51 protein-coding genes, 2 tRNA genes and 1 pseudogene (1 of these 54 only partly in view) are annotated in these 57,671 nt (G+C 66.3%); 29 read left to right on the forward strand and 25 right to left on the reverse strand.

The annotated features are described in order from the left end of the window. Positions 1–995, forward strand: a 995-nt coding sequence (locus PSV00_RS12700) for a copper resistance protein B (RefSeq protein ID WP_300447819.1), incomplete at its 5' end; no start/stop codon positions are given. Positions 996–1,029: 34 nt separating this feature from the next. Here the strand turns inward: PSV00_RS12700 and PSV00_RS12705 are convergent. Beyond that, a complete protein-coding gene (locus tag PSV00_RS12705; protein WP_300447820.1) occupies positions 1,030–1,725 on the reverse strand; it encodes a hypothetical protein in 696 nt (231 codons plus the stop codon). A gap of 79 nt (positions 1,726–1,804) precedes the next feature. Here PSV00_RS12705 and PSV00_RS12710 point away from each other — a divergent pair, with 79 nt between their 5' ends. After that, positions 1,805–2,140: a rhodanese-like domain-containing protein gene (locus PSV00_RS12710; protein WP_300447822.1), complete on the forward strand. Its 336-nt coding sequence runs from the start codon at positions 1,805–1,807 to the stop codon at positions 2,138–2,140. A 98-nt stretch (positions 2,141–2,238) separates the two neighbouring features. On the opposite strand, the gene PSV00_RS12715 is transcribed toward PSV00_RS12710, so the two are convergent. The 4 genes from PSV00_RS12715 to PSV00_RS12730 all read right to left on the reverse strand — a co-directional run bounded on the left by PSV00_RS12715 (position 2,239) and on the right by PSV00_RS12730 (position 9,375). Beyond that, complete coding sequence (locus PSV00_RS12715) at positions 2,239–3,429, reverse strand: DUF819 family protein (RefSeq protein ID WP_300447824.1); 1,191 nt, start codon at positions 3,427–3,429, stop codon at positions 2,239–2,241. Positions 3,430–3,660: 231 nt separating this feature from the next. Next, complete coding sequence (locus PSV00_RS12720) at positions 3,661–6,837, reverse strand: CusA/CzcA family heavy metal efflux RND transporter (protein ID WP_300447827.1); 3,177 nt, start codon at positions 6,835–6,837, stop codon at positions 3,661–3,663. A gap of 13 nt (positions 6,838–6,850) precedes the next feature. Continuing rightward, positions 6,851–8,107: an HlyD family efflux transporter periplasmic adaptor subunit gene (locus PSV00_RS12725; protein ID WP_300447830.1), complete on the reverse strand. Its 1,257-nt coding sequence runs from the start codon at positions 8,105–8,107 to the stop codon at positions 6,851–6,853. Beyond that, positions 8,104–9,375, reverse strand: a complete 1,272-nt coding sequence (locus PSV00_RS12730; protein ID WP_300447831.1) for a TolC family protein — start codon at positions 9,373–9,375, stop codon at positions 8,104–8,106. Before PSV00_RS12730 ends, PSV00_RS12725 begins: the two co-directional genes overlap by 4 nt. 209 nt (positions 9,376–9,584) lie before the next feature. Here PSV00_RS12730 and PSV00_RS12735 point away from each other — a divergent pair, with 209 nt between their 5' ends. Together PSV00_RS12735 and PSV00_RS12740 are read left to right on the forward strand one after the other, a co-directional pair. After that, positions 9,585–9,797, forward strand: a complete 213-nt coding sequence (locus PSV00_RS12735; RefSeq protein WP_300447833.1) for a hypothetical protein — start codon at positions 9,585–9,587, stop codon at positions 9,795–9,797. Positions 9,798–10,177: 380 nt separating this feature from the next. Further along, positions 10,178–11,656, forward strand: coding sequence for an AMP-binding protein (locus PSV00_RS12740; RefSeq protein WP_300447835.1), 1,479 nt, complete (start codon positions 10,178–10,180; stop codon positions 11,654–11,656). A gap of 12 nt (positions 11,657–11,668) precedes the next feature. Here PSV00_RS12740 and PSV00_RS12745 read toward each other — a convergent pair whose 3' ends face one another. Then, positions 11,669–12,463 carry a TetR/AcrR family transcriptional regulator gene (locus PSV00_RS12745; protein WP_366944667.1) on the reverse strand — a complete coding sequence of 265 codons (795 nt, stop codon included), beginning with the start codon at positions 12,461–12,463 and terminating at the stop codon, positions 11,669–11,671. Positions 12,464–12,700: 237 nt separating this feature from the next. Here PSV00_RS12745 and PSV00_RS12750 point away from each other — a divergent pair, with 237 nt between their 5' ends. The 6 genes from PSV00_RS12750 to PSV00_RS12775 are packed head-to-tail and all read left to right on the forward strand — an operon-like array spanning position 12,701 to position 21,477. Further along, a complete protein-coding gene (locus tag PSV00_RS12750) occupies positions 12,701–15,289 on the forward strand; it encodes a TonB-dependent receptor (RefSeq protein WP_300447837.1) in 2,589 nt (862 codons plus the stop codon). A gap of 31 nt (positions 15,290–15,320) precedes the next feature. Continuing rightward, on the forward strand, positions 15,321–16,607 hold the full coding sequence (locus PSV00_RS12755; protein ID WP_300447838.1) for a serine hydrolase domain-containing protein: 1,287 nt from the start codon (positions 15,321–15,323) through the stop codon (positions 16,605–16,607). Beyond that, positions 16,604–17,410: an alpha/beta hydrolase family protein gene (locus PSV00_RS12760; protein WP_300447841.1), complete on the forward strand. Its 807-nt coding sequence runs from the start codon at positions 16,604–16,606 to the stop codon at positions 17,408–17,410. The genes PSV00_RS12755 and PSV00_RS12760 overlap by 4 nt, the downstream gene beginning before the upstream one ends. 3 nt (positions 17,411–17,413) lie before the next feature. Next, entirely contained in the window at positions 17,414–18,901 is a 1,488-nt protein-coding gene (locus PSV00_RS12765) for an MFS transporter (protein ID WP_300447843.1), read from the forward strand. 51 nt (positions 18,902–18,952) lie between these two features. Beyond that, complete coding sequence (locus tag PSV00_RS12770; protein ID WP_300447959.1) at positions 18,953–19,834, forward strand: SDR family NAD(P)-dependent oxidoreductase; 882 nt, start codon at positions 18,953–18,955, stop codon at positions 19,832–19,834. Further along, complete coding sequence (locus PSV00_RS12775) at positions 19,831–21,477, forward strand: carboxylesterase family protein (protein ID WP_300447845.1); 1,647 nt, start codon at positions 19,831–19,833, stop codon at positions 21,475–21,477. Before PSV00_RS12770 ends, PSV00_RS12775 begins: the two co-directional genes overlap by 4 nt. A 161-nt stretch (positions 21,478–21,638) precedes the next feature. On the opposite strand, the pseudogene PSV00_RS12780 reads toward PSV00_RS12775, so the two are convergent. After that, positions 21,639–21,938 (reverse strand): annotated as a pseudogene (locus PSV00_RS12780) (integrase core domain-containing protein); the annotation flags it as partial. Between the two features lie 371 nt (positions 21,939–22,309). On the opposite strand from PSV00_RS12780, the gene PSV00_RS12785 reads away from it, so the two are divergent. The 12 genes from PSV00_RS12785 (at position 22,310) to PSV00_RS12840 (ending at position 35,752) form a co-directional block, all read left to right on the forward strand. Next, positions 22,310–23,542, forward strand: coding sequence for a site-specific integrase (locus PSV00_RS12785; RefSeq protein ID WP_300447847.1), 1,233 nt, complete (start codon positions 22,310–22,312; stop codon positions 23,540–23,542). Then, positions 23,539–24,174 carry a hypothetical protein gene (locus PSV00_RS12790; protein WP_300447850.1) on the forward strand — a complete coding sequence of 212 codons (636 nt, stop codon included), beginning with the start codon at positions 23,539–23,541 and terminating at the stop codon, positions 24,172–24,174. Before PSV00_RS12785 ends, PSV00_RS12790 begins: the two co-directional genes overlap by 4 nt. Continuing rightward, positions 24,122–24,358, forward strand: a complete 237-nt coding sequence (locus tag PSV00_RS12795; protein WP_300447852.1) for an AlpA family transcriptional regulator — start codon at positions 24,122–24,124, stop codon at positions 24,356–24,358. The genes PSV00_RS12790 and PSV00_RS12795 overlap by 53 nt, the downstream gene beginning before the upstream one ends. Before the next feature lie 56 nt (positions 24,359–24,414). Beyond that, positions 24,415–24,942 (forward strand): hypothetical protein, encoded by a 528-nt coding sequence (locus PSV00_RS12800; RefSeq protein ID WP_300447854.1) that lies wholly within the window; start codon positions 24,415–24,417, stop codon positions 24,940–24,942. A gap of 576 nt (positions 24,943–25,518) precedes the next feature. Continuing rightward, positions 25,519–28,143 carry a Z1 domain-containing protein gene (locus tag PSV00_RS12805; RefSeq protein WP_300447856.1) on the forward strand — a complete coding sequence of 875 codons (2,625 nt, stop codon included), beginning with the start codon at positions 25,519–25,521 and terminating at the stop codon, positions 28,141–28,143. Beyond that, on the forward strand, positions 28,140–29,156 hold the full coding sequence (locus tag PSV00_RS12810) for a PD-(D/E)XK motif protein (protein WP_300447858.1): 1,017 nt from the start codon (positions 28,140–28,142) through the stop codon (positions 29,154–29,156). Before PSV00_RS12805 ends, PSV00_RS12810 begins: the two co-directional genes overlap by 4 nt. Then, positions 29,134–30,927 carry a hypothetical protein gene (locus tag PSV00_RS12815; RefSeq protein WP_300447860.1) on the forward strand — a complete coding sequence of 598 codons (1,794 nt, stop codon included), beginning with the start codon at positions 29,134–29,136 and terminating at the stop codon, positions 30,925–30,927. The genes PSV00_RS12810 and PSV00_RS12815 overlap by 23 nt, the downstream gene beginning before the upstream one ends. Before the next feature lie 2 nt (positions 30,928–30,929). Next, the gene (locus tag PSV00_RS12820; protein WP_300447862.1) at positions 30,930–31,823 is read left to right on the forward strand and encodes a hypothetical protein; all 894 of its coding nucleotides are present in this window, start codon (positions 30,930–30,932) and stop codon (positions 31,821–31,823) included. Next, a complete protein-coding gene (locus tag PSV00_RS12825) occupies positions 31,816–32,571 on the forward strand; it encodes a hypothetical protein (protein WP_300447864.1) in 756 nt (251 codons plus the stop codon). The genes PSV00_RS12820 and PSV00_RS12825 overlap by 8 nt, the downstream gene beginning before the upstream one ends. Continuing rightward, entirely contained in the window at positions 32,568–34,073 is a 1,506-nt protein-coding gene (locus tag PSV00_RS12830) for an AAA family ATPase (RefSeq protein ID WP_300447865.1), read from the forward strand. The genes PSV00_RS12825 and PSV00_RS12830 overlap by 4 nt, the downstream gene beginning before the upstream one ends. After that, positions 34,070–34,930, forward strand: a complete 861-nt coding sequence (locus PSV00_RS12835; protein WP_300447867.1) for a hypothetical protein — start codon at positions 34,070–34,072, stop codon at positions 34,928–34,930. Before PSV00_RS12830 ends, PSV00_RS12835 begins: the two co-directional genes overlap by 4 nt. A 126-nt stretch (positions 34,931–35,056) precedes the next feature. Further along, positions 35,057–35,752, forward strand: a complete 696-nt coding sequence (locus PSV00_RS12840) for a hypothetical protein (RefSeq protein ID WP_300447869.1) — start codon at positions 35,057–35,059, stop codon at positions 35,750–35,752. Positions 35,753–36,070: 318 nt separating this feature from the next. Here PSV00_RS12840 and PSV00_RS12845 read toward each other — a convergent pair. From PSV00_RS12845 to PSV00_RS12875, 7 genes are all read right to left on the reverse strand, one after another. Beyond that, positions 36,071–36,160: transfer RNA gene (locus tag PSV00_RS12845), tRNA-Ser, on the reverse strand. Between the two features lie 91 nt (positions 36,161–36,251). Next, positions 36,252–37,190, reverse strand: coding sequence for an NAD regulator (locus tag PSV00_RS12850; RefSeq protein ID WP_300447871.1), 939 nt, complete (start codon positions 37,188–37,190; stop codon positions 36,252–36,254). 4 nt (positions 37,191–37,194) lie between these two features. Further along, a complete protein-coding gene (locus PSV00_RS12855) occupies positions 37,195–37,788 on the reverse strand; it encodes an HD family hydrolase (RefSeq protein WP_300447961.1) in 594 nt (197 codons plus the stop codon). Between the two features lie 138 nt (positions 37,789–37,926). Then, positions 37,927–38,796, reverse strand: a complete 870-nt coding sequence (locus PSV00_RS12860; RefSeq protein ID WP_300447873.1) for a methyltransferase type 11 — start codon at positions 38,794–38,796, stop codon at positions 37,927–37,929. A gap of 93 nt (positions 38,797–38,889) precedes the next feature. Beyond that, positions 38,890–39,762: a MoxR family ATPase gene (locus PSV00_RS12865; RefSeq protein ID WP_300447874.1), complete on the reverse strand. Its 873-nt coding sequence runs from the start codon at positions 39,760–39,762 to the stop codon at positions 38,890–38,892. A gap of 77 nt (positions 39,763–39,839) precedes the next feature. Then, positions 39,840–40,037 (reverse strand): hypothetical protein, encoded by a 198-nt coding sequence (locus PSV00_RS12870; protein WP_300447877.1) that lies wholly within the window; start codon positions 40,035–40,037, stop codon positions 39,840–39,842. Next, positions 40,034–40,480 carry a hypothetical protein gene (locus PSV00_RS12875; protein WP_300447879.1) on the reverse strand — a complete coding sequence of 149 codons (447 nt, stop codon included), beginning with the start codon at positions 40,478–40,480 and terminating at the stop codon, positions 40,034–40,036. The genes PSV00_RS12870 and PSV00_RS12875 overlap by 4 nt, the downstream gene beginning before the upstream one ends. A gap of 169 nt (positions 40,481–40,649) precedes the next feature. Between PSV00_RS12875 and flbT the strand changes: the two genes are divergently transcribed. The 3 genes from flbT to PSV00_RS12890 all read left to right on the forward strand — a co-directional run bounded on the left by flbT (position 40,650) and on the right by PSV00_RS12890 (position 42,429). Beyond that, positions 40,650–41,075, forward strand: coding sequence for a flagellar biosynthesis repressor FlbT (gene flbT, locus PSV00_RS12880; protein WP_300447881.1), 426 nt, complete (start codon positions 40,650–40,652; stop codon positions 41,073–41,075). After that, positions 41,035–41,400, forward strand: coding sequence for a flagellar biosynthesis regulator FlaF (gene flaF, locus PSV00_RS12885; RefSeq protein ID WP_300447883.1), 366 nt, complete (start codon positions 41,035–41,037; stop codon positions 41,398–41,400). Before flbT ends, flaF begins: the two co-directional genes overlap by 41 nt. Positions 41,401–41,604: 204 nt before the next feature. Beyond that, positions 41,605–42,429 carry a flagellin gene (locus PSV00_RS12890; RefSeq protein ID WP_300447884.1) on the forward strand — a complete coding sequence of 275 codons (825 nt, stop codon included), beginning with the start codon at positions 41,605–41,607 and terminating at the stop codon, positions 42,427–42,429. A 60-nt stretch (positions 42,430–42,489) separates the two neighbouring features. Here PSV00_RS12890 and PSV00_RS12895 read toward each other — a convergent pair whose 3' ends face one another. From PSV00_RS12895 to PSV00_RS12925, 7 genes are all read right to left on the reverse strand, one after another. Continuing rightward, positions 42,490–43,131: an exopolysaccharide biosynthesis protein gene (locus PSV00_RS12895; protein ID WP_300447963.1), complete on the reverse strand. Its 642-nt coding sequence runs from the start codon at positions 43,129–43,131 to the stop codon at positions 42,490–42,492. Between the two features lie 102 nt (positions 43,132–43,233). Beyond that, positions 43,234–43,422, reverse strand: a complete 189-nt coding sequence (locus tag PSV00_RS12900; RefSeq protein ID WP_300447886.1) for a DUF3008 family protein — start codon at positions 43,420–43,422, stop codon at positions 43,234–43,236. Positions 43,423–43,471: 49 nt separating this feature from the next. Further along, the gene (locus PSV00_RS12905) at positions 43,472–44,641 is read right to left on the reverse strand and encodes an isovaleryl-CoA dehydrogenase (RefSeq protein ID WP_300447889.1); all 1,170 of its coding nucleotides are present in this window, start codon (positions 44,639–44,641) and stop codon (positions 43,472–43,474) included. 54 nt (positions 44,642–44,695) lie between these two features. Then, entirely contained in the window at positions 44,696–46,204 is a 1,509-nt protein-coding gene (locus PSV00_RS12910) for a lysozyme (RefSeq protein ID WP_300447891.1), read from the reverse strand. A gap of 100 nt (positions 46,205–46,304) precedes the next feature. Further along, positions 46,305–47,726, reverse strand: coding sequence for a magnesium transporter (gene mgtE, locus PSV00_RS12915; protein WP_300447893.1), 1,422 nt, complete (start codon positions 47,724–47,726; stop codon positions 46,305–46,307). Between the two features lie 61 nt (positions 47,727–47,787). After that, positions 47,788–47,872, reverse strand: a tRNA-Leu gene (locus tag PSV00_RS12920). Between the two features lie 139 nt (positions 47,873–48,011). Continuing rightward, positions 48,012–48,263 carry a FliM/FliN family flagellar motor switch protein gene (locus tag PSV00_RS12925; protein ID WP_300447895.1) on the reverse strand — a complete coding sequence of 84 codons (252 nt, stop codon included), beginning with the start codon at positions 48,261–48,263 and terminating at the stop codon, positions 48,012–48,014. Between the two features lie 74 nt (positions 48,264–48,337). Here PSV00_RS12925 and lipB point away from each other — a divergent pair, with 74 nt between their 5' ends. Together lipB and PSV00_RS12935 are read left to right on the forward strand one after the other, a co-directional pair. After that, complete coding sequence (gene lipB / locus PSV00_RS12930) at positions 48,338–49,054, forward strand: lipoyl(octanoyl) transferase LipB (RefSeq protein WP_300447897.1); 717 nt, start codon at positions 48,338–48,340, stop codon at positions 49,052–49,054. Between the two features lie 106 nt (positions 49,055–49,160). Continuing rightward, complete coding sequence (locus PSV00_RS12935) at positions 49,161–50,831, forward strand: ATP-binding protein (protein WP_300447899.1); 1,671 nt, start codon at positions 49,161–49,163, stop codon at positions 50,829–50,831. Between the two features lie 28 nt (positions 50,832–50,859). On the opposite strand, the gene PSV00_RS12940 is transcribed toward PSV00_RS12935, so the two are convergent. The 4 genes from PSV00_RS12940 to PSV00_RS12955 form a co-directional block, all read right to left on the reverse strand. Continuing rightward, positions 50,860–52,056, reverse strand: coding sequence for a patatin-like phospholipase family protein (locus PSV00_RS12940; protein WP_300447901.1), 1,197 nt, complete (start codon positions 52,054–52,056; stop codon positions 50,860–50,862). 114 nt (positions 52,057–52,170) lie between these two features. Beyond that, positions 52,171–52,728, reverse strand: a complete 558-nt coding sequence (locus tag PSV00_RS12945; RefSeq protein ID WP_300447903.1) for a fasciclin domain-containing protein — start codon at positions 52,726–52,728, stop codon at positions 52,171–52,173. A 23-nt stretch (positions 52,729–52,751) separates the two neighbouring features. Further along, entirely contained in the window at positions 52,752–53,678 is a 927-nt protein-coding gene (locus PSV00_RS12950; RefSeq protein ID WP_300447905.1) for a hypothetical protein, read from the reverse strand. A gap of 92 nt (positions 53,679–53,770) precedes the next feature. Next, positions 53,771–55,765, reverse strand: a complete 1,995-nt coding sequence (locus PSV00_RS12955; RefSeq protein WP_300447907.1) for an acetyl/propionyl/methylcrotonyl-CoA carboxylase subunit alpha — start codon at positions 55,763–55,765, stop codon at positions 53,771–53,773. A gap of 190 nt (positions 55,766–55,955) precedes the next feature. Here PSV00_RS12955 and PSV00_RS12960 point away from each other — a divergent pair, with 190 nt between their 5' ends. Further along, the gene (locus PSV00_RS12960; RefSeq protein ID WP_300447909.1) at positions 55,956–57,437 is read left to right on the forward strand and encodes a hypothetical protein; all 1,482 of its coding nucleotides are present in this window, start codon (positions 55,956–55,958) and stop codon (positions 57,435–57,437) included. A gap of 137 nt (positions 57,438–57,574) precedes the next feature. After that, on the forward strand, positions 57,575–57,671 hold the start of the coding sequence (gene msrB, locus PSV00_RS12965) for a peptide-methionine (R)-S-oxide reductase MsrB (RefSeq protein WP_300447911.1). 398 nt of this gene lie beyond the right edge of the window; 97 of the gene's 495 nt are visible here — the first part of the coding sequence; it begins with the start codon at positions 57,575–57,577; its stop codon lies off the right edge, out of view.

Genomic DNA, 57,671 nt, shown 5'->3' on the forward strand with positions numbered 1-57,671 from the left:
GCCACGATATGTCGGGCATGGGCACGGCTCCGGCCGCGCCTTCGACCGATCCGCACGCGGGCCACGATATGTCGGGCATGGGCACGGCTCCGGCCGCGCCTTCGACCGATCCGCACGCGGGCCACGATATGTCGGGCATGGGCACGGCTCCGGCCGCGCCTTCGACCGATCCGCATGCGGGCCACGCCATGCCGGGCATGGCGATGCCGCCCCGGGTGTCGACAAGTGCCGACAATCCCGGCCGCCCGCCGGAGGATCCGGTTCCGGCGGCGGCCTCAGGCGGCCCCGCCCATGCCGCGGACCTGCTGTTCGATCCGGCGGAAATGGCTGTGGCCCGTCAGCAGTTGCTGGTGGAAAATGGCGACGTCCGGACCACGGCCGTCATCATCGACCAGCTGGAGGCGACGGTCGCCGATGGTGACGCGGCCTATGACTGGAATGCCCAGGGCTGGTCCGGCGGCGATATCAACCGCTTCTGGTGGAAGTCTGAAGGCGGAGGGAGTTTCGCGGACGGGATCGAGGATGCGGAACTCCAGGCCCTGTACAGCCGGGCCGTCCGGCCGTTCTGGGATATCCAGACCGGTCTGCGCCAGACCTACCGGCCGGAGGGTGACCGGACGGACCTGGTGGTCGGGGTCCAGGGGCTGGCTCCCCACTGGTTCGAGGTCGGTGCGGCCGCCTTCCTGTCCAACAAGGGCGAACTCAGCGCACGTGTGGAGGCTGAATACGATCAGCGGATCACCAATCGCTGGATCGTGCAGCCGCGCGCCGAGGTCAATCTTTCGGCCACGGACATTCCGGACCTGGAGATCGGGTCCGGGGTGACGTCGCTGCAGGTCGGCGCGCGCCTGCGCTATGAGATTCGCAAGGAACTCGCGCCCTATGTCGGCGTCGAATGGACCCGGCATTTCGGCGGGACCGCCGACTATCTGGCGGCATCCGGCCAGGGGGCCGAGGAGACGCGTATCGTCATTGGTTTGAGGGCCTGGTTCTAGGACGGGAACAATCCGTCCCGGGATTCGCGGCTGCTCAGCCCCTGGGTCGCGGCAGGGCAAACCTCAGCATCAGCCGGAGCAGGCGGTTGAGGGCCAGCCAGCCGCCGATCACCAGGCCGGTGCCGATCGGGACGATCCACCAGCCCAGGACCTCGCGCGAGTGGGGCATGGCCGCGAAGGATAGTGACCAGGCCCCGGTGTCGTGCAGCCAGAGTCCGGACGCCGGGACGAACAGCTTGCCCACCGTGGCGATGGCGACGATCGTGAGGGCCAGATAGCCGAAGGCAAACACCAGTCCGAGCGCGGTCATGCCCAGCCCTCCGCCGAGGGCGGTGGCCAGCCCCATGAGGGTCAGGCCCGGCCGCAGGCCGTGGCTGGCGCGTTCCAGCAGCGATTCGCTGAGGTAGGCCTGTCCCACGACCCTGGCGGAGCCCAGCTTGCGGATGGCGCTGGCCGCGCGTTGCGCATCATCGCCCGCCTCGGCCGCGGCGCTGTCGGTCAGATGGGCGCGGATTTCCTGGAGGATCTCCTGGCGTTCGCTCTCGCCCAGCGGGGCCAGGACCCGATCCAGCTGCCCGAGATAGGCGTCCAGGGCGGGCAGGGGGGGCAGGGTGACGGTCGGGATTGGCTGGCCTCTCTGGCGGGCCCCGTCTCTGGCGAGGCCCGGTTCCGCAAGCCGGTACCCGCTCGGTCCCGCCCGTTCCCGGGCCCAGGCCTTGACCATTTGCATGGGAATATACAATCTGAATATACGAAACTAACAGGGGCCCGACGGTTGTCGCCGGGCCTGAATCCCGGGGCCGACAGCCATGTTCAACTTCTTCCGAAACGCGGACAACCGGTCGGCGACCATCGTCAAATCGGGGCTTGCCGACGGATCGCTGATCCTCGTCGATGTCCGTGAGGTCGCGGAGTTCAGGGGCGAACGGATCGGCGAGGCCATCAACATGCCCCTGTCCCGCTTTGACCCGCGGGCCCTGTCCAGGGCCGGGGAACCCTCGAAAATCGTCCTTCAGTGTCAGTCGGGCATGCGCTCGATGAAGGCGCTGAAGGCGTGCCGGGCCGCCGGCGTTGAGGTGAACGGCAACCTGGCCGGCGGCATCGGGGCCTGGAAGGCTGCCGGCTTTGTCACGGTGCGCGGCTAACCCCGGCGGCCCCCGAGGCAGGCGCGCTGTCACTCCAGATCGTGCGCCATTTCTGAGGCGGGACCCTGCGGCCGGCCGGGGCGGACGGTCGTGCGGTCTCAGCCGGTGGCGGCAAGCAGGGCCACCATGGCAAACCCCGCATAGGTGCCGACGGCGTTGCCGATGGAGCCGATGAGGATGGCGGGCAGGACGAGGTCCTGTCGACCCTCTGCCTCGGCCAGGACGAAGGCGGTGGCGGAGCCGCCGATATTGGCGCTGGAGGCCACGGCCAGGACGACGGGTTCCAGCTTCAGCAGCCCACCGATGCCGAACAGAACTGTGGCGTGGACGGCGAAGACGATGCCGACATAGGCGAACAGGACGGGGGTCAGGCTACCGGCCGCGACCAGGGCGGCGAGATCGGCATTGGCCCCGACGACGGCGAGAAACAGATAGATGCCCCACAGGCCCAGGGTATTGGCCTGGGCCAGACGCGCCACCGCCGGGACCTGGGCGACGATCAGGGCCAGGGTCGTGACGATCAGAATGGACGGGACGGTGATTCCGCGCGCGCCCAGCCAGGCGGACAACAGGCCCGAGAGCCAGACGGCCAGTGCGGTCAGGGCGAGGGGCACGGCGATGGCCAGCGTGCCGGTCAACGGCGGCCGGGTGTAATCATCGCGGGGGTGTTGATCTGCGACCTGCGCGGCCGGGCGGCCCGGTCTGCCGAACCAGCCGGACTTCAGAAGCAGGGCGGGCAGGGCCAGGGTGACGATGATCCAGACGTCGGTCATGACATTGTCGACCACGGTCGCGGCCGTATACAGGCCGCCGTCGCGGGTGATGTCATAGGCGAGGGCGACCGCGTTGAAATTGGCTCCGCCGCCGGTGTAGGTGCCGGTAAACATACCGGCGAGTGGGGCATGGGCTGCCCCGATCATGCCGGCGATCGGGGTGACGGCGTTGGCGATCCACACACCCAGGAAGGTCCCGAGGGCCCCCAGAAAAAAGGCCCCGATCATGGGGGCTCCGGCCCGCTTCAACGCCCCCAGGTTGACGTCGAGCAGGACCAGAAAGATCGCCGCCGGGATCACATAGGTAAAGACCGGATCATAGACGGGCCCGCCCGAGGCGGCCGGCGGGATGACGCGAAGATTGGCCAGGAGCGCGCCCAGCACGATCACGATCATGGCCGCGCCGAGTTTCCGGAACAGTCCGGTGCGGCCGAGTGCATCGGCCAGGGCGACGATGACAACCAGGACCGTGAGAACGCCCAGCGGGGTTGAGATCAGGGCGGTCGCTGGGATCATCGAACGAGACTAGCCGGATCGAGCCCGGTGGCAATCCTGCTCCTGACGGTCGGCCTCCCGGTGAAGGCCGCCGTCAAATGACCTTCCACCCGGCTGTCCGGGTCCTTGCCGTCGCCGTGGCGGGAAATCCCCGGCCCATCGCTGTGGGTATCGAGGTTTCCCCGCTCGTCATCCGTGAACCAGACGAAGCTGCTGTGGCTCAGACCCGCATGGTCAGTCTGATCGCGGCGGTCATGCATTACTCCGGATGAAGGGAAGACGGGAAAGCCAGCCGGGGCGCCGGCCTGCGGGCCGGGGTGGACGGCCATGCACCAGGCTGTAGAGGGCGGGCAGGACCAGCAGGGTCAGGATCGTCGAGGAGATGATCCCGCCAATCACGACCGTGGCCAGTGGACGCTGGACCTCGGCCCCGGCCCCCACATTCAGCGCCATCGGCACGAAGCCGAGGCTGGCGACCAGGGCAGTCATCAGCACCGGACGCAGCCGTGTGAGCGCGCCCTCGCGGATCGCCTCGCCGAGCGGTTTGCCCTCGGCGATCAGGGTGCGGATGAAGCTGACCATGACCACGCCGTTCAACACCGCAACGCCGGACAGGGCGATGAAGCCGACCGCCGCCGAGATGGACAGCGGTAGACCGCGCATGGCCAGGGCCGCGACGCCGCCGGTCAGGGCGAGAGGCACCCCGGAGAAGACGATGGCCGAGTCCTTGACCGACCGGAACAGGGCGAACAGCAGGCCGAAGATCAGCAGCAAAACCACCGGCACGACCAGTTGCAGTCGTTTCGCCGCCGAGATCAGTTGCTCGAACGTGCCGCCGTAGCTGATCCAGTATCCGGCGGGGACGACAACCTCGGCTCCGACCTTGTCTTGCACTTCGGCGACGAACGAGCCCAGGTCGCGGCCTCGCACATTGGCCGTGACCACGACGCGGCGCTTGCCGTCCTCGCGGCTGATCTGGTTCGGGCCTTTCTCGACGACGATGGTCGCGATCTCCTCGAGCGGCACGAAAGCCGTGCCTCCGGCACCCGGCACGGGAATGCGCAGCCGGCCCATGGCTTCGGTGTCCTGCCGCAGCGTCTCGGGCAGGCGAACCACCACATCGAAGCGCCGGTCGCCCTCGAACACCTGTCCGGCGACGACGCCGCCGATCGAGGTCGAGACGACTTGCTGGACGTCGTCCATGCTGATGCCGAGTCTTGAGAGGGCGGCGCGATCCGGTCTGATCTGGAGCACCGGCAGGCCGGTGACCTGTTCGACCGAGACGTCCTGGGCCCCCTCGATGTCACCGATCACACCTTCGACGGCATTCCCGACTTCCAGGAGCTGATCCAGATCGTCACCGAACACCTTGATGGCCACGTCCGCACGAACGCCGGAGAGGAGTTCGTTGAACCGCATCTGGATCGGCTGGGTAAACTCGTAGTTATTGCCCGGGATCAGGGCGACAGCAGCCCGCATCTCCTCCAGCAGTTCCGCCCTGGGTTTTCTGGGATTGGGCCAGTCGGAGCGGTCCTTCAGCATGATGAAGGTATCGGCGACCGAAGGCGGCATCGGGTCGGTCGCCACCTCGGCGGTGCCGATCTTGGCCACGACCCGTTCGACCTCGGGGAACCGGGCGATCCGGCGTTCCAGCGCCGTCTGCATCTGCACGGCCTGGCTGAGCGAGGTGCCCGGAATGCGGAGGGCATGCATCGCGATGTCGCCCTCGTCGAGGTTCGGGATGAACTCCGACCCCATCCGGCTGGCCCCCAATGCCGCAATGGCGACCAGGGCGACCGCCACGGCGACGAAGGCCACGCGAAGGCGCAGGGCCGCGTCCAGAGCCGGCTGATAGAAGCGCCGGGCACCGCGCATCACGAAACTGTCCTTTTCCTCGACCTTGCCGGTGACGAACATCGCCACGGCAGCGGGGACGAAGGCCAGGGACAGAACCAGGGCGAAGGTCAGGGCCATGACGACGGTGATGGCCATCGGGTGGAACATCTTCCCCTCGACCCCGGTCAGGGCGAAGATCGGCACATAGACCAGGGTGATGATCAGCACGCCAAACAGGGACGGGCGGATCACTTCGCCGGAGGCCGAGGCCGCGAGGGCGAACCGCTCATCGCGATTGAGCAGTCGCCCGACCCGATGCTGCGCCTCGCCGAAGCGGCGCAGGCAGTTCTCGACGATGATGACGGCCCCATCGACGATCAGGCCGAAGTCGAGCGCGCCGAGACTCATCAGGTTTCCCGACACTCCGGTCCGCACCATGCCGGTGATGGTCATCAGCATGGTGATCGGGATGACAGCGGCGGTGATCAGGGCCGCGCGGATATTCCCCAGCAGCAGGAACAGCACGACGATCACCAGCAGCGCGCCCTCAACGAGGTTCTTCTCCACGGTGTGGATCGCCCGATCGACCAGATCGGTGCGGTCATAGACGGGGACGGCGCGCACCCCCGCCGGCAGGGCCTTGGCGGCCTCATCCAGTCGGGCGGCAACGGCTTGAGCCACGGCGCGGCTGTTCTCGCCCACCAGCATGAAGACGGTGCCCAGCACGACCTCCCGGCCGTCCTCGGTCGCGGCTCCCGTGCGCAGTTCCTCGCCCATCAGCAGGTCAGCCACGTCGGCGACCCGGACGGGGACACCATTGCGGTTGGCGACGATCACGGCCCCGAGGTCTTCCAGGCTTTCGGCCTGACCGGGCACCCGGACGAGATACTGTTCGCCGTAGCGTTCGACATATCCCGCGCCGACATTGGCGTTGTTGCGGTTCAACGCCTCCACGACCTCGGCCATGGTCACGCCATAGGCGACCAGCCGGTCCGGCCAGGGCGTGACGTGATACTGCCGCTCGAAGCCGCCGATGGTGTTGACCTCGGTGACGCCGGGCGTGCTGCGCAGTTGCGGCCGGATCACCCAGTCCTGAAGCGTGCGCAGGTCCTCGGGTGTGTAGAGTTCCCCGTCGGGCCGGCGCGCACCGCGTTCCGCCTCGATCGTATACATGAAGATTTCGCCGAGCCCGGTGGCGATGGGACCGAGTTCGGGGGTCAGTCCTTCTGGCAGTTGACCGCGGGCAGCCTGAAGCCGCTCGTTGACCAACTGGCGTGCGAAATAGATGTCGGTACCGTCGTTGAAGACGACCGTTACCTGGCTCAGCCCGTAGCGTGAGACCGACCGGGTGTATTGCAGACCGGGGATGCCGGCGATGGCGGTCTCCACCGGGAAGGTGATCCGCTGTTCGGACTCCAGCGGCGAGAAGCCGGGGGCCTCGGTGTTGATCTGGACCTGCACATTGGTGATGTCCGGCGTGGCGTCGATGGGCAGGCGCTGGAAACTCCAGGCCCCTACGGCACAGGCCAGGACGACGAGGGCCATAACGACCCAGCGGAAGCGGATCGACAGCGCGATGATACGTTCAAGCATGATGATCCCGCCCCTAGTGATCGTGGCTCGCGCCGGACTTCTCGACGTCCGCGCGGATCAGGAAGGCACCGTCCACCACATAGTCGGTGCCCGGATCGATACCGCCGAGGACCTCGGTCCACTCCGGCGTGCGGCGGCCCAGTTCCAGCATCCGTACCTCATAGGTCGTGCCGAAGCGGGCATAGACCACGGTGAAGTCGCGGAACGGCTGGAGCGCCTTGGTGCGCACCGCCAGGGGAACCTGCCCGCTGCCGACCTGGACCTCTCCTGACACGCCAAGGCCCGGCCGCCAGATGCCGCCCTGGTAAGGCAGGTCGACGTGGGCGATCAGAACCTGGCTCGTCAGGCTGGACGAGGGCAACACCGCCTCGATCCTGCCGTTAAAGGTGTAGTCCCCGGCCAGACTTTTGACGGTGACCGGCTGACCTGCCCGCACACGCTCGGCATCGCGCGGATAGAGCAGGAACTCGGCGTGCAGCCGGGTGGGATCGCCGATCATCAGCATGGGTTCGCCGCCGCCGGTGATCGAACCGACGTTGACGTTCTTGGCCACGATCATGCCGGAGATCGGGGCGGTAATCGCATAGGTCTGCAGGCTCTCGCTGGACTCGACCCGGGCAATGACCTGCCCGCGTGAGACCCGCGTTCCGAGGCCGACACTCAACGCCATGACCCGGCCGGGATAGCGGGCGTGAACCTCGGCCTGGCCTTCGGGTGTGATCTCGACCCGCCCCGTCAGGGGCAGGGTCTCGCCGAGGGTCGCAGGTCCGGCACGCTCGACCGTCACGCCCCCGGCGCGCGCCGCGTCGGCCGTGATGGTCGTGCGCCCTTCATAGGACTCGTAGCTCCAGCGGTGCTGGCGTCCGGCATGGGTGGCGGCGACCGTCACGTCAAAGGAGTGGGGTTCGAACACTACGCCCGGCGCCGCGAGGTAGTCGTTCTCGGCGGCGAAGACGAACCGGTTGGTTATAGGCCCCAGTCGCCCGAGCGTGATGGCGGCCTGAACCTGACCGGGGTCGACCGGTTTGTCCTTGAGGTAGGGGTAGAGTCGGAACAGCGGCTCCGGCCCATCCTCATAGATGGTGACCTCCAGCGCGAAATCACCGTCGCGAAGCAACCGGCCGCGATGGGGGCCACGCTCATAGTCACCGGCCGCCACCTCGCCTTCGGCCTTCTCCGTCGAACCGCCCGAGCCGCAGGCTGAGACGAAGACGGCAACGGCAAACAGACTGACGGCGATGATGCGCCGTGATGGGGTGTGACGGGTCATGAACGGATCTCCAGGCCCAGCAGGGGGGCATGCGCGCCGGTCAGCCGATCAAGGCGGGCGCGATCAATGTGGAACTGTTTGAGAACGGCGACGCGCCGGGCCCGGGTCGCGAGCAGCGCGGTCTGGGCGGAGATCACATCATTGTAGGTGAAGCCGCCGCGCGCGAAGCCCTGACGAACGAGTGTGACCGCCCGTTCGGCCTGGGGCAGGGTTTCCTCGGCGATGCGGCGCGCCTCGAGCGCCCGTGATGCGAGGAGCACCTGAAGCCGGGCGATCTCGCGTTCCCGGTCCTGCCGGAGCGCCGTCATATCCGCCTCGGCGGCGATGCCTTCGAACCTGGCGCGCGCGATGGCCCCCTCGTTGCGATCAAAACGGCCGAGGGGAATGGACCCACCGACCACCAGGCCGAGGTCCTGTCCCTCCCAGAAATGCCGGACGCCGACGCTGACGGTGGCGTCCGGCATGGCACGCGCCTGCTCGACACGAACCCGGGCCCGGGAAACATCGCGCTGCGCGGACAGAACCGCGAGATCGATTTCAGAGACCGGACCGGCGACTTCACGCGCGGCGCGGGTGTCCTCGAAATCGGCAGGATCGAGCGAGAAGTCGGGGGCTCCGATCCAGAACCGGCCCAGTGTCGCGCGAGCGAGTCGCGCCTGGATCCCGGCCTGGTCGAAATCGATCTGGGCCTGCGCCAGTTCGGCCTCGGCGCGGGCCCCCGCGAACAGGGGGTCGCGAGCCATGTTCACACGCCGCTGCACCTCGGTGTGGAAGCGTTCGGCCAGATCCAGACGTTCGCGGGCGATTTCGAGTTCGGCCTGGGCGGCAAGGGCGTCGGCCCATGCGCGCTGCACCTGCTCAAGCCGGTCCAGTCTCCGAATGGCGTCTTCGGCCCGAACCATGGCCGCTTCACCCCGGACAAGGTTGACGCGCGCCGGTCGGTCGCCGCCCCGTTCGAACCGCTGCTCGTAGGACAGGGTCGTCTCGGTCCGGTCGATGATGTTGCCCCCGCCCAGCGTTGGCAGGTTTTCGACCATCAGCCCCAGTGTGGGATTGGGGCGGACATCGGCCTGACGCACAGCGGCGTCGCCGGCGCGGGCGCGGGCTTCGCCGCCGGGCAGGGCGGGATCCACCTCGGCAGCACGGGCCAACGCCCGTTCCAGGGACAGGGAAGGCATGTCCGGTGCGACGCTTGCGGACTGCTGCGCCATGGCCGGATAAGACGGCAGAGCCGCCAGTGAGAGCGCCAGCGCCGAAACGGTCGCCATACGCGCCCACGATCCGGCAGAGCCGGCATTCGGGGTTTTCAAGGGTGTCTCCGGGAAACAGATTGCGCGCGCAGCCTTTCGGCTGCGCAGGTTCAGACGACCGTGCGCATCCGTTTCGGAGGGTATTCGGGCCCGTCGCGACCGAGGCCCGCCAGGGCCGGATCGGACCCGGGAGACCGCAGGGCCGATGTCGACGACGGTTCCGTCACATGTCGACCGAGCGCCGGCAGCGCGACATGGACGTCGCCGCCAGCGTGATGATGATGATGGCCGACCGGAGGCGCACCGTCCGCATCCGGATTGATGCCCGTGTCGGGCATTTCGTCCGGAGCCACATGAACGTGAACCGTGTGATGGTCGTCATCCACCTCGCCCAGGGCGACGGAGGGCCAATCAGCGGCGTGGCCGAGAGCATGCTGTGACTGCGACAAGCCATGCATGTTCATGGCCGCCAACAAGGCGACGCACAGACCGATGCAGAAATGGCGAAAAGCGTGCGGCAAGATCGAGGCTCCCGTCGCCCGTTTAGCTTTCAACCTGGCGGCACACAAGGCTGCCGCAGGTCCCGTCGACTGGTTGCGAGAGTGTCTCCTCCCGGTGATCACGCGAGGAGAGAAATGCTGGCGGAGCGACGATTTCCGGGCCTTTCGGCTTCGTGCGGACCGCGTCACAGCAACATCACCACACCTGCGGCCTCTTTTCATTCATTTATCACTAAGTTAATGAAGGGGTTTGTTTGGCAGTGTGTGCCCGCTCCGGAAGTGGAGCGCCGCCATGCTGGCAGGGAGGCTTCGCCGTTATCATGTCGACATATCCGGTCCCGCTCAGCGCCATTCTGGCCCATCATGCGCGCCAGGCTCCCTCCCGGTCAGCGCTGGTGCAGGATGGGGTCGCCGTCAGCTATGGCGAACTCGACGTCCGGTCGAACCGTCGGGCACGGCTCCTGGCCGCGCACGGAGTCGGCCAGGGGGATTTCGTCACCGTCGCCCTGCCCAACGGGCTGGAGTTCTACGAGACGATCTTCTCCCTCTGGAAGCTCGGTGCAATTCCCAACATCGTCGCCGCCAGGCTGGCCCGGCCGGAAATGGAGGCGATCGTTGATCTGGTTCGTCCCAAGCTGTTCATCGGTACGCCGCCGTCCACTGAGGTGGCGGCGCTGCCGGCAGGTTCAGTGCCCACGGACGCCCATTCGGCGGACGTCCTGCCCCTGGTGATTTCGCCCCACTGGAAGGCCATGACCAGCGGCGGCTCCACTGGCCGCCCCAAGGTCATCGTTGACGCCATGCCGGCAGCCTGGGATCCGACCGAGGGCTTCCTGAACCAGCGGCCCGGCGACACCATCCTCAATCCGGGTCCGCTCTATCACAACGCCCCGTTCCACTGCATCACCATGGGGATGTTCGTCGGGGCAACGATCATCGAGATGGGTCGGTTTGATCCGCTTCGCGCGCTCGAGTTGATTGAGGCGCATCAGGTGAATTGGGTCACTATGGTGCCGACGATGATGCAACGCATCTGGCGGCTGGGCCCCGATGCCCTGTCGCGTTTCACCCTGCCAAGCCTGCGTATGGTGCTGCATATGGCGGCTCCCTGTGCCCCCTGGCTGAAGGAGGCCTGGATCGACTGGCTGGGGGCCGACCGGGTCTGGGAATACTACGGGACGACCGAGGGGACGGGGTCGACGATTATCTCCGGCACCGACTGGCTGGCCCACCGCTGCTCTGTCGGTCGCGTCCGGGACGGCTATGCAGTGAAGATTCTCGATGCGGAGGGTCAAGAGTGCCCGGTCGGCGAGGTCGGGGAGGTCTTCTTCCGCCCGCAGGGCGGTGCCGGATCAACCTATCATTATCTGGGCAGCGAGGCGCGACGCATCGGCGAGTGGGAAGCGCCAGGGGACCTGGGCAGTCTCGACGGGGACGGCTACCTGTATCTGTCCGACCGGCGCAACGACCTGATCATCTCGGGCGGGGCGAACATCTACCCCCAGGAAGTCGAGGCCGCTCTGGACGCTCATCAGGGGGTGCGGAGCAGCGCGGCGATCGGCCTGCCCGACGAGGAGTGGGGCGCGCGCGTCCATGCGATCGTTCAGCCGGTCGAGGGGGTTGCGTTGGACGAGTCGGCGCTGCTCGCCTTCCTCGCCGAGCGCCTGACGCGGTACAAGCTGCCCAAGCAGATCGAGTTCACGAATGAGCCCCTGAGGGATGAAGCCGGCAAGGTGAGACGCGCCGCCCTGCGTCAGGCACGGCTGGGCGATCCCATCGACCCTGAGGGAAAGGCGTGAACCAGTCAGTGCCTATTGGTCGGCAGGTTTCGACCGCCCGGTTTTCTTCGCCTTCGGTCGGGCGGGACTGGACGGTTTGCGGTTGTAAAGGGCGTCGAAGCCGCCAACCATAAAGGTCACGAAGCGGTCGCGAACCGCTTCGAAATCGTCAGAGGTGCACAACTGGTCGGACAGTCGGTCAATGCGTCCGGTACGGGACAGGACCAGGGTGTAGGCCCCTGAGGTGAACTGAAAGCTCCAGAAGAGGTCTTCCGGATCCGCGTCCGGCAAGGCCTTCTTGAGCAGGCCGATGAGGCGCAGGACCAGGGGGTCGAAATAGGTGTCCATCTTTTCGGCACCATAGCCGGGGGCATTGTTGACCTGGGCGAAGATGCGCCCGAAATTTCGCCAGCCAGCGTCGCCGTTGATGTAGACGTCGAATGCCCCGTCGTAATAGGCGCGCAGCACCCCGTCGATGGTGGGGTTTTCCCCCACCTCCGCCTCATAGGCGTCGAGTCCGGCAGTCCGGACTTCCACCGCATACTGGACCCGGCGTTCGAACACGGCGTCGAACAACGCCTGTTTTCCGTCGTAGTAGTAGTGGATCAGCGCCGGGTGAATTCCCATCTGATCGGCGACATCCTTGATCGTGATTCCGAAATAGCCGCGCTGAGAGAACAGGTCCTCGGCTGTATCGAGAATGAGTTTGACACTCGCGGCGCGCTGCTCGGCGCGCGTGCGGCGCCCTTTGACCTTCGGCGCTGCAGCCATCCTCTTTGGTCCTCCGAATCCTTTATTTACGGGCGGCGTTGCCAGCAAACCGAGCAATTGACGATGAGGCAGCCCCTTGCTCGGGTCAAGGACGCAGGGCGTATTGCTTTAGTCGCAAACTAATGAGCTTGACGAGGTTCATTCATTCAGTGCTAAATAAACGAACTGGAGAGATCGCCCGGTTTGAGGGCGGCGAAAGCAGAGCGGTAAAGCCGCCCGGGGGAGGACAAAATGAAAAGACATTCGAAAACCGTCAGGCAGATTGCGCTGACCGGAACGTCATTGGCGGCCGCGATGCTTTTGTCTGCGGGGTCAGTCTTTGCCCAGTCTGCACAGGACTGGCCCGAGGACGCCGATCGCGCGCCGGATGAGCCCTTGGCCGTGCTGGGCGACATCGTCATTACCGGCACGAGTATCCGGGGCGTGCCGCCGACCGGTTCGAACCTGATCACGGTATCTCGCGACGATATCAGGACCCTTGGCGCGGCCAATACGCCGGACCTGCTCGCCAGTGTTCCGCAGCTGAACAGCTTCAACACGGCCCCCTCGCCGAGCCTGGGTGGGGTCGGCTCGTTTGCCCCGGGCCTGCGAGGACTGCCGGCCAATGCGACACTTCCGCTGATGAACGGCCACCGGCTGGTCGCTGCGGCGGCGAACGAAACCAATCCTGACTTCCCGCTGATCCCGATCCTGGCGGTCGAACGCGTCGAGGTCATCGCGGACGGGGCTTCTTCGATCTATGGCTCGGACGCCGTGGCCGGGGTGGTGAACTTCATTACGCGAAGGAATGTGTCGGGGGCCGAAGTCTCGGCCAACTATGGCATGGCCGACAACTATCGCTCTGCATACGTCAGTGCCCTGCTGGGCCACAGCTGGGGCAGCGGCTCAATCCTGGCTGCCTATCAGTATACTGAAAACGACAACGTTGTGGCCGGCGACCGGGACTACCGGATGCAGGATTTCCGGCCGTTCGGCGGCATCGACACGCGGGGGGTCAGCTGCCCTTCAGCCAATGTCCTGGTCAATACGACCTTCTATTCTGTCTACTATGCGGCTCCGGCTCTGGCCTCGAACACCCGCAACTACTGCGATAATGGCGCGGTCGCGGACCTCTATCCAAAGACTCGCGTTCACAGCCTGTTCGTCTCCGGGCGGCAGGACCTGGGTGCCAATGCCGCCCTGTGGGGTGAGCTCCTGTATTCCGACCGCCGTGACGAGATCCGCGTGGCCCCGCCCGTTCAAACGGTGGTGCTGTTGGCGTCGAATCCCTTCTTCCGGGCTCCGCCAGGAACCGGAGCGACGATCGAGCTGGTGCAGTTCCGTCCCGACAATCTGATCGGGGACGACCACTTCACGAATACCGATGACCGAAAGGTGCTCAACTCCTCCGCCGGTGTCGACATGCGACTGCCGCGGGATTTCGATCTCAGCGTCTACGGCACCTTTGCCCGGGCCGAGAACGTCGCCTTCCTGCCGTCGATCAACGCAGCGGCTCTTGCGGCGGCAGCGGCCGGTACGTCATCGGCGACGGCCCTTGACCCGTTCGGCACGGGCACCGCGCCGTCTGTAGTCGCCGGGATCCTCAATTCCTCGACCTCCGTCACTATCGATCAGCGCTCCTGGCTCGGGGCCGTCCGGCTCACCGGCCCGCTGATGGAGCTGCCCGGCGGGTCGCTGAAGGTCGCTGTCGGGGCCGAATTCCGCCGTGAGACCTTCGACCAGGAAGGGTTTGTCGGTGCGACGCCGGTTCCCGAAAGCCTGACGCGCGACATCACCTCGGTCTATGGCGAACTGTTCATCCCGATCGTCGGTGCGGCGAACGCCGCTCCGTTCATCAGGAGTCTGTCCCTGTCGCTTTCGGGTCGGTATGACGACTACAGCGACTTCGGTTCGACCACCAATCCAAAGGTCGGCATCAGCTGGAAGCCGGTGGACGATGTCGCCCTGCGCGCCTCCTACGGCCAGTCGTTCCGCGCCCCGGGGATGCGCCAGGTCGGGGCCACTGTAGGGGCCTACTATCTCGACGCCGCCACGTCCGCGGTAGCTGCCAACGACCCGACCCGCGGTGCCGCCCAGGTCGCGACCATCTATCTGCTTGGCGGCAACAGTTTGCTGCAGCCGGAAGAGGCTACCACCTGGTCGTTCGGTGCTGACTGGCATCCGGCCTTCCTGCCGAATTTGCGGACCAGCCTGACCTATTACAACATCGATTATACCAATGTGATTGGAACCCCGTCGGTCGCCCTCGTCTTCACAGACCCGACCTTCAGCGCGATCGTTCATCGTAATCCGACGCCGACCGAGCTTGCCGGCCTGCTGTCCATTGCCGTGCCGGTCAATCTGCCGACACCTCTCCCGACGATCGGAAATTTTCTGGACCTGCGCCTCAACAATTTCGGCGTACGCAAGACAGACGGTCTGGATGCCGACATCAACTACACTTGGCCAACCTCGTTCGGCGCGGTCTATGCCGATCTCGCCGGCAACTACGTGCTGAATTTCGACACCCAGCTCTCTCCTGCTGCTCCGGTCTCCAACGCCCTCGATCTGGGCGTGGCCCGCGCCACGGTAAGAGGGACGCTGGGCATTGAAACCGGCTCGCTCAGCCTGGCGGGTTTCGTCAACTACCGGGACGGTGTCCGGAACAATTTCACCACGCCGACCGGGGTGAGCTCCTACAAGGCTGACGCCTATACCACGGTCGACCTTCGGGTGACGTGGAGGCTGGCGGACGCCGGGTGGTCGAAGGGCACATCACTGGCCCTGCAGGTCAACGACCTGTTCGATCAGGAGCCGCCGTTCTTCCCCGCGACGGACGGCATCGGCGGCAGCTATAATCCGATCGGTCGCTTCGTGGCGCTCAATCTGCGCAAAACCTTCTGACCGTGCCTTCTGGCTTGCGAAACCGCGCCTGATGCCCGGTCGTGATTACAGGCGCGCGTTCCGCTTCGACGCTGCGACGCTGGCCACGGTTCGACCTGCCCTCGAAGGGTTCGTTGACCGTGGCGAGCTGTCGGGGGTCGTGACCCTGACCTCCTGTGGCGGGGAGGTCGTCCAGTCCGACGCGATCGGCTGGAGCGACATTGAGAGCCGGACTCCGATGCGTAGCGACACCCTGTTCCGCATCGCCTCCATGACCAAGCCGATCACCTCGGTCGCAGCCCTCATGCTGATTGAGGAGGGCCGGATCGCCCTCGACGACCCGGTGACGCGCTGGATCCCTGAACTGGCCGGTGTCCCGGTATTGCGAAACGCGTCCGGACCGCTTCACGATACGGAACCGGCAGCGCGGGCCATAACTGTGGAGGACCTGCTGACCCACCGTTCGGGAATCGCCTACGCCCCGTTTTCGGAGGGGCCGATCAAACAGGCCTATGAGGCGGCGCTCGGGGACCCGGGCATGAATCGTCTGACGGCTGACGAATGGCTGGCTGCGCTCGGCACCCTTCCGCTTGCCCATCAGCCCGGTGCGCGCTTCCACTATGGCCATTCGTCGGATGTGATGGGTTTCCTGATCGGGCGCGTGGAAGGCCGGCCGTTCCGGGAGGTCCTGCAGGATAGTATTTTTATACCGCTGGGCATGAGGGATACCGATTTCTGGCTTCCCCAAGACAAACGCCCCAGGCTGGCAAGCCTGTATGGCTATGACGAAGCGTCGCAGACGCTGATGAAGCTCAATCCCGAAATGTACGATGAACCGCCGGGCTACACGCCGGGCGGGGGAGGGCTGATCTCATCGGCCCCTGATTATCACCGGTTCGCGCGCATGCTCCTCAATAATGGCGAACTGGAAGGGGTCCGGTTACTGCGCCCGGAAACGGTCCGGCTGATGCGGACCAACCGGCTGACGGAGGCGCAGCGGCGCGTTCCCTTTGCTGGAATGGATCTCTGGACCAAGTCCGGTTTTGGGCTGGGACTTTCGATCACCGAGGATCTGACGGACAACCCGTATTCCTGCGGGGCCCGCGGCTCGATGACATGGCCTGGTGTCTTCGGGACCTGGTGGCAGGCTGACCCCGTGCATGACCTCATCATGATTTACCTAATCCAGCATCAGGTGCCGGTGACTGCGAACTCGGGATCGACCATCGCCACAGGACGCGGCGCGGCGGGGCGCCGAGCCCTGCCGGTCTATCAGCGCGGGATCTACGACGCCCTGCGAGGCGGATCGGGTCCCGTGCGCCAGGATTCCGCAGTATGACTGGCCCGGCGCGCGGGCCGGTCGAGGGCTATGTCGATCTCGGCGATGATCACATCCACTATTTCGACGAGGGCACGGGTGCGCCAGTCCTGCTGATCCACGGTGCCTTCGGCAGTGGAGCCCGAATCCTCCAGACCGAATTTGGCAGATCACTCGTCCGGAATCGCCGTGTAATCGCGCCGGACTCGCTCGCCCACGGATGCAGCGGCGCGCCACCCGACCCCCGTCACTATGGGCCCCGCCGTCGGGCGGCTCACCTCGCGGGCGTCCTCGACTGTCTCGGGATCGCGCGTGCCCATGTGGTCGGCTATTCGATGGGCGGCTGGATGGCCTCGGCACTGGCGACGTTTTATCCTGACCGCATCGCCTCACTGGCTATTGGCGGCTGGGACGTGGTCGAAGGAATGTATACCCCGGCCGCGGTCTGGGGCCTGCCGGAAATCACCTATCCCATACTCAGCGCCATGATCCGCCGGGATCGGCCCGAACTTCTCGCCGGACTGCATCCGGACCGGGAGGCCGGGCTGGCCGCCGCGATCGACGGCATGAATGACCTGGCCGGCCTGGCGGACGGCGTTGCGGCCTGTCCGGCACCTGTCGCGCTCTGGGTCGGGCAGGAGGATCTCTACCACGAGGCAAGCCGGCGTTTTGCCGAGGCCAGGGGATTTTCCTTCATCAGCCTGCCCGGTGATCACATGGCCACGCTGGAAACCCATGGCGCTGAAGCGTCCCGACGCGTCGGTCTGTTCATCGACCAGACCGCCGTTTCACCAAACCCAACCCACCGCGCGAACAGGGGCTGAGCCTTGGCCATTCAGCAGATCAGGGCCGGAACCGAGACCTCTGCCGCGGCGGCGCGCCGTGTGCCGCTGACCGTCGGCTTCAAGGCGACCTACGGGGCCGGCGCACTGGCCGATGGCATTGTGGCCGCCGGCTTCGGATTCTTTCTGCTCTTCTACCTGACCGCCGTCTGCGGCATGTCGGGAACGATGGCGGGGATGGCCAAGCTGATCGCGCTGCTGATCGATGCCGTCGCCGACCCGGCGATCGGCCTGGCCAGTGACCGGCTGCGGTCCCGCTTCGGACGTCGGCTTCCCTTCATGGTCGGCGGGTTGTTGCCATTCGCCGGTGCCTTCGGCCTGCTGTTTTCCATGCCGGCGTCCCTGACCGGCCTCACCCAGTTCGTCTACGTCACCGCCTGCCTCGTGGTGCTGCGGGTTTCGCTGTCGTTCTTCGTTCTGCCGTTCACCGCGGCCGGCGCGGAAGTGACCGACAACTACCGGGAGCGCGCCAGTATCGTCGCCTTCCGTCTGTCGTTCCAGAATGCGGGTATCCTGATCGGGGTCGTCCTGGGTCTGGGTGTGTTTATGGCCGGGGAGAACGGTCTGCTGAACCGTGAAAACTACACGCCGTTTGGCTGGACCTGCGGGGCCGTGATGCTGGTGGCCGGGCTGATCGCGATTGATGCCGTGCGGCGCGCGGCACCGCGCCTGCACGGGCCGGAGCAGGGCCGCGGGCTTTTCCTGGCGGGATTTGCCCGGGAGATGGTCGAGCTTTCGCGCAACCGGTCTTTCCTGATCCTGTTTGGAACGGTGCTGACCTATTTCCTCGCCTATTCCGCCCACGTGTCGCTCGCGCTCCACGCCAGTCGCTATTTCTGGAAGCTCGATACGGGGGCCATCCAGCTAATCCTGCTTAGTACCACCCTGGGACCGCTGCTGGGCGCGCCGATCAGCGCCTTTGCCCTGCGCCACATCGAGAAGCGTACCCTGTCGATCATGGCCTTCCTCGCGATCGCCATCTTCCTGATCTGGCCGCCGCTGCTGCAGCTCTACGGGCCCTTTTCGCTGACGCCCGTGACTGCGACCGCGGTCCTGTTCGTCAACGGCCTTCTGGTCGGGACCTCGATCATGATCGGCGGCGTCGGCTTCCAGTCCATGCTCGCCGACACGGCCGACGAGCATGAGTGGCTGTTCGGTGTGCGGCGGGAAGGTCTGTTCTTCTCCGGCCTGACTCTGGCCTTCAAGGCGGCTTCGGGCCTTGGCGGTCTGATTGCCGGTCTGGCTTTGGACGCGATCCAGTTCCCGACCGATCTCGCCTCACGGGCTCCGGGCCTGCCCATTCCGGATGAGGTGCTCAACAGGCTGGCGCTGATTTCCGGGCCGCTTCCGGCCTTGTTCGCCATGGTCTCTCCCCTCTTCCTCATCGGCTACCACCTGACCCGGAAGCGGCATGCGCAGATCATTGCGGATCTCCAGGCGCGCAATGCCCTGAAGGCCGGGGTGGAGAGCTGAATGTCGGACGACGGGAGCGGGCCCTCTTATCGGATTGAGGACGAGGTTATGATCAGGTTGGATGGCCGCGTTGCGATCGTGACCGGTGCCGGTGGCGGGCTGGGTCGGGCTCATGCGCTGTTGCTTGCGCAGCGCGGAGCCCGTGTCGTAGTGAACGACACCGGTGCCGCCGCTGAACAGGTGGCAGAAGAGATCCGGGCCGCGGGCGGTGACGCGATCGCCGCCGTCGGCTCCGTGACCGATGAGGCGTTTGTGGTGCGGATGGTCGCGGACGCGGTCCAGCGCTGGGACCGGATCGACATCCTGGTGAACAATGCGGGCATCCTGCGCGACAAGACCTTCGCCAGGATGGCTATCGACGACTTTCGCCTGGTCGTTGAGGTGCATCTGATGGGGGCGGTGATCTGCACCAAGGCGGTCTGGGAGACGATGCGGACACAGAAATACGGTCGGATCGTGATGACCACCTCGTCGTCCGGCCTGTACGGCAATTTCGGCCAATCCAATTATGGGGCCGCCAAGATGGCCCTGGTGGGGCTGATGCAGACCCTGGCCCTGGAGGGCGAGCGGTACGGCATCAGGGTCAATTGTCTGGCCCCGACCGCAGCGACGCAGATGATGGAGGGTGTCCTTCCGAACGACATGTTGCGCCTGCTGAAGCCTGAATTCGTGAGCCCGGCCATGCTGGCCCTGGTTCGCGACGATGCCCCGACGCGCGCCATCCTGTGTGCCGGTGCCCGCGGCTTCGAAGGGGCGCAGGTTTCCCTGGCCCGGGGTATCCACATCCATGCTGACGACGGGGCACCCGAGGCCGTCGTCTCCCGCTGGGACGAAATCTTCGACTTCACAAACGCCTTCGTGCCGGACAACGCCCTGGAGCAGAGCCGGCTGGAGCTTGCCAAGGCGGGATACACACCGGACACACCGTCATGAGCACGCGGAGGTTCGCCTTGCCGATTGGGAAATTCATCGCCCTTTTGGTCGCGATCGTTGTCGCGCTCGCGGCCCCGGCGGTTGCGCAGGACGCGCCGGTCGTTGATGCACCGACCGGCCGCGTGCGCGGGGTCGCGGATGGTAAAACCCGGGTCTTTCGCGGAATCCCCTATGCGCGCGCGCCCGTCGGGGATTTGCGTTGGCGTCCCCCCGTTGTTCTGCCGCGCTGGCCCGACGTGCGCGAGGCGGCGCAGTTCGGTGCGGCCTGTATGCAGCCCGCGTCGCCCTTCGCCCAATATGCGGCGATGAGTGAGGATTGCCTCTTCCTCAACGTCACGGCCCCGGCGCAGGCGCACAAGGCCCCCGTTCTGCTCTGGATCCACGGGGGCTCGCTGGTAAACGGGGCCGGCAGCGAGGCGATCTATGACGGCGCACGGTTCGCCGGTCAGGGCATCGTCGTCGTCTCGATCAACTATCGGTTGGGGCCGCTGGGCTGGCTGGCCCACCCCGGGCTGAGCGCCGAGTCGCCGGACAACATATCCGGCAACTATGGCCTCATGGACCAGATCCAGGCCCTGCGCTGGGTCCATCGCAACATCGACGCGTTCGGCGGCGATCCCGACAATGTGACGATCGCCGGCGAGTCCGCGGGCGCGCTCAGTGTCCTGTATCTGATGGCGGCCCCGGAGGCCCGGGGGCTGTTTCACAGGGCGATCGCCCAGAGCGCCTATCTGATCACCGTGCCGGAGTTGCGCAGCGGAACCTACCGGGACTGGCCGGACGCGGAAAGCACCGGCGTGTCGCTGGCGCATGCGCTCGGGGCAAGGAATCCTGCGGCCCTGCGGGCGATGAGCGCAGAGGCCATCATCGAGGGCACCGCGCGGACAGCCTATTTTCCGCTCGGCAATATCGACGGGCACACCCTGCCGCACCAACTGATCGACGTGTTTGATCGCGGTGAGCAGGCTCCCGTGCCGATCCTGGCCGGGTTCAACGAGGGCGAGATCCGTTCGCTTCGGTTCCTGCTTCCGCCCGCACCGGCGGACGCGGAAACCTATACCCGCGAGATCCGGGCGCGTTACGGCGATCTCGCAGACGCCTTCCTGAATCGCTATCCGCCCGAGACCATGGGTGAGAGCATGCTGGAGACGACGCGCGACGCCATGTACGGCTGGACCGCAGAGCGGATGGTCGCAAGCCAGACGGCCATCGGTGAACCCTCGTTCCTGTACTATTTCGACCATGGCTATCCGGCAGCCGACGACGGCGGCTTCCGCGCTTTTCACGCCTCGGAGATTCCGTTCGTCTTTGGTACGACGGGCTCGACCCCGGCCTACTGGCCCGCCGTGCCCGACACGGCATCGGAGCGGCACCTGTCCGACGCCATGCTGAGCTACTGGGCGACGTTCGCGCACGACGGCACGCCCCACGCACGCGGGGAGGCGGTGTGGCCACCCTATGGTCCGGATCGCGCCTATATGGCGTTTGAAGAGGTGCCGCGTCTGCACAATGGCCCGCCGAACCGGTTCGCCCTTCATGAAGCGGTGGTTTGCAGGCGGCGCGGCCAGGGCGGCGTCGCATGGCATTGGAACGTCGGCCTGATATCCCCGCCGTTGCCGCGCAGGTCTGCCGGATGTGACTGATCGAGGCGGGCGAGGCCCACAGTCGAAGGATGGATGGTGTTTCGCAAGATCCCGCTTATGCGCATTTCGTGAACAATGCGGGAGCATCGAGCGGGCAGAGTGGTGGGCCGCTTCGCGCCAGACTGATCTTCCCCCCGCAAGAGTGGACGGGGTTAAGCCGCTCAGAGTTCGGCCTCGGCGGGGCTGATATAGCCCGGTGACGCGTGCAGGCGACGGGGATTGTAGAAGCCCTCGATGTATCCGCACAGGTCCCGCCGCGCCTGGTCCCGGGTGGCGTAGATGCGGTGATGGACACGTTCGGTTTTGAGGGTGGGGAAGAAGCGCTCCATGGGCGCGATGTCCCAGCAGTCGCCCTTGCGGCCCATGGACGGGGTGATGCCGCATCGGGCCAGGGCGGAGCAGTAGGCCTCGGCGGTATACTGTTTCCCGCGGTCGGAGTGGTGGATCAGGTCGGGCGCGGGCCACCAGACCCCGCATACCGGCGCGGCATATCAGCCGCTCCACGCGGGATCGACCGATCCGACGGTCATGCCGGTGCTCCAGGTTTGGACTGGCGGAACCCGCTAAACGGACATCGAGCCCGCGCTCTGTAATCGGAGTTGGGTCTGTTACCGGTACCGAAAATAACCACCCACACAAGCTACTGAATTATAACGATAATTCAGTAGCGATGGCGGAGAGGGTGTCCGCCTGCATCGAACTCTTTATCGTCGCGACTCGCGGCAAAGCGGCGACTGTCACTTGGCAATACAGGCATTTGGTGGTGCAAGGCGTTGCATCTCAGTTCCACCCGTCGCAACATCAATGATGGGTGTGGAAATGGGTGTGACCGATGGGGCGCAAGGCAACAGAACTGACGCCGCTTGCCGTAGCGCGGCTGACGGTTCCCGGCTTCTATTTCGTTGGCGGTGTCGCGGGGTTAGCCCTACAGGTTCTGCCCACGAGCGGACGGACTTGGATTCTGCGCGCGACCATCGGCGGCCGTCGACGCGACATGGGGTTGGGCGGCTATCCCGATGTCACCCTGGCTGGTGCCAGAGAAGCCGCTCGCCGGGCGCGAGAGTTGATCCGCAACGGTGAAGACCCCATCGAGCGGGCCAAGGCTGCCAGAAAGGCTCTCGCCGCTGACACGGCGAAGGCTTTCACGTTCAGCGAGGCGGCCGAGGCTTTCATTTCGGGTCAGAAGGCTGCCTGGCGCAACTCGAAGCATCGAGCCCAGTGGAGCAGCTCTCTCAACGCTTACGTCTATCCGGTCATGGGCAACCTATCGGTCGCTGACGTCGAGCTTGCGCATGTGAGCAAAGTGCTCGACCCGATCTGGACCACAAAGACGGAAACCGCCAGCCGAGTGCGCGGCCGCATGGAACAGGTGCTGGATTGGGCCACCGCTCGAGGATATCGGACCGGCCCAAATCCAGCCCGTTGGCGGGGACACCTCGACAAGCTGCTCCCAAAGCCTTCCAGGGTTTCAAAGCCTACTCACCACCGCGCGCTACCCACCAAGGAGATCGGCCAGTTCATGGAGCGCCTTCGTGGTGCAGAGGGCATCGGCGCTCGTGCCCTGACCTTCGCCATCCTCACGGCCGCGCGATCTTGTGAGGTCCGCGGCGCCACTTGGGCCGAAATCGATATGGTTGGTCGGGTTTGGATCGTGCCGGCCTCACGGATGAAGGCCGGCCGGGAGCATCGCGTGCCGCTTTCGACATTAGCGATGGAGGTGCTTGAAACCCTACCGCGCATCGCTGGCAGCGATCTGGTGTTTCAGGCGCCGCGAGGCGGCCAGCTATCGGACATGACCCTCTCAGCGGTCCTGCGACGAATGCAGGTGCCCGCCGTGCCGCACGGGTTCCGATCGACCTTCAGGGATTGGGCAGCCGAGTACACGGCATTCCCGAGCGAGGTGGCTGAAATGGCCTTGGCACACACCGTGGGCAACAAGGTGGAGGCCGCCTATCGGCGTGGTGACTTGTTCGAGAAGCGCCGTCGGCTGGCAGAGGACTGGGCCGACTTCTGCTCCCGCCCTTTTTCGAGCGGCAGAATCGTGCCGCTGAGGGGGGCTCGATGAACCTGCCTTACCACATCAGGTTCATCGTTCAGGCCAACGCGTTCAGCGCCTTTCAGAGCATGGCGGATGCGGAGGAGGGTGACTTGTCCCGGCTCGCGAAAAGAGTCGAGCGCGGTGCGGTCTTAAGCGATCAGGAACTCGCGTTTATCGCGAGGCATCTGAGAGGCGAGATCAAGAAACCCCGCCATCGTCCAGTGAAGCGCGCAACCCGGTGGTGCCAGGAGTCCATGGCGGCGATGGTCTACGTGCTCCAACATTTGCGCGGCGGTAAGCAGGACGCCGCGGTGATGGAAGCCGAAAGCCAGTTCAAGGTCGGCCGCAGCACCATCATGGAAGCATTGGCCATGAAGCGAAGGGATCCTGAGAGGGAACGTCTCTGCGACGAGATGACCAAGAAGGTGGCCGAAGCGGCCGTGACCGGCATTCCAGATTTGCCGGTGGTCGATGTGCCGCTATCCATACCGGGTGTCACGTTCGACCTCAGTCCAGTTAAGTCCGGCACTTCGTCGACCGAGTCACCCGAGACAGGCGCGTCGTTGAGCGACAAGTCTCCTGCCGTCTCAAGCAGGAGCAAAGTTGATGCGAAATCTCCCCGAAACTTCCAGCGAGTTCCGGTTCGACGACCTTCCTGACGCAGCCCATGTCCGGCTGCCGGTGGTCGCGACCCTCTATGCGACCTCCCCGTCAAACGTCTGGCGTTGGGTCAAGCAGGGTCTCATCCCTGCACCCCGAAAGCTGGGGCCACAGACCACCGTCTGGAACGTCGGCGATCTTCGGAAGGCTCTGGCCACTGGCGGCCAGAGTACTCGGCCGTGAGGCCCGTAACCATGGCGTCGATCGGGTGCTCCTCAAGCTGGACGCGGTGACCCGGCATGGTCGGCCGTCGCCACGACAAGACCGGCCGCTCGACCGGGGCGATGGCCGCGTCGCGCTTCGCCAAACAGAACAGGCCTCCGCAGGGCGAGGGGTTTGTCTGGTTTACTCGCCAGATTATGCGAAGTCCGGCGTTCCGGGCGATGTCTCTGAACGCTCGCAAACTGGTAGACCGCGTGCTGATCGAGCACATGGACCACGGCGGTGCCCAGAACGGCGAACTTATCGTCACCTACGCCGATCTGGTCGACTGGGGCATTCGCCGGAACAGCATTCCGCCGACAATCGCCGAAGTGGTCGCGCTCGACATCCTGGAGCATCGCCCAGGCCGCCCCTCCCACATCGCTGGCAAGGGCCATCCGCAAGTTTTCCGGATCTCGTGGTTGCCGACCGCGGATGAGCCACCATCAACGAAATGGTGCGCTTTCAAGACGATTGAGCAGGCGAACAAGGTCGCGAAGGCGGCGCGGGCCTGCGGGACTGACGCTCGCCACAACGCAAAGCGAGACCCCCCACCCAAGATATAGAAGGTAGTCTCGCCAACGACACGGGCTGTACGGTGTCGCGAACGACACCGACCGAGAGGTGATCAGGTCGCTAGCGACACTGCTTCGGTATCGTGAACGACACCGGGGTATTCAAATCATTGGTGACGGTGGGCGCGCGCAGGGTGCCACCCCGGGTGCCCTCTGCGGACGGGTTCGGGGACCATTGCGCGGACGCTATAGGTCTCGGTTCGAAACCCTGCTCCTCCAGCGCTGGGTGAGCGGTGGCGCGGGGGTCCTGCGATCAGCACCAACGAACAAACCGCATCCCACAGCCCCTTTGAACGACCACCGAGGGGGTTGAATTATTATCGGGCGAGCCGGGAGGGATTCCCAGCATTCGGCGTTCTGTCGCCAACTGTGTCGAGGGGTTGCGAGCGTTCGCAACAGATTGCGTGTCGTGACGAGCCGCGGCCGAGCGCGCCTCGACTTCCTGCGAGGCTGCGGACCCGCGGCGCGTCGCCTGAGCCAATTGAATGAGAGATTGACCCTCGACATGGGCTACACGTAGGCGTTGATCTCCGGAGGTCCAACGCTACTGTGGTGTTCGGAGGGGCGATGAATCAGGACAAGGGCAGTGGGGTCTCGCCTCAGGTCGAGATGTGGATCCGCCAGATCAGGAGTCAGATGGCCGCAGGGCTCCCTCTGCCGGCTGCCGCAAGCGCTGCGCGGCGAGAGCTGGAGCTGCTCCTCGGCGCGACGCTCGAAAGAGCCCAAGCGGATCAGTGGGCGGCGGCGCAGGAACACATCCGGGAAGGGCTGGAGCGCCCCATCGAATACCTGCGCCCACATTCGGTTCACAAGCCGCGTCGGCCCGAATGGTATGAGGGCAGCGCGGCCACGGACCTGCACTGGCCATCTCTGAAAGCCTTTCTCCTGCAGCGCCGCCGCTGGTCCGCGTCCACGGTGGACGGCATCGAAGACACCTCGGCCGAGGTGACCGGCATGCTCGAGGATCCCTCACTGGCCTCCTTTTCCGGCCGTGGCCTTGTCGTCGGTCATGTTCAGAGCGGCAAGACGGCGAACATGACCGCGGTCATCGCGCGTGCAGCGGACGCGGGCTATCGGTTTGTAGTCATCCTGTCGGGTCTGACGAACGCCCTGCGCCGCCAGACCCAGTCCCGCTTAGTCAGCGATCTCATAGCCCGAAATCCGGAGCTCTGGCACCTTCACACGACTGTGGAGGATGACGGCGACTTCCAGACACCCCCCAACCGCTGGTTCTCCAGCATGGATCCGATCCAAGTCGCGGTGATCAAGAAGAACGTCACCCCGCTTCGTCGACTGATCACGGCGATTGAACGGACCAGCGAGACCCTCCGGGCGAGGATGCCGGTCCTGGTCATCGATGACGAATGCGATCAGGCGAGCGTCAACTCGAGCGGCAGCGCCTTCGACAGCACCGCCATCAACGAGGCCATTCGCACTCTGATCGCCCGCCTTCCGCGGGTCCAATATGTCGGCTATACGGCGACCCCCTTCGCCAACGTTCTGATCAACCCCCATACGGCAGAGGGAGCGCTGGACGACCTCTATCCGAGGGACTTCGTCACGGCCCTGCCCGCCTCTGACGAGTATTTCGGGACCGAGGCGCTCTTCGGTCGACCGCCGAACGACGCAGACGCCGAACAGCTCGAGGAGCAGGGGCTGGATATGATCCGGGAGGTCCCGGCCGCCGACGCGGCGGCGGTGCGCCCGGCCTCGAGGGCGCGCGCCGGCTTCTCCCCGACCGTGCCGCCCTCTCTCGAAGAGGCGCTCAGGTGGTTCGTGCTCTCCTCGAGCGCCAGGCTGGCGCGTGGTCAGGAGGGCCAGCATTTCAGCATGCTGATCCACACGACCGTCTATACCGACGCCCACGAACGGATCGCAGCGCTGATCCGCGAATGGAAGGCGGGCATCGAAGCGACGCTCACCCAGATCGAACCCGAGCTGGAGGCGCTCTGGGTCAGCGAGGCGGCTCGGGTGGACGGCAGGCGGTGGGGTCTGGATCCCCTGCCTTGGTCCTCTGTCCAGCCCTTCGTCAGAAGGCTCGTCGAGGAGCTCGAGATCATCGTGGAAAATAGCATCAGCGAGAGCCGGCTCGATTTCGGCCGGGGCACGCCGTGCCGCTACATCGTGGTCGGCGGCTCCGTGCTCGCGCGCGGGCTGACGATCGAGGGGCTGTCGGTAAGCTATTTTGTCCGCAGCTCGAGCCAGTACGACACCCTGCTCCAGATGGGGCGCTGGTTCGGCTACAGGCCCGGGTACCAGGATCTGCCCCGTATCTGGATGACGGCGGATCTTGCCGGCGCGTTCCGGGATCTTGCCCAGGTGGAGGCCGAGATCCGGCAGGACATCGCAGAGTATGCGCGGCGCGACCTCACCCCAATGGACCTTGCGGTTCGCATCCGCCAGATACCGGGAATGTCGATCACCTCGGCGGCCAAGATGATCGCTTCGGAGACCTGCGATGTCAGCTTCTCGGGCGAACACCTGCAGACCATCCGCTTCGCGAGCGACGATCTTGATCAGCTGAACCGGAACTGGGCGGCGGGCGCAGGTCTGCTCGACCGGATCTCCCAGGCTCGGGACGTCGAGACCGTCGCAAGGGGACGACTTATCCGCGGGGCACCGCTCGATGCCGTCGCGGACTTCCTCGAGACCTACTCAGCCTCCAGTCGCGACGCCTTCGGAGCTCCCCTGATGGAGTGGATCGCACGCGAGGCGGAAACCGGCCCGGCGTTCCGGACGTGGAATGTGGGCCTGATCGAGCCGGCGAAGGGCAGCCCGTCCATGGGCGCGCTCGGCACCATGGGACCGGTCCGCACGGTCCGGCGCGCGCGCCTGTCGGCGCGCCGGGGCGATGGTCTGGCCGACATCAAGGCGCTCATGTCCCGCCGCGACGTCCTGTTCGACGTCGAAGGCAACACGGGTCCGGACGACTGGGCAGCCCTCAAGCGATACCGACAGAATGTCCTCGGCGACGAGATCCCCCTGCTTTTGCTCTACGCCATCGAGGCGAGATCCGAGCCGACGCCGGGAACGACCTATCGCGCCCCCCTGGACGCGGCGACCGATGTGCTTGCGATCGGACTTGTCCTGCCCGACAGGGGCCAGCGCCGCAGCTTTGTCAGGGTCACCCTAGACCGTGAGGATGCCGACGAGGGCGAGGACCTGATGGCCGATATCGGCGGACTCCAGTGACGGCCTTCTCGATGTCGGAGGACTGGGCGCGGCTGAGGCGCGCGGGCCAGGACGCCGCGAGCGGCCTGCTCGGCCTCGCGTCGATGGAACTGGAGGCGCGTGCACCGGCAGGACGGCTGCGGCTGGCTGTGGGTCCGGCGGGTGAGCTTCTCCTGCTGGCTCCGGTCTCCGCCGCGTCCCCGCCCGGGGCGCTCCCGACCGCCGACGGCCTGCAGGTCGGCGAGGTCACGCTGCGTAGCGACGGCCGCTCGCAGCGGTTCCTGCAGCTCGCCTGCAGCGAACCCTCGCTAGAGGGCGTCTTCACGGACGTGGTGACCCAAGTTACGGCCCGCGTGGCCGACGGCGCTGCCCCGCTCGAGGCTATCGAGAGCACCATGCGCGACTATCGCGCCCTTCTGCGCAGGGCACCGGACCCGTCGCTGGACGAGGGACGGCTGATCGGCCTGCTGGGAGAGCTCCGCATCCTTGTGCGTATGCTCCAGACCCGTCCTGACGCTTGGCGCGCTTGGGCCCCACTGGCGGGTCGGCATGACTTCCGGGCCGGAGATCTCGCCCTTGAGGTCAAGACCACGCTCAGGTCGCAGGGGCGACGGGTCACGATCTCGTCGCTCGAGCAGCTTCAGGCGCCGGAGGGCGGGACTCTCGGACTGAACCTGCAGGTTCTCGAACGCGACATGAACGGCACTCTCTGCCTGTCGGCGCTCGGTCACCAGGCGCTGGCCTTGGCCGGCGGCGCATCGGAGCTGGAGGTCCTGTTTGGCGAGTGCGGCTGGCGGCCGGACGCCTCGGAGACCGAACCGCGCTTTTCGCTCTATGTGGAAGAGACCTATGTGCTCGGCCCCGGCTTCCCTCAACTGACGCCGGGCTCTCTTCTAGAGGGAAGGCTACCCGCGGGCGTGTCGGGCGTCACCTATGGCCTCGACCTTTCGACGGCCTCAGCCTTCCTTGTCGCCGAGGACCGGGCGCGTGCACTCGAGGAGGATCTGGCCCGTGCCCCTGCACCTCTTCGCTGAACCGTTCCCGCCATCGGGCGCGCTGTCCGGTCGCGGCGCGCGCAAGCTGCTGGGAGCCCACTCCCTGACGCCGATCGAGGTGCTGGTCCGCGAGGCGGGCCAGAACGCCTGGGATGCGCGTCTTGAGGCCTCAGGCCAGATCCGGATGACGTTCCGTCTGCGCAGACTCCTCCCGGATCAGGCCGACATGTTGTTCGGAACAGTCCTTGGGGAACGCCCAAAGGCGGGCGGCGGTGCCGCGGGACTGGGACTGGCCGAGGCCGATCCGTCACCGCTGGTAATCGAGATCGCGGACTTCGGGACCCGAGGTCTCGGAGGGCCGACCCGTGCGGATCGTCCGGCGGCCAAAGACGAGGAGCGGAACTTCGTCAACCTCGTGCGCAATATCGGGGCCTCCGAGGACGAGGATGACCGTGGCGGAACCTACGGCTACGGCAAGATGGCCACCTTTTCGGCCAGCCGCTGCGCGACCCTAGTGATCGACTCGCTCGCGAGACAGGGAGACGGCGAGGTCAGAAGGCTGATCGGCTGTCAGGTTGCGGACCCCTATGATGCAGGCGACCTCAGGCATACGGGCCGGCACTGGTGGGGTGAGCGCGAAGACGACGGCTTCGCCGCGCCCGTCGAGGGCCCGGACGCCGAGGCGCTCGCGCGCAGCCTAGGCCTGCCGGAGCGCGCGACTGGAAGCACGGGAACGACGATTCTGATCGTCCACCCCGACGTCGATCCCGTCGAGGCCGCGAACGAAATCCGGCGCTCGCTCCTGTGGTGGTTTTGGCCCAAGATGATCGACCAAGGCGCGGGCCCGGCCATGACCTTCGATCTCGAACTCGAGGGCGAGATGCAGACCATTCCCTCGCCCGAGAGCACCGCTCCGCTCGACATTTACGTTGAGGCCTGGCGAAAGCTGAAGGCCGGTGACCCGGGCGTCATCAAGACCCGCGTGGCCAGCTATGGCAATCTCGTCACCGGCCAAGTTGCCACCGCCCGCGGCTTTCACCGGCCGAGGACCTTCCTGCAGACCGGACCGGCGAGCGAGAGATCGCACCACATCGCGCTGATGCGACCCGTGGAACTGGTGGTGACCTATCTGGAGGGCACGCCGCTCTCCGCCGAGGAGGTCGAATGGGGGGGCGTGTTCATCTGCGATGAGGCCAACGAGGTGCTGGCCGCCTTCACGGCAGCCGAGCCGCCCGCTCACGACGCCTGGTCGCCGGAGACCCTTCGCGGACGACCGTTCCGGATCGTAAACCGGAGCCTGGAACTTCTCAGGCAGGTGGCGAGGGAAACCGGCCAGCCAGTTCAGGTGATCACGGGCACGAGCGAGACCCAGCCGCCTCTCGCCATTCCCTCGCGGCTTCTCGGCCGACTACTGCCAGACGATCCGGACGCTGACGGCCCCGGTCGCAGGTCAAGGCCCATCAGGGGAGCCCGCAAGCGCTGGCAGGTCGAGGCGCCGGAATTCGTCTCGCTGGAGCAGGTCGGCGACCAAGTCCATTCGCTCTTTTCCGTGAACGCCAGAAACTCCAGCGCGCGCCCGATTGTCGTCGAGGCCCGACCCGGCCTGTTCATCGACGACCGGCTGACCACGGAGACAGATCTTGCGGACGGCAGCCACATCCGGGGGCTCGGCTGGCAGAATGCCGAAGGGGACGTCCGATCCGACGGAACCCATGTCGTGATCGAGCCTGGCGCGAACGAGACCCTGACTTTCCGGATCCTGATGTCCGGGCTGGCGGCCGTGGGCCTGACGCTCCGGGTCGAGGCCTGATCATGGCGTCCATCGCATTTCCCTATCTTCGGATCCGGCCGGACAATGTCTTGGCCGACACTTGGACAATCGAACGCGGCGAGCACGTCAGCTATCTGACCGAGAGGCTCGAGGACTGGGATCCGACCGAGGTTCTCCACCTGCGCCGCAGGATCCGGCTCAACTTCGACCAGGCGGCGCTAGCCCTGGGCGTGCCGGCCGGCAACCTCGTCATGCGCGCGAGCCTCATCTTCGGCACCGGAGGGCCACGGGGCGAGCGGCTCCGCACGATCCGCGAGTCGCATCTGCTCACCCAGGCCTCGCCCGAGGCCGAGTTCGCCTTGGTGCTGGAGGGAGACGAGGTGTCGGAGCGTCTAGCGCTGAGAACCATAATCACCCTGCACGAGACGGCTCCAGGGTCCGCCTTGTCTCCTGCCCGGCCGGGGGTGGAACTCTGGCACGACTTGACCCGCATGGGCCTAGAACCCGAGGAGCCGCGGTTCGCCATCCAGGTGGAGAGCTTCGCCTCCGTGTTCAGGGACACGCCACACGCGCTCTGGCGGCTGGACTGGACTCCGGCCGTGATCGATCGGGACATGGCCGGAAACGTAAGGCTCTACGTCAACGCCGATCGCCCCGAGTTCGTGGAACGCGTTAGCGCCGGCGACGCTTCGACGATGAACATGATGACCGCGGCCGTGATGGAACAGCTGGTCTCCTCCGTCCTCGCCCATAACGCCGCCCCTGAAGGAGACGAGGCCCCGACCTCGATTGCGGTCACGGTCGGCGGATGGATCGAGCAGGCCTTCCCCGGCCAAGACGCGCCAAGTGTCCGGGAACTCGTCAGACGGGACCCCGCCGCCTTCTCCGCCGGTCTGGCGACCCTCGCGGCCGAACTGGGACACGCAGATGACTGACGTCACGCCGCCACCTCCCCTCATGCCGCGCCTCTCTCTCCACGGCGTCCGGCGGCTGCTTGCTAGCGCCGAGCTGATGCAGGCTCCATGGAGGGAGCGCCGGGCCGCCGCTGAGCGCTGGACAACCCTGCCGCCAGTTGGCGGTGCAGTCGCCGGCGAGGCGGCTCTGGCGGCTTTGGCCGAGGATCTCTTGGCCATCGCGACCGCCAGCGGCTTTCCCGACGACGACAGGCAGGCGGCGGTCTTCGATGCCGAGGCCGCCGTCCTTCTCGGCCAGGGCGGTCACATGCGGGAAAGCGACGCCCTGCGAGACGACGTCTGGGCCTTTGTGGCCACCGTTTTGCTGCCAGAGATCGTGCGCTGGCGCTTCGGATCCCAAGAGGAGCGCTATCGCGGTGGCGTCCGCAACGTGTTCCAGCGGCTCTGGCTGCGCGCCATGGCCCTCGATCGCGGACCCCAAGCCGGAGAGGAGCGCTGGGACTTGGCTCGCGCTCTCAACGAGGACGCGATAGCGGCCATCATCGAGCGGCCCGGCTTGGCCGGCTCCCGGGCCGTGTCGCGAGCTCTCGGCGAGCGCTGGCACCAAGAACGTCTGACGGCGGGGCCGGGCGGCTTGGAGGACCGCATGCGCAGCGTGGCCCGCAACCTGCTGGTGACCAACCAGGTTATGCGTCTCGAGCTATTGGGAGCCGCCGACCTCGAGGCCGAGATCGATCGACTGTTTATCAGCGCGGCTGCAGCGCCTTGAAGCGGTTCGTCGCGCCCCGCAACGCGCGGATCAAAGCGGACGACAGCCGTTCGCTCGGGCGCTGGATGCTGCGCCGCATGCCTCTCGATGAGGAGGGCATCCGATGCGCATTCGAGCTCTCCCGTCTCGCGCCGTCGGGCGACGCGGTCATCGGCATGGTCCGGATCATGCGGAGCGGCAACCGGGCAGGGCGCACCTTCCTGCCCGAGACCTTCGACGCGCTGGGGTCGCAGTATGCCTCCCTCGGTGCAGAGCCGGGCTTCTACGACCGGATTGTCGAGGTCGCGGGAGATCACCTCGCGCGCGAGGTGCTGGTCGCATTGAGGGACATCGCCATCGACCCGGCCGCTGCGGCGATTGCGGACGCGGATAATGCGATCCGCAGTGCGCTGCTTCGCACCTCGCCGGCCATCGCGGCCCGTGAGGAGGGCGGCAGCCGGTTCGCCAACCGGATCAGTCCGAGAGACCTCTCGCCGCGCCACCTGCGCTTTCAGTCCTCATCGGGCGCGGATCTCCGTCTCGAGTTCACCTTCGATGACCTCCTGCCGGGCCGCGTCTGTGTCGTGGTGGGGCAGAACGGCTCGGGCAAGACTTGGCTTCTTGCCCGGCTTGCGCTCTGCGCTTTCGAGCCGGGCGCGTCGAAAGACAGCATCGAGGGTGACCTGTCGCTGACGCGCATCCTAGCCTTTTCGTACAGCGCATTTGACGAGTTCGACGTCCCTGGCGAGACGCTCGCGGAGCGGCAGGCCTACGTCCGCCAAGGCCCGAATGTCGGCTACGCCTATTTCGGTCTTCGAGATCTGTCGCGGAGCCGCAGGCAGGAGGACGCGCCCCTAAAGGGCTCCAGGAGCATCGCAGCCGACTTCGACGACGCCTTGTCGCTGGCAATGGATGACGACGACGGCCTGCTTCAGGAGCTCGTCACCCTGCTGTTCAAGGAGAGTTCGTTCGGCGGATTTCATGCAGCGCCCTCGGATGAGGAACTCGCCGACCTGACCCTGCTGCGCCGACGCTTCCGGCGGTCCAGTACGGGACACAAGTTCGTCCTGCTGCTCATGGTCCAGCTGGCCGCCTTTGTGCGCAAGGGGACGCTGGTCTTGATCGACGAGCCCGAGGCGCATCTGCATCCGCCGCTCCTCGTCACCTTCCTGACCCTGTTGCGGGAGGTCCTCCTCCGACGCGACGCTTGCGCGGTGGTCGCCACCCATTCGCCGCTGGTCGTCCAAGAGACACCCGCGCGGCATGTCTGCATCGTGGAGCGGGACATCGGCCTGACCGGAATCCGCTCACCCGAACTGGAGACCTTTGGCGAGGACATCGGCGAAATCTCCCGCGAGGTCTTCAGGCTCCAAGCACCGATCGGCGACTATCCGGGCGTGCTCGCGCGCTTGGCCGACTCGATGACGCTGCAGGCGATCGAGGCCCTCTTCCCGCGGGGGCTGAGCGGACAGGCCAGAGGAATGATTATGGCCCGCCAAGCCCGACGGCGGGCAGGTCGATGAGGTCCCTGCCGACCCCTGTGAGGGATGCGGAAGCTGACCTGCGCCTGTGCGCGCGCAGGGTCAGGAATGAGCGACGCCTCGTCATCCGGGTCCGGCTCGAGGACGCGCTCGCCCAGTACGACGACTATGTCGCCGGAAGGGGGCGACCGGACGCGGTCGCCGCCAGCCGGGATTGGCCCGAGAGCTCTGCGTACTTCGCTCTGTACGACTTTCTGGGCGAGCGCCGTGCGCTTGCAGGCCTGCGGCTGGAGCTGAGGGCGGCCGCGGGCGGACGCTGCCTGCTCTGCTCCAGCCGGTCCGTCGACGGCTTGGACCACCATCTGCCAAGATCAGACTATCCGGCGCTCTCGATCCTGCCGGTGAACCTCGTGCCGGCCTGCGCGCACTGCAACACCCTGAAGGGCAACAACTGCGATCCCGTGGTCGCGCGTCAGTTCGTCCACCCCTACTTCGACCGCCTCCCGCGTGACCAGCCCTGGCTGACCTGCGAGGCCTTCGACGCCGCTGGGGTCTGGTCGCCGGTGTTCAGTATCGACGATACCCATATCCTCGACCCGGAAACGCGGGCGCGCACGGCGTGGCAGTTCGACCAGCTGGAACTGGCCGATGAATATCACGAGTCCGCGGTCAAGCAGGTCGCGGGGCGTCTGCGCGAATGGAGCACTACGGTCAGGGATGGCGGGGTCCACACTCTGGCACGCCAGCTACGTCTCGAGATGATGTCTGAAGCGGACGAGTACGGAGCTAATCACTGGAAGCCCGTAGTCCTGCGCGGAATTCTCGCCGATCCCCGTTTTCACCGCGACCCCCTTCCCCTGTTCGGCAATCCCCGTCCCTTCCCCGGAGATTGGCGATGATAGGTCACGTTCATCCGGCGACTGGACCCGTCGCGCAAGGAAGGACGACGACCTTCCGGGCCGACCCGACCGGCCGCGCGGCCGTCCGGGCGGACAGAGGGATCGACAGAACAGGGAGGAGATCCCGTGGAGCGGATCGAAGACTTTAGCGACGAACGTCACAAGGCTTGGTGCATTCACTGCGGGGCGGTGCTGAACGACACCTTGACCAACCGGGATCACGCGCCGACGAAGTCGCTGCTCAATCGACCGCTCCCGCACCACGTCCCGCAGGTGCCAGTCTGCGCGTCCTGCAATAACGGCTTCTCGAAGGACGAGGCCTATCTCGTGTGCTTCTTCAGCTGTGTGCTCACCGGTTCGACAGAGCCCGAGGCGCAGGTCATTGCGGCGGCCTCGCGCCTGCTCGAGAGCAATCCCGGCCTCAGGGCGCGTCTTGACCAGGCCCGCAGCACCGACGCCGCGGGGGCTAGCGTATGGGTGCCCGAGACGGCCCGGCTCAACAGGATCATCGTGAAGAACGCAAGGGCCCACGCCTTCTTCGAGCTAGGCGAACCGCTCCGTGACGAACCAACCGACGTGGTCAGCGTGCCCCTGAACGCTATGTCTGCCGAGTTGAGGCATAATTTCGAGAGTGTGGTCTGGGAGGTCTGGCCAGAGGTCGGAAGCCGGCTGATGACCCGACTGGCAACCGGCGAGGGCCTCGTCGACGGCTGGATCGTCGTCCAGCCCGGGATCTACCGCTACGCCGTCCTGCAGGACGACGGCATCGTGGTCCGATCTGTTATTCGCGATCACATCGCCATCGAGACCCGCTGGGCCTGACGGGTGCCAAGAGCGGCGAAGGCCAAGAAGCCGCACCGTCGGCAACCGGCAGACTGCAGGCATCGGGCCATACGCGGTCGGTCCAGTCGTTCACCCACGAAAGCTAGGTAAAAATCATTGGCCGCCGCATGCATCTGCATTGCGGACGCATCCGCGAGGAGCATTGTCTCCGAAATAATTTTTCGCGGGCAGCCAACTCGGCCAGCGTGACCCCCACCCCCCCCTAAGATTCTCGAAGACAGAGACTTCGGCTTAGATGGGCGTGATGATGGGTGTTGACTCCATCCAGCCCGCATATTCAGCGGTGACCGGGGCCGGTGGCGGAGAGGGTGGGATTCGAACCCACGGTACCCTCTCGGGCACGCCGCATTTCGAGTGCGGTACATTCGACCACTCTGCCACCTCTCCGCGAGGTCGAAAGTCGCTTGGTCGAGCGAGGGGCTTCTCTAATGGCAGCGGAGCCGGGCCGCAAGCGGGCAGGGCAAGAAAAGCGCCGCGCTCAGCGCTGGGCGGGCAGCGGCAGGCCCATGGCCTCGCCGCCCTGGCCCTCGGCACCGGAAACACGGAACAATTCGGCCGGGCGGCCGCCGGTGCCGGTCGACAGTCGGCCGGTGGCCTCGACCAGGCCGGTGCGTTCGACACCGCGGCGGAAATTCTGCTTGTGCAGGGTCAGGCCGGCGACCGCCTCGGCGGCGGCCTGGAGCCCGGACAGGGTGAAGGCCGGGGGCATCAGGTCGAACAGGACCGGACGGTATTTGAGCTTGCTGCGCAGCCGGCCGAGACCGGTGGCGAGGATCCGACGGTGGTCGGAGACCATGGCCCGGCCCGGAGCCGTCGCCGGGACCGGCCGCTCCTGATCGCGAGCCGCCTCGGCCACCAGCCCGGCCTCATAGAGAAGTTCATAGCGTTCCAGCACCCGCCCCTCATTCCAGCGGTGGGCCGGGGTCAGGGCGAACAGGCTCTCACTGCGGGCGAGGCGGCGGGCGTCGTCACCGGCCCAGGCCCGCAGGCCCGCGATCAGGCTATCGCCGGCGACAGGGCCGCCCTGGCGGCGGTCCTCCCAAGGGAAGAAGTCCAGCGCCGGGGTCCAGCGCGCGTCGGCGGCGGGCGCGGCGGTCGAGTCCGCCGTCAGGGCCAGATAGCCGATCGAGATTTCGCGGCGATCGTCGGGGCCGGGGGTGGCGCGGGGGGAATCGCGACCGGCGTCACCGAAGGTATAGAGCTGTTCGACGAAGCCGAGGTGAAAGCCGGTCTGGGCCGTGACGAAGGCGCGCAGGGCCAGTTCGAAGGTGCGGTCGCGGACCGGATCGAACGGGCCGAAGGGCAGGGCGGCGGTGCCGGCCTCGCCCTCGGTGGTCAGGACGCAGGCCCGGCGGTCGCGCAAGGCGATGACGACGGCGGAAAGGCTGATTCGCACGCCCTGTTCGCCGGTCGGCATTCGCCTACTCCGTATGCCAGGCGTCGGGAGCCGGCAGGATGCCGACCGCCTCGGCCAGGACGCGGTAACGGTCGAGATAACGGGCCTGGGCCACCGAGGCGGGCAGGGGGTCGATGATCAGGTCATAACCGGCCGGCGGCGTGCCGAACAGGCGCAGGGATTCGCCCCGCTCGAACCCGGCCAGCTGGGTGGCCTCGAAGAAGGCGCAGGCGCGGTCGGCCTTCTTGATCAGGGTCTTGATGGCGACGGGGCTTTTCGGCGGCAGGCCGAAACGGACGTGGATGGCGCTCTCCAGCCGGGCCTCGAAAGCCTTGTAGTTGACGCCCAGGGCCGATTTGAACGGCGAGATCATGTCGCCGATCACATATTCCGAGGCGTCATGGAGCAGGGCGGCCAGCCGCCATTTCGGCTCCAGGCCGGGCCTGATGTGGGCGGCAATTTCCTCAACCACACAGGAGTGCTGGGCCACGGAGAAGGCGTTCTCGCCGATGGTCTGGCCGTTCCAGCGCGCTACCCGGGCCAGGCCGTGGGCGATGTCCTCGATCTCGATGTCGAAGGGCGACGGATCCAGCAGGTCGAGGCGACGTCCGGACAACATCCGTTGCCAGGCGCGGGGGGCCTTGCTGGAGGGGGTGGCTCTGGGGCGCTCGGCCAAGGTCGGGAATCCTGCTCGGTTGGGCAGGGTCAGGTGACCCATCCGCGCCGTCTGATCAAGGCCAGGTGACGAAAACTCGTCCTATCGTCCGACGTTCAGGGTCACCAGGTCGCGGGCGTCGGCGAACACCCGGCCCCGTTCCTTGTCCCGGGACCGGATCGTGGCGATCACGACCGGACCGCCCTGGGGGCCACGCGCCTCAAAGCCGACCAGACGCCAGCCGGCCTCCGAGGCCTCTGGGTCGGTGAGGATCCAGGTGATCCGGGTTGAATCCCCGCCGGTGCTGGTCCGCACCTCGGTGCTGTCGGCATGGGACTGGATGCTGACCCGGTCTTCGCCGGAGCGGATATTGACCGTGCCCGTGCCGTCATTGGACTGGATGTTGATACCGCCGATGCGCACGCTGGACCGGTCGCCGTGGGATTCGATGTTTATGCCCGGCAGTCTGACGTCGGCGTCCTCGCCGCGGGTCTCGATATGGACGCCCGGGACACGCACCGTGGCGGAATCGGCCGCCGCCGCGGCATCGGCGCGGGCGGCATCGGCGTCGGCCCGGGCCGCATCGGCATCAGCGTGGGCGGCCTCGGCCGCGGCACTGGCCTCGGCCGCGCGCAGTCGGGCGGTGGTCAGTGGCATTTCCCGCGACAACCGGGTCTCGAAAGCCTGCAACACCGTCTCGATCGACGTATTGTCCAGCCGGACCAGATGCAGGCTGACCTCGGCCCCCTTGGCCCCGGTATAGGTGCAGACGGTTCCACCGGCGCGGGCCGAGCCCTTGCGGGTCAGGGTGCCGATGGTCTGGGGGCACTGCAGGGCGTCGACGATCTTGAGCACCCCGCGCGGGCCGTCGTCGCCGGTGTGGGTGCTGGTAATCCGGATCGTGCGTTCACCGTCGCAGGCCGCCGTCAGGGCGGACAGGGCGCAGATCATGACGAAGAGGGGACGTCTCATTGTCGCCGGTTCCTGTTCATATCGCCATCGTGGTCTCTTTCCGGCGGCAATCCAGTGAAATCGCGGTAATTTCCCGGGCGACACCGGGCCGGATCAGCTTCCCGGACGGGCTCCCTCGCGGCGGTTGAGGAAGGCCAGCCGTTCGAACAGATGGACGTCCTGTTCGTTCTTCAGCAGGGCACCGTGCAGCGGCGGGATCAGTTTGTTGGGGGATGTCTCGCGCAGGGTCGCGGGATCGACATCGTCGACGAGCAGCAGTTTGAGCCAGTCCAGCAGCTCGGAGGTCGAGGGCTTCTTCTTCAGGCCCGGCGTGTCGCGGATTTCGTAAAAGGTCTTCAGCGCCTCCGACACCAGTCGCGGCTTGATGCCCGGGAAATGGACATCGACGATGGCCTTCATCGTCTGGTCGTCGGGGAAGCGGATGAAGTGGAAGAAGCAGCGCCGCAGGAAGGCGTCCGGCAGTTCCTTCTCGTTGTTCGAGGTGATGACCACGACCGGGCGGATCCCGGCGCGGATGGTCTCGCCGGTCTCGTGGACGAAGAATTCCATGCGATCGAGCTCCTGGAGCAGGTCGTTGGGGAATTCGATGTCAGCCTTGTCGATCTCGTCGATCAACAGCACGGGGCGGACCGGGCTGGTGAAGGCCTCCCACAGCTTGCCCGGCTTCAGATAGTTGCGGACGTCGTGGACCCGCTCGTCACCCAGCTGGCTGTCACGCAGCCGGGACACGGCATCATATTCGTAGAGGCCATTGTGGGCCTTGGTCGTCGACTTGATGTGCCAGGTGATCAGGGGTGCGTTCAGGGCGGCGGCCATTTCGTAGGCCAGAACGGTCTTGCCGGTCCCAGGCTCGCCCTTGATCAGCAGCGGCCGCTCAAGGGCGACAGCGGCGTTGACCGCGATCTTCAGGTCATCGGTGGCGATATAGTTCGACGTGCCTTCGAACCGCTCGGTGGGCCGCTTCATCGGATACTCCGCTCAATCTGCTGAGAGGCCTAGCCGATCCACCCCCGGGTTAACAACGATCAGTTTGAGCCGCGAGGTCAGGTGATGTGTTTCGGGGTCGGCGAATCGCTGGCGGGAAAGGTCTCCTCCACCGCCTCGTCGATCAGGGCCTCCTGGCGGTTTTCCGCACGGCGTTCCTTCTCACGCAACTGGTCGGGTTTGCCGGTCTGACTCGGGGCCGGGCGGCTGGACGGGGCGTCGACATCGGATTCGCTGTGATCGGGTTTGCGGGTCATGACGGGTTCCTTGAAAGATCGGGATCGGTATCGACCGCATCGGGGCCGTAGCCGAGATCGGCGATATCGTCGTCCGAGAGGCGTCTGGCCTCCCAGTGGGCGGCGCTGGCCTGGGCCCCGCGGACGTCGCGCATCAGCCCGGTGTAGACCAGTTCGATTTCGCCGGGCGCGACGGGTTCGTCGTCCTCATCGTCCCCGCGCGGCCGTCCGGTCTGGCCCAGCAGCACGTCGGCCTCGGCCTCGAAGGCCTCCGAGGCGAGGCGACGCTCGCGGTCGCCGCGTTCCGCCCCTGACGGCCGGTCGTCATAGCCGCTGTCGCCAGCGGCCCGGGTCACGTCGAGCACAGGGCCTGCCTCATCGAGAAGCAGGTCACCGTCACCCTCGTCATCGATATGGGTTTCGTCAAAGATCTCGGACTGATCCTGAGCGTCGGGTTCGGTCACCGGGCCTGTCATCGCCGCCTCCTGTTCAGGAAAGCAACGCCCGGCCGACCCGTGCCGTTCCGCATTTCTTTGGCGGCGTCACAAGGGATGGTTAACCACGGATGTTTAGCGTCTGTTGTTGTCCGTGCCCCTAGCGTCATTCTGCGGGCCAGTTGGAGATTTCCCGGAAATGCCGCTCAAGCTGTCGCTCAAGCCCGGCGAGAAGTTCGTGCTCAACGGGGCTGTCGTCCAGAACGGCGACCGGCGGGGCGTGCTGATCCTGCAGAACAAGGCAAGCGTCCTTCGCGAGAAGGACATCATGCAGTCCAGCGAGGTCACCACGCCGGCCAGACGCATCTATTTCCCGGTCATGATGATGTACCTGGACGAAATCTCGGCCCCGAAATTCTTCGACGAGTTCGCCCAGCGGCTCTCGGAATTCATGAGCGCCACCCAAAACCCGGAAATCATGTCGGACTGTATCGCGGCGTCGCGGCACGTCCTCGCCCGGGAATATTACAAGGCCCTGATGTCGGCCCGAAAACTGGTTGAATACGAAGAGCAAAGGCTGGGCAATGTCCCTTCAGGCGTACAAGACAGCCTCGACGAGGGCTGAGTCCCCCCGGGCGATGGAGTACCGGCTGTTCGGCCAGGTGACGCGTGCCCTGATGCACGCGGCGACGGTTGACGCCTCTGACATCAAGACGCGGATCGACGCGCTGGACTGGAACCGGCGTCTCTGGTCGACTCTGGCCACCGACTGCAGTGATCCGGGCAATGCGATGGCCAAGCCGTTGCGGGCGCAGATCATCTCCATCAGCCTGTTCGTGGGTCGTCACTCGTCGCTGATCATGCGGGGGGATGATGATTTCCAGACGCTGATCGACATCAATCGCATGGTCATGCAGGGGCTGGCGGGGGCCGATCAGGCGGCCGCCTGACCGGTTTGAACGACTAGGCAAACAGGGCCGTCACGACCGGGTCGGACTTGCCGGGTGGGGCGGTGCTGCTCCATAACCTGTTGAATTAAAAGAGGGGTCGATGCCGCATGCGTCGGCCCCTTTCTTGCGTTGGACCTTCCCGAACCAGAACCGGTTCGCCGGCCAGAAGGCCGTTCCCCACCTCCAGAACGGAAGGATCCGCCGATGACTTCGGTGAACACCAACGTGGGCGCAATGATTGCGCTCCAGAACCTGAACGCGACGAACGCCCAGCTGGAAATCACCCAGAGCCGGATCAACACCGGCAAAAAGGTCTCCAGCGCCAAGGATAACGGGGCCATCTGGGCAATCGCCCAGGGTCAACGGGCCGACATCGGCGCGCTGGGCGCGGTGAAACAGTCGCTCGATCGTGGCGTTGCCGCGGTCGATGTGGCGCTGGCGGCGGGCGAGACGGTCTCCGACCTCTTGCTGCAGATGAAGGAGAAGGCTCTGGCAGCGACCGATTCGTCGCTGAAGACTGCGGCACGGTCCGCGTTGAACGAGGATTTCAAGGCCCTTCGCGACCAGATCACCAGTGTAACCCAAAACGCCGAATTCAATGGGGTCAACCTGCTGGATACCGGCGCGGCCGGGTTCGGGGCTCTGGCCAATGTGAGCGGTACATCCACCCTGACCGTGGCCGCCGAGGTCATGGCGCTGGGATCGACCAACGTCTCCGTTTCGACCACCCAGGCGATCGACACCCTGTCGGCCGCCACGGCCTCCCTCACCGCCGTGAACGATTCCATCGATGCTGTTTCGGGCGCGCTCGCGCGTCTCGGCACCTCCTCGAAAGCGCTCACGACCCATATGACCTTCGTCGGCAAGCTGACGGATGCTCTGGAAGCGGGGGTAGGTAACCTGGTCGACGCCGATCTGGCGAAGGAAAGTGCCAAGCTCCAGGCGTTGCAGACGAAGCAGCAACTCGGAGTTCAGGCCCTGGGCATCGCCAATCAGTCGCCGCAGCTGATTCTGTCGCTGTTCAAGTAACGTTCAGGTCCAAACAAGCGCCGGAGGGGGAAACCTCTCCGGCGCTTCCGTTTGCGCGTGTCAAATCAGGTGGTTGAACCAGTTCAGCAGGCCGGTGATGACGGCAACCACCGTCGTCCAGACCAGCACGACATAGACGCCGCACATCACCGTACCGACGCCGCCGATCAGCACGGCCAGGCCATCGCGCTGGGTGATGGCCAGGCCGAAGATCGCGATCGTCAGGGCCGGCAGCATATCGCCCAGGGGTACGGGCAGGGCCAGCATCAGGGCCAGGACGAAGCAGATGACACCCGTAATCACATCGGCCATTTCGCCGGTCAGGATCGGCAGGCGCGGGCGTGTCAGTCGCTCGATGGCGCGAATGGCCCCCAGTACCCGACCGCCGCTGGCCTTGCGATAGGCCGCGCGGCTGACGGAGACACGAAGCAGCCAGCGCGGAAGCCAGACGGTCTGACGCTGAATAGCCAGTTCCAGGGACAGCAGCATGATCGGTACGCTGAACACCGCCTTGCCGCCCGGAGGCCAGGGAAGCAGGGCCATCAGCGCCAGCATCAGCATCAGGGCCCCGAAGGCCCGCTCGCCGAAGGCCTCGACGACCTCGGCCAGGTTCAGCTTCGGATCGTCGCCATAGCCCAGGCTCTCGATCACTTCCGATAGCGTGCGCTTGGCGTCGGAGGGCTGGATCGTGAGGGGCGTCATGGTCAAGCGAAGGATCCTGGCGGGAATGGCCGATGCCACAGGTAGGGGGGGGGAGCCTCCGACGCCACCGGCCGGTCCGAGGAATCGACCCGAAAGACCCGATCAATCGCGATCGGCGTGGTCCGGAAGACCCCGGCGCGGGGTCTGCGCCAAATCTTCCAGCTGCTGTTCGGTCATGGAGGCGAACATCTCCCGGGACGCGCCCCGGAGTCCGGATTCAGGCGTGTCACCGCGTTTGGCCGACAGGGCGGCTCCGGCGGCTTTCTGCTGGGCAGCGGATCGGGCGGGCATGGGTCGGCTCCTTTCATAAAAAGGAACCGGTGAACGGGAGGCTGGTTCCTCAGCCTCCCAGGAGTTCGCGCCCGATCAGGAAGCGGCGGATCTCGTTGGTGCCGGCTCCGATGTCATACAATTTGGCGTCACGGACCAACCGCTCGACCGGCCATTCCTTGGTGTAACCGGCCCCGCCGAGGGCCTGGACGGCCTCCAGCGATACCTTCACGGCATTCTCAGACGCCAGCAGGATCGCGCCCGCCGCGTCGTAGCGGGTGGTCTTGCCCTGGTCGCAGGCGCGCGCGACGGCATAGACATAGGCCCGGGCCGAGTTGAGGGCGACGTACATGTCGGCGACCTTGGCCTGCATCAGCTGGAACGAGCCGATCGGCTTGCCGAACTGTTTGCGCTCGCGGACATAGGGCAGGACCACGTCCAGCGCCGCCTGCATGATGCCCAGCGGACCGGCGGACAGCACGGCCCGCTCATAGTCGAGGCCGCTCATCAGCACACCGGCCCCGCCGCCGACCGGTCCCATGACATTCTCTTCCGGGACCTCGCAGTCCTCGAACACCAGTTCAGCGGTGTCGGAGCCGCGCATACCCATCTTGTCCAGCTTCTTGGAGACGCTGAATCCCTTCATGCCGCGTTCGATCAGGAAGGCCGTGCAGCCCCGTGATCCGGCTTCCGGGTCGGTCTTGGCATAGACGACGAGCGTGTCGGCCGAGGGGGCGTTGGTGATCCAGAATTTGGTGCCGTTCAGCACATAGCGGTCGCCGGTCCTTACCGCCTGGGTGCGCATCGACATGACGTCGGAGCCCGATCCGGCCTCGGACATGGCCAGGGATCCGACGTGTTCGCCGGAAATCAGTTTCGGCAGATATTTGCGCTTCTGGGCCTCGGTGCCCCAGCGGCGGATCTGGTTGACGCACAGGTTGGAGTGGGCCCCGTAGCTGAGGCCAACCGAGGCCGAGGCGCGCGACACCTCTTCCATCGCCACCACGTGTTCCAGATAGCCGAGGCCGAGGCCGCCGAACTCTTCCTCGACGGTTATGCCGTGCAGACCCAGCTCGCCCATCTCGGGCCACAGGTGGCGGGGGAAGGTGTTGGTCTCATCAACCTCGGCGGCCATCGGGGCCAGCCGGTCTGCGGCCCAGCGGGCCGTGGTGTCGCGGATGGCGTCGGCGGTCTCGCCGAGGCCGAATTCCATCGATTGGGGGGCGTTGGGAATGCTCATGGCGCGGGCGTAGCACCGGGACGAAGCCGGTGCAAAACCCAAACGGGGACCGGTTCAGTCCTTCCGGGCACGGCCCCAGCGCATATAGAGGTTCAGCGAGGAAACCACGACACAGACGCCACCGATCACCGCCAGGGTCCAGGCGACGACCGTCGTCTCACCCATCGGGGACGGTTCCTCCAGGGCGAGACGGAAGGCTGCGGCCGAAAAGGCGCTCGCCAGCAAACCGACGCCGCCCATGATCAGGAAGGCCCCCGTCTGGCTTTTCTCGAACCGGGCCGGCGTGTCCGATTCGACCTCATGGCGCAGGACGGCCAGGGCCGGCTCCTCCACGAACAGCGGTTCCTGGGTTTCGGCGGCGTCCGGACGCTGGGCCGCGGGCCAGACCGGGCGATCCTCGACGGGCGCGGTGTCGGTGTCCAAGGCCGTCAACACCAGCGGAGGCCCCCCGAAAGGCGCGGCGACAGGGGCGGGGGCAGCAAAGGGCTGGACGACCGTATCGTCGGTGAGGGTCACGGTGACGGCGGCGGCGGCGGTCGGCTCGACGATGTCCGGCGCTGCCGTCCCGGTCACGGGAGCGGCAGCCACGGACGGCTCAGGTGCCGGTTCCACGACGGGACCTGTGTCCGTCAGCCCATCCGCTTGGACGACCACAGCCATCTTGATGCTCATGGCCACGGCTGCGGCCTGGAGGACCGGTGCGGTGGTCTCGGCTGGCAGGGTGGGGACCGGCGGAGTCGCCGGGACCGTCGTCAGTCCGGGCAGGGGTCCGACGATTCCCGCCGAATAGGGGGAATAGCGCTGGAACTGCATCGCGCCGGTTACCGGAGGGGCGACTGACAGGGTCGAGGGGGCGTCGGCCGCGGGATCGCCCTTCGGCTCGACAGCCGGTTCGGCGGGCTGGCTGGCGGCGTCCGTGGAGGCGGACGGTGCCGCGCCCGTGTCGATCTCCGGCGCAGCAATCCCGGGCGTGGCGTCCGGTGCCGGTTCGTCCGTCTCGACCGCAGGCTCGCCCAGGAGGGTGGCCACGGCGGCGGCCCGGGCCGCCGTAGCGGCGACGGGGGGCACGTCAGTATCCTGCGGCTCGACCACCGGAGCCAGCGGCGCGGTCAGCAGATCAGCGAGATGCACCGGCCGGTCAGGGTCGGCGTTGAACAGGGCCCGTTCAGCGACCCGGCGCCGGGTGGCCGCATCCAGCGGCACCGGAGCGGGCCAGCCGATCAGGGCGTCGGCGGCCTGGATCAGCAGGCCGTCGTTCACGCGCTGCAGCACGTCGGAGCCGAGGAAGCGCTCTACGCCGATGGACAGGGCAAAGCTGGCGAGGGCGTCGAACTGATGCTGGTTGACCGGTCGGGTGACCCCCTGGTTGATCCCCTTGACCACCGGCATCAGGTCATATTGCAGCAGCAGTTCGGCATCAGCCTCGGCCACGGTCAGCCCTTCGCGGGCGGAAGCCGTGTGGCCGTAGCCGATGACCCAACGGCCATCCTCGCCGGGAACCGCTTTTGAGCGGAAGCCGACAAAACTCTTGATGAGGATGACGCCCTCACGGGAGACTTTCATGTGTTTCGTGGTCACTTCGGACAACTGACTGACCCAAATCGAGACGGGCGCGGTCGCCCGATCAGGGAACCAGCAAGCGGCGGGCCGCGCATCTGTCGTCCTAGATCAGGACCAGGGCCGCGAGGCCGAGGAAGACGAAAAAGCCCACAGTATCGGTAATCCAGCTGACGAAAACCGGGGACGAAACGGCCGGGTCGCGATCGAGCTTGTCGAGCGCCAGGGGGATCAGGGTGCCGGCCAGGGAGGCGGCGAACAGATTGATGAGGACGGACAGGCCGATCACGAGGGACAGCATCGGCTTGCCGAACCAGATGGCGGCGATCCCGGCCATCAGGACCGCCAGGGTCACGCCGTTGGTCAGGCCGACCATGACCTCGCGGCGAACGATCCGCAGGGCATTGGCGGCGGTCAGTTCGCGGGCGGCCAGGGCGCGCACCGCGACGGTCAGGGCCTGGGTCCCGGCATTGCCGCCGATGGAGGCAACGATCGGCATCAGCACGGCCAGGGCCACCAGGGTCTCGATCTGGCGCTGGAACAGGCCGATGACCGATGAGGCCACCACGGCGGTGCCCAGGTTGATGATCAGCCAGGGAATGCGCGAGCGGACGATGTCCATAACGCTGCCGTCGCGCCCCTCGTCACTGACGCCGGCCAGGCGCAGGATATCCTCGCGGTTCTCCTCCTGGATGATGTTGACGATGTCATCGACGGTGATCTGGCCGACCAGCCGGCCGCCGTCGTCGATGACCGGGGCCGAGATCAGGTGATATTTCTCGAAGATGTAGGCGACTTCTTCCTGGTCGGTCCCGACCGCGATCTCGTTGATCGGCTCCATCAGGTCAGACAGCTTCACATCACGCCGGGCGCGCAGCAGCCAGCTGATCGGAACACCACCGATGGGACGGTTCAACGGATCGACGACATAGATGTCGAAGAACAACTCGGGCAGGTCGTCGGTCTGGCCGCGAACGTGGTCGATGGTGTCGCCGACGGTCCAGAACTGGGGCGCGGCCATCACCTCGCGCTGCATCAGGCGGCCGGCGGAGTCCTCGGCATAACCGAGCGAGGATTCGATCGCGGCGCGATCCGTCTCGGGCATGGCGGCCAGCACGCGTTCGCGCTGGTCGTCCTCGAGGTCCTCGACCACCGCGGCCGCATCGTCGGAATCGAGCTCCTGCAGCGCCTCGGCCAGGATCAGGTGGGGAACGCGTTCCAGTACCTCCTCGCGGATGCCGTCATCCAGCTCGGGCAGGGTCTCGGCCAGCAGCTCAGGCGGCAGCCACAGCACCACAACGCCGCGATGCTCGGACGTCAGGAACCCCATCAGGTCGGCCACGTCGGCCGGGTGGAGGTCTTCAAGGAGGGAGCGCAGTCGCTGGCCGTCGCCGTCATCAGCGGCGTCGACGACCTTTTCGACGAAGGAGGCCGTCAGGACGTAGTCCTCGTCGAGGGCCGAATGGTCCTCGACGAGGGTGTCACTGCCCTTGATCCGGCTCAGGGTGGCGGAGTCCGTGTTTTTCACGTGTCTGCCTCCCTGATTGGTACAGCCTGATCTAGCCGGTGACTCGTCCTGTTTAGCCAGATGGTGCGGTCGAGAAGACTCGAACTTCCACGGGTTGCCCCACAGCGACCTCAACGCTGCGCGTCTACCAATTCCGCCACGACCGCTCGCATCGGAGCGGGGGCAATAGCGGAGAGATCAGCGAAAGGGAAGAGGACAATCCACCTGGTTGGCCTGCCCCCGGGTTTCCGGGCTGCGGATGGGTTCAGGCTGGGCTAGGCGTGGCTTTTGAACGCTGTCCGGCGATCAGGCGGCACCGGCCATGAAATCATAGACGTCGGCGGTGCGGGTCACTGTGATGGCGATGCGATCCTCGCGGATTTCGATCTCGCCGCGGGCGACCGGATGGTTGTTGGCGAGGATCCAGACCTCATCGTGCTCGGAGGCGTCGAGCGGGATGACGGCCCCGCGCCCCATGCGCAGCAGCTGGCTCATCGGCAGGACCGACCGGCCCAGAACGACGGAAATCTCGACATCGACGGCTTCGATCTGACTCACAACGCACTCTGATACTGGGGTCTGCGCGGACGGTTCATCTTGCATGGGGCCCTCAGGACCCACATTGAAGGCTCATGCTTTCCCACACGTTAAATCCCGAGGCTTCCCCCCTGATTCGTTCCGACGGGGCGGTGATCGGCTGGGCGGTCTCTGATGGACAGGTCGATTATCCGGCGGCGGTCCAGGCGATGGAGGCGCGGGTTGCGGCGATTGCGGCCGGCGAGGCCGGGGAGCTGATCTGGCTGCTGGAGCATCCGCCGCTCTATACGGCCGGAGTGTCCAGCAAGGACGCCGACCTGCTGGATGCCGGCCGGTTTCCGGTGCACCGCACCGGGCGGGGCGGCCAGTTCACCTATCATGGGCCCGGCCAGCGGGTGGCCTATGTGATGCTGGACCTGAACCGGCGGGGACGCGACGTGCGCGCCTTTGTGCGGGGCCTGGAACAATGGCTGATCGGGGGGCTTGCCGTTTTCGGGGTCGAGGCCGGGGTCCGCGAGGGTCGTGTCGGGGTCTGGGTCGGACGCGGTGGTCCCGGCTGGAGCCGTGAGGACAAGATCGCCGCCATCGGGGTCAAGGTGCGCAAATGGGTCAGCTTCCATGGCGTCAGCCTGAATGTGGAACCCGATCTGGCCCATTTCAGCGGCATCGTGCCCTGCGGAATTGCGGAGCACGGCGTGACCAGCCTGGTCGACCTCGGCGTCCTGGCCACGATGGACGAGGCGGATGCGGCCCTGAAGGCGTCAGCGCGGCAGGTGTTCGGTATGCTGGTTCCGGAGCGTCCACCGATCTGAACCGTATGGGGACAAATACGCAAAAATCCGAGGCCGGAAGGGTGGGGTTAACCGTCACCGCTGCAGAGTGACGTGTCTGCAGCCTGACCTCGCCGGAGAAGTTCCCTTGATCCACAGGACGCCGTCGACCGATTTCGTCGCCGAAAGGTCGACACAAGACCAGAATTCGGCCGGACCGGACGCTGCGGCCGAACTGTCGCTGGATATTGCCACCTTCTTCGACGTGTCGCTGGATATGTTGTGTATTCGCGACCTGTCAGGCCATTTCGTCAAGCTGAACCAGGCCTGGGAAGCGGTGCTGGGCTACCCGCTGCACCAGCTGGAGGGGCGGCCGCTACTCCCGCTCATCCATCCGGCGGATGTCGAGACGACCGCAGCCCATATGGCCCGGCTCGACGAGCAGGAGCCGGATGGCGCGGTCATCGACTTCGTTAATCGTTATCGTCACGCCGACGGCAGCTATCGCCGGCTTGAGTGGCGGGCCCGTCGCTCCGGACAGCGGGTCTTTGCTGTGGCCCGCGATGTCACGGCCCGACAGGCGGTCGAGGACGAGATGGCCGCAGCGCGGGAGGCGGCCGAGGCGGCCAGCCTGGCCAAGAGCGAATTCCTGGCCAATATGAGCCACGAGATCCGCACGCCGCTGAACGGGATTATCGGTATTGCCGCCGCGCTGGAGCGCACCGGCCTGACCGAGGGCCAGCGCGAAATGGTCGGGCTGATCGAACAGTCGGGCGTCACGCTGGAACGGCTGGTTTCGGACATTCTGGACGTCTCCAAGGTCGAGGCCGGCCAGCTGGATATCGAAATCCACGAGATGGACCTGGTCACCGAGCTCGACATGATTGTCGATCTGGTGCGGGGACGGGCCGAGGCCAAGGGGCTGGAGTTCGTGGTCGAACGCGGTGAAACGGCCCGTGGTGACTTCCTTGGCGACAGCACCCGGATCAAGCAGATCCTGTGCAACCTGTTGTCCAATGCCGTTAAATTCACCGAGACCGGCCGGGTTCGCGTCGGAGTGGGCATCCAGGACGACCATCCGTGGGCCGGGACGGCGCTGCTGACGCTGGAGGTCGAGGATTCCGGCGTCGGCTTCGGTCCCGAATTCGCGGCCAGCATGTTCCAGCGCTTCAGCCAGGCCGACGGGACCATTACCCGGCGCTTTGGCGGTACCGGACTGGGGCTGTCGATCTGCCGTTCGCTGGTCGAGTTGATGGGCGGCGATATCGAGGCCCGGTCAGAGCCCGGCAAGGGCAGTCTGTTCCGCGTGACCGTGCCGATGTCGCGCATTCGCTCGCTGGAAGACTACGACGCCCGCAAGGTCGAGGTTCAGGCCATGCCCGAGGCGGCAGAGTCGCTGCCGGTTACGTCTGATGGACCACGCGTGCTGCTGGCTGAGGACCATCCGGTCAACCAGCGCGTGGTGCAGCTGATCCTCGCCGGCCGGGTCTCCGCCCTGGTTACCGTCGGCAACGGGGCCGAGGCTGTTGCCGCCTTTGAACGCGAGACGTTCGATGTGGTGCTGATGGACATGCAGATGCCGGTGATGGACGGACTGGCGGCGACGCGAGCCATCCGGGCACTGGAACAGGCCGGTCCCGGGGTACCGCGCACCCCGCTGATCATGCTGAGCGCCAATGCCATGACCCGGCACCAGCAGGACTCGCTGGCGGCCGGGGCCGACATGCACCTGCCCAAGCCGATCACCGCCGCCCTGCTGCTCGAAGGTATCGACGCGGCCCTGGCCGCCGCGGCCATTCCGGCACGTGCGGCGGGCTGACGGCCGGAGCGTCCCCGCTTCCCGGGTCTCAGTCGCGCTTGTCGCTGTCGGCGGCATCCCCGTCATCCGAGCCGAAGGGCCAGGATAGATACTCAGCCAGACCCTGGGGCGGCGTGGTGGCGGCAATCCAGACGTCAGGATCCGCCGCGCTTTCGACCGCGGCGTCGAAGGTGGCCCGCATGGCGGTGGTGTCGAAGCTGAGCCCGTTGCCCACTTCGGACGACGCCGGTACCGAGGCCACGTCCAGCGGCAGGCCGGCCCCGGCGCAGAAGGCCGCGGCGGCGCTGATGGCCTGACGGTAGGAAAACCGCAGCATGGTGTCGAAGCTTCGGATCGCCACCGAGGCGGCATTGTCCGGGGTCGACAGCGATCCCGGGGCCAGCACCATGTTGACGATGATATGGACGCGGCCGCCGCGCAGCCGCCGCCCGACCTGTTTCCAGCGCAGCAGCGCGTCCGGGAGGACGAACAGGGGTGTGGCCACCCCGCCGTCGACATGCATTTCGTGGTAGATTTCACCGCCGCTCTCGCAGGCGATCAGCCGGGGCGGGAACAGACCCGGCAGGCTGGCCGAAGCGGCCAGCACCGTTCGAAACAGCGCCAGGGCGGCCTCGCCCTTGCCCTCGGTCTGGCCCTGGGTGGCGATGGCCCCCAGGTCCCAGATACTGGCCTGCTGGCGATCGAGGTCGGTGGTGCCGACGAACAGCCGGCGTCCCTCGTCATGGGCAGCGGCCACGGCCTTCAGCACAGCGGCGTCGATGAAGGGTTCGATCAACCCGTCCAGGGCCGCGACCGGATACAGGCCGGCGCGGCGGCCGGGGATCAGCCCCAACAGGCCCAGTCGGCGCTGGGCCAGGCCGCCGGTGAAGGCGCGGGTCAGTCGTTCGTCCCAGTCGGGGCCGAGGAAGGCGAAGGGGGCTATCAGCGCGCCGGTGCTGATGCCGGTGACCACGGCGAAGGCGGGCCGCCGCCCGACCCGGGTCAAGCCGACCAGTAGTCCGGCCCCGAAGGCCCCGCCGGCGGCCCCGCCCGACACGGCCAGGATATTGATCGGGTCGCGCGCCCACGGCATCCGCGGCGGGGCAATGCGATCAGCCGCCGAGGTCAGGGCGTCATGGGCCTGGGACTCGGTCAGCCGAACGTTGTGGAAGCCGACAGGGTCCCCGCGCTCCGCCGGAGGGGGGGAGTCGGACGAGCGGGGGCGGGTCGGGCAGGAGGCGGACATCCGGCAGTCATGCCCCGGCCGGGGCGGGACGGAAAGGGGGCAGAGCGTCAGGATGCCCGGCAGTGGATCGGCGGATGCGGGGCGCGTCCGGTTCCGATCCACCGCCGGGCGGGATCAGGCCGCCGGGTCGGGCTTGATCAGCAGGGCGTCGATCGGCTGGATCACACCGTTCTTGGCCAACTCTTCACTGCCGGTCAGGTGAGCGCTGGCTCCGTCCGGGGCCGTGACGACGATGGTGTCGCCATCGCGCGTGAAGCTCAGCAGGGTGTCGGCCATGGTGCGCATCTGGACAGTACCGGTGCCATCGGAGTCGATGGCGGCACCGATATCGGCCCGGGTCAGGGCTCCGGGCACGATATGGGCCCGCAGCAGGGCCGCCGCCGGGGCGCGCATCGCCTCGGTGGTGAAGTCGGAGTCGCTGCCGGTCGACGTAAAGGCGGCGTCAGAGGGCGCGAACACCGTATAGGGACCCGTGCCCTCGAGCACTTCAGTCAGGCCGGCATTGGTCAGCACCTGCTCGAGGGTGCCGAAGGCCTCGTCGCCCTTGAGTGTGGCGGCCAGGGTCTGCGACGAGGGTTCGGTGGCACCGTCGGACTTGCCGTCGTCGCCTCCGCAGGCGGCCAGGGTCAGGACCGCAAGGGGGGCTAGCGCCCAGCGCATATGGCGTTTCATTGTTGACGTCTCCGGTCGCGGGATCAGGTGAGAAGCTGGATTGCGGCCTGGATCAGGCGGGTCTTGGGGTCGACCTGATAGACGTAACCGTCGTTGTAGCGGTACTGGCTGGCGGCTGTGTCCGCGTACTGGCCCCGGTACGCATAGGGCACATTGTACGCGTCATAGCCGGCCGGCATCGGCTGGCCGACGGTGGGGCTCTGGCCTGTCAGCAGGGCAACGACCTGGGTGATGGCCTGGGTCTTGGGATCCATGGAGTAGACGGTACCGTCGGCATAACGATAGTCGTTGCGGTCGTTCAGACCGTAGTAGCCGGCCAGGTAGCTGGGCACGGGCTGGTAGTCGTACTGGGCCGGCCACGGATTGCCGCGGGACAGGGCACCACCCAGCACTGGCATATAGCCCAGCAGCGATCCCTGATTGTTCCGGCGATACAGATAGCCGTCCTCATAGCGGTAGGTGAAATCGTCGTTGTGCGGATTCCACAGCGAGTCGAAGCGGGCCCGGGTGGTCATCCGGCGGGCCTGGCCCGGCGGCAGGCAGCCATTGTCCTTGCGGGCCAGCCCGGGAGGGCAGCCGTTGATCAGGCCACGATTGCGCTCGTGGCGCAGCAGGACGACGGGCCGTCCGTCCTCATTGGAAATCACGGCCCGGCGGTCGTCACGGCGCTCCGTGCGGCGCTCGTTGCGGTCACGATCATTCTTGCGATCCTGGCGGTCCTCACGGCGCGCCTCGACGCGGATGTTCCGGTTGTCATCACGGCGCTCGGCCTGACGTTCGTTACGGTCATCGCCGCGATCGCTGCGGTCCTGATGGCCGCGTTCGGAGCCGCGGTCGCCCTTGTCGTGACCGCCATTGCCATTGCCATGGCCGTTGTTCTGGGCGGTGGCGACCTGGGGCAGACCCAGGGTCAGGACGAGCGCGGTGGCAAGGGGGAGAAGCCTGTTCATTCGGGACTCACTGGGGACCATCGACTACTCAATCGATCAGAGACCCAACGACCTCGCGGCCCAGGCAGTTCCGGATTTGCCGGCTCAGACGGTTATTCGAACTCCACCAGCACATCGTCCGCCGCAACAGGATCGCCGGCCCTGGCCCCGACAGATTTGACCACGCCGTCGTGCTCGGCCTTGAGGATGTTCTGCATCTTCATGGCCTCGATGATGGCCACGGTCTCGCCGGTCTTGACCTCCTGGCCGGGGACGACGGCAATGGAGACGACCAGTCCGGGCATCGGTGACAGCACCAGTTTCGAGGTGTCGGCGGCGACCTTTTCCGGCAGGCGGGCATAGAGGTCGGCGATGCGCGGGGTCATCACCCGGACGCGGGCCCTGGTGGCGCGGGTGCGGATGTCCCAGCCGTCGGCGACACGTTTGATCTCGGCGGTAAAGGGCTGGTCGTCGAGCACGGCGCGGAACTGGGCCAGTCCCGGACGCCAGTCGATTTCGCTGAGGCGCAGCAGGCGCTCGCCATCCTCGACCTCAAGGATCAGGGCCTCGTCATCATCATAGCCGAGGCTGACGGGAACGGGCTCGCGGTCCAGCTGGACGATCCAGTCGATACGGTCTGACGGGTCGCCGGACTGGTCCGAGACGATCTCGTGCAGGGCCATGCCGGTGGCGACCAGGATGTCCCGCTGCAGCGGACCGGCGGGAACGCCGTGGAAGCCGTCGGGGAATTCGTCGTTGATATAGGCGGTCGACAGCTCACCCGAGCGGAACCGGTCCTGGTCCATCACCGCGGCAAGGAAGGGAACATTGTGGCCGACGCCGGCCAGATAGGTGTCCTCCAGCGCCCGCGACATGCCGGCCACGGCCCCGGCCCGGGTCGGGGCCCAGGCACACAGCTTGGCGATCATCGGATCATAGAACATCGAGATCTCGTCGCCCTCGCGGACGCCGGAATCGTTGCGCACCACATAGGGGCCGCCGGGCCCGTCCTGCGGGCCTTCCTCCGGCTGTTCGTAACGGATCAGCCGGCCGATCGACGGCAGGAAGCCGCGGTAGGGGTCTTCGGCATAGATGCGGCTCTCGATAGCCCAGCCGTTGATCTTCAGGTCATCCTGACCGAAGGCCAGTTTTTCGCCGGCGGCCGAGCGGATCATCTGTTCCACCAGGTCGACGCCGGTGATCAGTTCGGTGACCGGATGCTCGACCTGGAGACGGGTGTTCATCTCGAGGAAGAAGAAGGATTTGTCCTGGCCGGCGACGAATTCGACCGTGCCGGCCGAGTCGTAGTTGACGGCCCGGGCCAGGGCGATCGCCTGTTCGCCCATCGCGCGACGGGTCGCCGCGTCGAGCAGGGGGGAGGGGGCCTCCTCGATGACCTTCTGGTTGCGACGCTGGATCGAGCACTCACGCTCGAACAGGTGGACGATGTTGCCATGTTTGTCGCCCAGCACCTGGATCTCGATATGGCGCGGATTGACGATGAATTTCTCGAGGAAGACCCGGTCGTCGCCGAAGGCGTTCAGGGCCTCGGCCTTCACCGCAGCGAAGCCCTCGGCCATGTCATCATCGGAATGGGCGACGCGGATACCCTTGCCGCCGCCGCCGGCCGAGGCCTTGATCATCACCGGATAGCCGATCTCATTGGCGATCTGGACGGCGTGTTCGGTGGTTTCGATCAGTCCCATATGGCCCGGCACGGTGGAGACCCCGGCCTCGGCGGCGAATTTCTTGGAGGTGATCTTGTCGCCCATGGCCTCGATGGCATGGGGATTGGGGCCGATGAAGGTGATGTTCTCGGCTTCGAGTCGCCGGGCAAAGACCGGGTTTTCGGACAGGAAGCCGAAGCCCGGGTGGACGGCCTCGGCACCGGACCGGCGCACGGCCTCGACGATCCTGTCTTCCAGAAGATAGGACTGGGCCGCCGGCGCGGGGCCGATCAGGATGGCCTCGTCGGCCATTTCGACCGCCAGGGAGCCCGCGTCCGCCTCGGAATAGACCTGCACGGTGCGGATGCCCATGCGTTTGGCGGTCTTGATAATGCGGACGGCGATCTCGCCGCGATTGGCGATCAATATCTTTGAAAACATGCGTATGCCCGAAGCGCGTCCTGAACTGAATGTGATCTGTGCGTGAAGCGACCGCCCCGATTAGGCCGCGATCACTTGGGAGTAAACAAGGGTGGGGTGTTCGCCTCTTCAGGGTTCGGGGTTGGCAACCCGGTCCCGGATCGGCTTTAACTCCCCTACCTTCCCGTGACGGTTCCTGGAGTCCAGATTGATGCAACGCCTACTCACCGCCTCGACCGCCGGTCTAGCGCTCGCTGTCTGCGCCGGTGCCGCCTCGGCCCAGGACTTCCGTGCCCTGGCTCGCCAGGACCTGGCCGCCGCCCATGACGCCCTGCGCGACAATCACCCCGCCGCCGTGCTGCCGGGTGCCGCCAGTGAGGATTTCCGTAGCTGGCTGGACGCCGGGCTCGCTGATGCCGTGGCCAAGGCCGGACAGGTCAACAGCGGCGACAGCCACGCCTATCTGATGCGCTATTATGCGGCCGGCTTCCGCGACTCCAATATTGAAATCACCCCGACCTTTGAGGGCATGGGCCCCTATTTCGTGACCGGCTGGCCCGGATTCGCTACCGGCTGGCGCAACGGTGCCTATGAGGTGACCTATGTGCAGCCGGGCGTGCGCAATCTGCCGCCGGTCGGAGCCGTGCTGGTCGACTGCCTGGGCAACACCGCCGAGCAGATCGCCCAGGAGCGTCTGGACCGGTGGGAAGGCGACCTGACCACCGAGGCCGGACGCGTGCGTAGCGCCCCCTATCTGCTGTGGAACCGCAACAACCTCTGGACCGGCGGCGTACCGGCCCTGTGCAATTTCAAGGTCGGTAACCGCCGTCCGCGCGAATACCGCCTGCTGCCCCAGCCGCTGGACGCCGCCACCATCGAGACGGCCTACCGCGCCACGGTCTATATGCCGGGTGCCACGCCGCTGGCGGTTGAACAGGTCAACGGCCGTCCGTGGGTCCATGTCCATTCCTTCGCCGACAGCGCCGGCTGGGATGCGTTCAATGCCCAGATCGAGGGCGACATCGCCTCGCTGCGCGGCCCCCAGGGCTTCGTGCTGGATCTGCGTGGAGCCTCGGGCCAGTCGTATCGTTCAACCACCCGCGGCTATGGCCTGGCCAACCGCATCTGGACCCCCGAATTCACCGTCAGCCGCCAGCCGGCGGCCGGAGAGATCACCTATCGCGCCACCGCCGGCAACCGTCAGTGGTTCGTCGAGACCCTGGCCCGGATGGAAGCCGATCCGCGCTTCGTCCAGGAAAGCGGCCCGGTGATCGAGGAAACGCGGGCCATCATCGCGGCCTTCGATGCCGCGCTTGAGGCGGACCAGCCGCTGTTCACCCTGGCCGGCCGTTCGGCTGTTCAGGATACGGGGGCTGCAAACCCGGTCCAGGGCCAGGTCGTGGTTCTGGTCGACAGCGGTTGCTCGGGCGGCTGCCTGGACACGCTGGACCTGCTGACCCGCCTGCCGAACGTGCGGCTGGTCGGGGCGACAACGGCCACTGACTCGATCTTCATCGAGCGGACCAATGCGCGGCTGCCGTCGAACTATTCGGACCTGAGCTATGGCCACAAGGCCTGGACCTCGCGTCAGCGCCCCAGCCACCAGCCCTTCACCCCGGCGACGGGCCTGACCTTCACCGGCAATCCGACGGACGAGGCTGCCGTGCGGACCTGGGTCGGGACGTTGTTCTAGGGCGCTAACGCGCTTCGCGCTGCTTGAGCGCTCTCTCTGTCGCGCTATCGCGCTTCGCGCTGCTTGAGCGCGGTGGGAAACGGAAAGTCGGGCCGGATGGGGTGGAAGCCCTGTCCGGCCCTTCCCATATGTGGGCCATGACCCAGACCCCCACTGCCACCGCTTCGTCCCGTTCTGCCTCCGGTTTCGACCTGACGCCGCCCGACGGGGCTGAGCGTGCCCGCCTGGAGGCCG

Source organism: Brevundimonas sp. (assembly GCF_029945885.1).
In the GTDB taxonomy this organism is placed as follows: Bacteria; Pseudomonadota; Alphaproteobacteria; order Caulobacterales; family Caulobacteraceae; genus Brevundimonas.

Bases quoted from the DNA above. Each gene is read 5' to 3' on its own strand.
- PSV00_RS12900 (WP_300447886.1), bottom strand. From the start codon at position 43,422: ATGCCCGCCCGATCCGCTGCCCAGCAGAAAGCCGCCGGAGCCGCCCTG.
- PSV00_RS12910 (WP_300447891.1), bottom strand. From the start codon at position 46,204: ATGAAAGTCTCCCGTGAGGGCGTCATCCTCATCAAGAGTTTTGTCGGC.
- PSV00_RS12735 (WP_300447833.1), top strand. From the start codon at position 9,585: ATGTCGACCGAGCGCCGGCAGCGCGACATGGACGTCGCCGCCAGCGTG.
- PSV00_RS12755 (WP_300447838.1), top strand. From the start codon at position 15,321: ATGCCCGGTCGTGATTACAGGCGCGCGTTCCGCTTCGACGCTGCGACG.
- PSV00_RS12705 (WP_300447820.1), bottom strand. From the start codon at position 1,725: ATGCAAATGGTCAAGGCCTGGGCCCGGGAACGGGCGGGACCGAGCGGG.
- lipB (WP_300447897.1), top strand. From the start codon at position 48,338: ATGCTTTCCCACACGTTAAATCCCGAGGCTTCCCCCCTGATTCGTTCC.
- PSV00_RS12740 (WP_300447835.1), top strand. From the start codon at position 10,178: ATGTCGACATATCCGGTCCCGCTCAGCGCCATTCTGGCCCATCATGCG.
- PSV00_RS12805 (WP_300447856.1), top strand. From the start codon at position 25,519: ATGAATCAGGACAAGGGCAGTGGGGTCTCGCCTCAGGTCGAGATGTGG.
- PSV00_RS12895 (WP_300447963.1), bottom strand. From the start codon at position 43,131: ATGACGCCCCTCACGATCCAGCCCTCCGACGCCAAGCGCACGCTATCG.
- PSV00_RS12720 (WP_300447827.1), bottom strand. From the start codon at position 6,837: ATGCTTGAACGTATCATCGCGCTGTCGATCCGCTTCCGCTGGGTCGTT.
- PSV00_RS12870 (WP_300447877.1), bottom strand. From the start codon at position 40,037: ATGACCCGCAAACCCGATCACAGCGAATCCGATGTCGACGCCCCGTCC.
- PSV00_RS12955 (WP_300447907.1), bottom strand. From the start codon at position 55,765: ATGTTTTCAAAGATATTGATCGCCAATCGCGGCGAGATCGCCGTCCGC.
- PSV00_RS12945 (WP_300447903.1), bottom strand. From the start codon at position 52,728: ATGAAACGCCATATGCGCTGGGCGCTAGCCCCCCTTGCGGTCCTGACC.
- flbT (WP_300447881.1), top strand. From the start codon at position 40,650: ATGCCGCTCAAGCTGTCGCTCAAGCCCGGCGAGAAGTTCGTGCTCAAC.
- PSV00_RS12890 (WP_300447884.1), top strand. From the start codon at position 41,605: ATGACTTCGGTGAACACCAACGTGGGCGCAATGATTGCGCTCCAGAAC.
- PSV00_RS12865 (WP_300447874.1), bottom strand. From the start codon at position 39,762: ATGAAGCGGCCCACCGAGCGGTTCGAAGGCACGTCGAACTATATCGCC.
- PSV00_RS12950 (WP_300447905.1), bottom strand. From the start codon at position 53,678: ATGAACAGGCTTCTCCCCCTTGCCACCGCGCTCGTCCTGACCCTGGGT.
- PSV00_RS12730 (WP_300447831.1), bottom strand. From the start codon at position 9,375: ATGGCGACCGTTTCGGCGCTGGCGCTCTCACTGGCGGCTCTGCCGTCT.
- PSV00_RS12760 (WP_300447841.1), top strand. From the start codon at position 16,604: ATGACTGGCCCGGCGCGCGGGCCGGTCGAGGGCTATGTCGATCTCGGC.
- PSV00_RS12710 (WP_300447822.1), top strand. From the start codon at position 1,805: ATGTTCAACTTCTTCCGAAACGCGGACAACCGGTCGGCGACCATCGTC.
- PSV00_RS12790 (WP_300447850.1), top strand. From the start codon at position 23,539: ATGAACCTGCCTTACCACATCAGGTTCATCGTTCAGGCCAACGCGTTC.
- PSV00_RS12855 (WP_300447961.1), bottom strand. From the start codon at position 37,788: ATGTTGTCCGGACGTCGCCTCGACCTGCTGGATCCGTCGCCCTTCGAC.
- PSV00_RS12775 (WP_300447845.1), top strand. From the start codon at position 19,831: ATGAGCACGCGGAGGTTCGCCTTGCCGATTGGGAAATTCATCGCCCTT.
- PSV00_RS12940 (WP_300447901.1), bottom strand. From the start codon at position 52,056: ATGTCCGCCTCCTGCCCGACCCGCCCCCGCTCGTCCGACTCCCCCCCT.
- flaF (WP_300447883.1), top strand. From the start codon at position 41,035: ATGTCCCTTCAGGCGTACAAGACAGCCTCGACGAGGGCTGAGTCCCCC.
- PSV00_RS12800 (WP_300447854.1), top strand. From the start codon at position 24,415: ATGGTCGGCCGTCGCCACGACAAGACCGGCCGCTCGACCGGGGCGATG.
- PSV00_RS12725 (WP_300447830.1), bottom strand. From the start codon at position 8,107: ATGACCCGTCACACCCCATCACGGCGCATCATCGCCGTCAGTCTGTTT.
- PSV00_RS12960 (WP_300447909.1), top strand. From the start codon at position 55,956: ATGCAACGCCTACTCACCGCCTCGACCGCCGGTCTAGCGCTCGCTGTC.
- PSV00_RS12750 (WP_300447837.1), top strand. From the start codon at position 12,701: ATGCTTTTGTCTGCGGGGTCAGTCTTTGCCCAGTCTGCACAGGACTGG.
- PSV00_RS12795 (WP_300447852.1), top strand. From the start codon at position 24,122: ATGCGAAATCTCCCCGAAACTTCCAGCGAGTTCCGGTTCGACGACCTT.
- PSV00_RS12715 (WP_300447824.1), bottom strand. From the start codon at position 3,429: ATGATCCCAGCGACCGCCCTGATCTCAACCCCGCTGGGCGTTCTCACG.
- PSV00_RS12905 (WP_300447889.1), bottom strand. From the start codon at position 44,641: ATGAGCATTCCCAACGCCCCCCAATCGATGGAATTCGGCCTCGGCGAG.
- PSV00_RS12825 (WP_300447864.1), top strand. From the start codon at position 31,816: ATGACTGACGTCACGCCGCCACCTCCCCTCATGCCGCGCCTCTCTCTC.
- PSV00_RS12860 (WP_300447873.1), bottom strand. From the start codon at position 38,796: ATGAGACGTCCCCTCTTCGTCATGATCTGCGCCCTGTCCGCCCTGACG.
- PSV00_RS12820 (WP_300447862.1), top strand. From the start codon at position 30,930: ATGGCGTCCATCGCATTTCCCTATCTTCGGATCCGGCCGGACAATGTC.
- PSV00_RS12785 (WP_300447847.1), top strand. From the start codon at position 22,310: ATGGGGCGCAAGGCAACAGAACTGACGCCGCTTGCCGTAGCGCGGCTG.
- PSV00_RS12850 (WP_300447871.1), bottom strand. From the start codon at position 37,190: ATGCCGACCGGCGAACAGGGCGTGCGAATCAGCCTTTCCGCCGTCGTC.
- PSV00_RS12835 (WP_300447867.1), top strand. From the start codon at position 34,070: ATGAGGTCCCTGCCGACCCCTGTGAGGGATGCGGAAGCTGACCTGCGC.